Origin of the sequence: Rubinisphaera margarita, from assembly GCF_022267515.1 — a bacterium.
Classification (GTDB): domain Bacteria; phylum Planctomycetota; class Planctomycetia; order Planctomycetales; family Planctomycetaceae; genus Rubinisphaera; species Rubinisphaera margarita.
On sequence record NZ_JAKFGB010000014.1, the window covers coordinates 1 to 57,671 of the forward strand.

A 57,671-nucleotide genomic window follows, 5' to 3' on the forward strand; every position below is an offset into this window, starting at 1 on the left:
GACTTGCCACACGATTAAGAGCCTCCAGGGTGAAAACCTTGGAGGCTCTTTTTTTGTGCGCTGGTTTAGCGTTCGCTAGGGCCAGAATCGGTGCTATAAGAGGATTGCTTCAGCGCTCACCGCCCCTCGTTATCGGAGTTCTGTCTATTGCATCGCTCCTCGTTTTAGCTGTGGACACCGAGTTGAGCAGAAGCTTAAGCTTGGGTACAGTATTCTCGGTGGACGGAGTTGCAGGCCCCTTCCAGCTTTTCTACTGAGTTCGTGAATCCCAATCGCGGAATGAATGACATCGACCAGGCCAGTTCTGAGGACCCGAAGTTGAACCGAGTTGCGCTGAAGGAGCGGATAATAGGACTGCTTCGTAGCTCGCGAGATCTAAGCTCCTTGCCAAATGACCATCTTCTCGAGCGGTTGGGCAAGTTTGAGTTTTCAAGAGCAGATTTTGATTCTGCAGCTCAATCCGTCTATCGTCAAATAGCGTTCCAATACGCGAAAGAGCTCGACAAACCTTTGGCGGATATCCCCGCAGTGCGAGAAGCATCACGCCTGCTCTTGCTGGAGGATGATTCAATAGCTCGACTTGATTACGAGACAGGTCTGTCTCTGTATCGTAGAGCGTTCTCGGATGCAATCGGAGTCGGGGAGATATCGTCCACGGAGCAGGAGCAGCTTGATAACATCGTCAAGTACTTCGGACTCAGGGCCCACGACGTTAAATCGGCGGTTGCTGACCAGGCTATTGCCTATTACACGCATCACCTCGTGACGGCCGCACGTGACGGCGAGATTGACAGCGAAGAGATCTCGTTGCTTGATCGGATTGCTCACCAATTCGGGTTAGGGGCTGCCGCACTGAAATCCGTCTCCGTTCCGAACAAGCGAGAGATCCTTGTGAATGCTCTTGAGGCTATCAAGTCCCAGAATGAGATACTCGATTCTGACAAAGAGTTCATTGAGCGACTTGCCGGGATTGTGAATGCCGAGGAGTTGCTACCTGCCTGCCTTAAAGATTTGGAACTGTACCAAAGAGTCTTCCGTGTTCGATTGGGTGAGCTTCCCCGCTTGAAAGTAGACAGTCACGTCATTCTCGAAAGAACCGAGAAACTTCACTACCGAGTCCCTGTTTCGTTTCAGTTCACCGCGGGCGGAAAGATCAGAAAGAAACCGGGCGAGTTGTACGTTGGCAGTGCCAGGCTTAGATTTCTCGCTCGTCAAAAAGCTCATGAACTGCGGTATAAGAACATTCTGGCAGTAGAGTTTGAGAATGGCCGTTCACCTAAAATCCGCATTACGGTGTCAAGCGGAACCGGAGGAGGTTCCTATGTCACGACAAAAGGCACAGATCCGGGATTGCTTTTTGAGGTCAGTGAAGCTGTATCGTTTCTCGTTCGGAAGGCGAAAGGAATGGCTGTCTCACGAGTACGAGATAGCCGTCACATAGGCGATGAAATCCGAAGTGAAGTGTGGTTTAGAGATGGAGGAAAATGTGTTTTGTGCGGTGCGACGGAGTACTTAGAATTCGATCATATAATCCCCCATTCAAAAGGTGGCGCCACTTCGACACAGAATCTGCAAATTCTCTGTCGAGCCTGCAATTCAAAGAAAAGCGATTCAATCTAAAGATGTTTTCAAGGTTCCAATGATGTCACATTTCACGTTCTTGGATTACATAAGCTTCGTTGAAGACGATTCGAGTTCTTATGAAGTTGGTGTAACAGACAACGGATTTTCCTATCTTGATTTGGCTTCGGAGAAGAAACGAAGAGCGCTATCGTTTGCTGAAAAGCAGAAAAGAGAGTCCAGAGCATCCAAGGACGGAACAACGCGGGCTCATGGAAAGTCTAACGTTGAGAGGATTGAACTAATCGAACCCGACATGGTGTGCTTCGATACGGATCTGATGGCAATCATTCGTGATATCGAGGCTCGTCGCAAGAGGCCCCCCTATTTGCCATGGGGAATAGCGCTCGTGGTCTTCCTGGCGACGTTCTGGTTGCTTATTCCTCAGTTTGAAAGCAAGGCTCCCGTGACCGCGATGGTAATTACGGGCATCGTGCTTTTTCCGGCGTCATTTGTGCTCATATTCAACCTCTTGAAGCTTGATCATTCACGAAGACATGTAAAGTTCTCCTACCGAATCGAGGGCAAGGGCAAAGAGGCATTTCATCAGATTAACAACGCATTAGACGGGCTTTCCGATGTGGGCCAGCTATTGCTATACAAAGGTCGAACACACTTTCAAGACACCAGATACTCTGGTGGAGACAGCAGTTTCCCGAATGTGGAGAAATTGGATGTGAGAAGGGCGGTTCCTCCGCTGTTGGACTTGGATTTTCCAGTTTGGAAGATGAGGGCATTCAACGCCGATTATTTCTTCATGCCAGATCACCTCTTGGTGTTTCAAGGATCTCAGGCGGGTGGAGTTAGCTATGAGAAGCTAAAGATTTCTGCAAATGACGAAGTAGTTCAAGCTCGTGAGAGAATACGTCAGATGTCCGACTCCCACGTTGTCGGACACACGTGGCGCTTCACGAACAACGATGGCACACCTGACCAACGTTTTAACGACAATCAACGGATTCCAAAGCTACGCCTTGGGGTTTTGTCCGTTAAAGGCGAAGGTGTCGATTTATCTCTGTATGTCAGCGACGTACGTACTTCGCAAGGCGCTCCCAATGCATTCACTGGAATCCAAGAGCTTGCTCGAAAACCCATGATCCAGGTTGCAGAACAGAGAAAGAAAGAAGCTCTGGCCGAGAAGCGAAGGGGGTCGGAGTTCCTTCTGGGATCGTTGTTAAATGCGATGTGCTGTGTAATGCTTGCGGATCGAGAGATCGCCAAAAAAGAGGTGCAGAGAATTCATGCAGTGTTTAAACGCGTCGGTGCACCGTGGGAAGACGAAGAAATCAAACGTCGACTGCAGAAGGTATTGTCGAACGTCAAGTCCACAGGCCTCGATCCATTCGTGGAACAGACGTGTGAATCGCTGAGTCGAATCGCACCGGAGCGGCGGGACTCGTTTATCAAGTGCGTAGACTACATCGTGTCAGCAGATGGAAAGATTGAGAATCGAGAACGCAGAATTCGAGATCGTTTTGCATCAGCTCTTCGTTTAAATTAGTGACTCCCCCGCAGGATGGTCCCGGGTGAGACCGTCCGCGATCACTGTCATTCGAACGTCAACACCCGGCTGCTTGTGACTTCGTGACCCGGAAGGGAACTTCAGGGTCATCCAGGCCTTCCTTCGATCTGTGAGATCGAAAGCACATCCTCCAGTGACTTCTGACGACATCGCTGCCATCGAACGAGCTCTCGGTTTCTCCGTTCCCCTGGCATACTCCAACGTGGTGACGAACTATCCGCCCGCGTTAGCCGACACGGAAGCACCGGATTTCGGTCTTTTCGACGATCCAACGCTCGTCATCGATGCCAATCGTGAGGTCCGTGAGAACGGATACTTTGGCGAGCAGTGGCCGGATCAATACGTGATCATCGGTGAAAACGGATGCGGCGACTGCTACGTCGTGACCAGAGATGTCACGAAATTCTCGGTCGGTTTCGCGGATCACGCGGCGAAGGAATGCAATCTGTTCGCGGATAGCCTGGATGATTTTGTCGCCAGGCTGATCGCGGAACAGGACGACGAATAACATCCAATGCCCCGAGCGCCATACCCACTGTCAGAGCCAGTGGCACACGAGGGCATCCGTTTGCTGAGGCTTCGGGGGTGGCACTGGCTCTGCCAGTGCTCGTTGACCAATCGAACGATGGCAGGATAGCCGGGAGGTTTGTCTCCCGGTTGCGGGGCAACAAGCAGCCGGGCGTTGCGGCTCCAGACACTGGGGGCGCTGGTGATTCTTCAGGGGGCTGAGGCCACGAGGCGTTCCGGAGACCGTCTTGTTTTTCCTGCGTCGATCACGGATACTCGGAATCAGCATTTGTTGATTCCTTTGCCGTTGGGGAAGGGAGTCGAACTCTCCTGCATCGTCCCGCCTGCCGAGTCTCTGAGGTCGCTGATGTCGACGCTGCTTCGTTTCTGTCTGTTGAGCTTCTGTATCGTGCTGGCCGCCTCAGGCGGATCGAACCTGCATGCCGAAGAGCTGCCGCTTGAACAGGTCAAGTTCTTCGAAACCCACATTCGCCCGCTCCTGGTCGAACACTGCATTTCCTGCCACGGACCGGACAAGCAGAAGGGGGAACTCCGGCTCGATCTGAAGCAGGGCGCCCTGACAGTCGGGGGGGAATCGGGACCGTCCATCATTCCGCACAAGCCGGACGAAAGTCTGCTGCTCGAAGCGGTCCGTTATGAATCGTACGAGATGCCGCCCGACGGTCAGCTGGCGGCTGACAAGATTGCGTTGCTGGAAAAGTGGATCGCGAATGGAGCTGTCTGGCCAGATGATGCGGACGGAGAAGTGCTCCAGAGCAGTTCGACGATTACCGAGGAAGACCGCAACTGGTGGGCGTTCCGTCCGATGCAGGATTCGACGCTGCCGGAGGTGCAGAATCCGGAGTGGTGCGTCAACGACATCGATCATTACGTGCTGGCCCGTCTCGAACAGGCTGAGCTTGTCCCGGCGAGTCCAGCCGCGAAACGGGATCTGATCCGCCGCGTCTACTTCGATACGATCGGGCTTCCCCCGACAGCGGACGAGATCGAAGCCTTCGTGACCAGTGAGGATCCGCGGGCGTACGAGAAGCTGGTCGATCGGCTGCTTGAAGATCCCCGCTTTGGTGAGCACTCCGCACGGCAATGGCTCGACCTGGTGCGGTATGCCGAATCGGATGGCTACCGCCAGGATGCATACCGGCCGAACGCCTGGCGATATCGTGACTATGTGATCGATGCCCTCAATAACGATAAACCGTACGATCAGTTTATTCGCGAACAACTCGCCGGAGACGAACTTTATCCTGATGATCCGGAGAGTCTGGTCGCGACTGGTTTTCTCCGTCTGGGGGTCTACGAATACAACCAGCGGGATGTCCGCACACACTGGCAGGAAATTCTCAACGAGATGACGGATGTCACCAGCGACGTCTTTCTCGGTCTGGGGATGGGCTGTGCGCGGTGTCACAATCACAAGTTCGACCCGATTCTGCAGAGCGACTACTACGGCCTGCAGGCGTTTCTTTCTCCGGTCCTCTGGCGGGATGAAGAGCCGTTGCTGAAGTCGCAGGAACGGGCGGCGTATCAGGAGCAGATGAAGGAGTGGGAAGCGGCGACCCATGAGATTCGGGAGAAGATCGCCGAAATCGAATCGCCAGTCATGACGTCGCTGGCGAACAGTTCGGTCAACAAGTTCCCCGACGATATCCAGCAGATGATGCGGAAGCCGATTGAGGATCGTGAGCCGCTCGAACATCAGCTGGCCGAACTGGCCAATCGCCAGGTGCTCGAACAGCGGGCGAAACTCAAGTCGCGACTGAAAGGGGAGAAGCTCGAACGATGGCAGGCTCTGCAGGAAGAACTGGCGAAGTTCGATGATTTGAAACCGAAGTCGCCCCCGGTCGCTCCGACTGTCACCGATGTCGGCCAGCACGCGCCCCCGACCATTCTGAAAACGCGCATCAGGGAGACGACGGTCGAGCCGCACTTCATCGAAGTGTTGTCGACTCGCACGCCGACCATTCTGCCGACGCCCGGCGAAGAAACGACCGGACGTCGAGCCGCCCTGGCGAACTGGCTGACGCAGCCGGGTCATCCGCTGACGGCTCGCGTGATGGTGAACCGTTTGTGGCAGCGTCACTTCGGTCGCGGCCTGGTGTCTTCGGCCAGCGACTTTGGAAGTCTCGGAGAGCCGCCGACGCATCCCGAGCTGCTCGACTGGCTGGCGCTGCGGTTTGTCGAAGGGGGCTGGAAGATGAAGCCTCTGCATCGGATGATCTTGCTCTCGGCGACCTATCGGCAGTCGAGTTTTCTGCAGGACAACCCGCTGGCATCGAGCCGAGCCATGCTCGTCGATCCTCAGAACGCCCTGCTCTGGCGGGCGAATCGATTCCGGCTCAACGCTGATCAACTGCGGGACGCCATGCTGCATGCAACCGGAGAACTGAGTGACAGCTCCGGCGGCCCTTCAGTGACGTCGACATCCAACCGGCGTTCGATCTACACGCGATTGATTCGGAACAAACAGGAAGAACTCTTCAGTGCGTTCGACGCTCCACGCGGCACGTCCAGTGTCTCTGACCGCAACAGGACAACGACAGCCACGCAGGCACTGCTGTTGATGAACGGCAGCTGGATTCTCGATCGATCGGCCAGGCTGGCTCAGGGAGTTGTCAGCCAGACGGGAAGGGATGATCTTGCGACTTCCGTCGAGGCGCTCTACCGCCGGATCCTGAAACGTTCGCCTCAGCCTCAGGAGCTGGAGGGTGCGACGGGTTTCCTTGAAGTCGTACTGGCTGAGGCACGTGAGGCCGCGGAAGCGGAGACAACAGGGCCGTGGTCCTATGCCGAGATGCCAGCTCGTTCGGGGCAGGCGATCGAACTGGAACGGGACGCGAAAGTCTATCCGCCAATGACTTCGGCCGACCTGCTGGACAGTGCGGACGAGTTCACTCTGGAAGCAATTGTGCTGCTGAATTCGCTTTATGACGACGCAACTGTGAACACGATCGTCTCGCAATGGGATAACAATAATCAGCGTGCTGGTTATGCTCTCGGCGTCACGAGCAAGAAGTCGGCTTACCAGCCGCGCAACCTGATTCTGCAGCTGGTCGGTAAGACCAACTCAGGGGGAACGAAGTACGAAGTCATCGCATCCGATCTGCATCTTGATCTGGAGACGCCCTACTATGTGGCGGTGCGAGTGAAGCTCGACGACACCGGAGAAACGGGTGTGACCTTCACCGTTCAGGAACTGTCGGACAACACACCGTTGCAGACGGCGAACGTGAAGCATCAGGTCGTCAGCGGGTTCACTTCGCCTCAGCTCTCCACGATCGTCGGCGGGCGGCACGGTTCGACGCGGCATCGCTGGGACGGACTGATTGATCAGGTGCGGATCACGCCGAAGGTTCTGGCGGACGATCAGCTGCTCCTCAACAGCGAAGAGTTGCCCTCTTCCACGGTGGCCGACTGGCGTTTCGAGAAGTCGCTCGAAGATTCTTCCGGGAAGAAGCATCCGCTTCGAAGCGGCGGAACCACCGGCGGGGATCCCTATGAGAAAGCCCTCGCCGATCTGGCTCACGTGCTGCTCAACTCGAACGAGTTTCTCTACGTCGACTGACTTTCGATTGCGGCCGGTTAGTGCAGTTCACTTAATGGTGTGCCCGTTCCGTCCGCATAAGTTGCCGTATTTCGGGCGAAAACTCGATTCTATACGGACTTACGGTAGAGCGATCCGCTCTGGAAACCGATCCTGGACGATCAGCCCCACTGGGGTGGAGTCTTGTCGAGGAAGGCCTGCACGCCGATTTCGACCTGTCCGGCTGCCACGCATTTCAGGAATGCGTTGAGTTCGTCGGCCATTCCGAGTTGTGTCTGGTGATGCCGGGCGGAAATCCGGCTGATCGCGCGGGCAGCTTCCCGCTGAGCGAACGGACTGCGGGACAACAGTGATTGAATGCGTGCCTCGAGTGTCGCGTCAAGCTCTTCGGGGGCGGCGACATCGTCGATCAGACCCAGCTGCAGTGCTTCGCCAGCGGGAATGAGATCGCCGCGGAGAATGAGTTTCTTCGCGGGCGAGCTGCCAAACATCTCCGTCATGCGGACCGTGCCACCCCAGCAGGGAAGCAGGCCCAGCGAGACTTCGGGCAAACCGATCCGGGCGGAGTCGACCGCGATGCGGTAATCGCAGGCCAGCGCCAGTTCCCAGCCGCCGCCGGCACAGGGGCCGTTAATCGCGGCGATCTTCACACAGGACAAGTCCGCGAGGCGGTTCATCAGGGCCTGACCGTCTTCGACCAGCACCCGAGCCTGCTTCTCGGTGATGCCGCGGAATTCCTGGATGTCGGCTCCCGCCACGAACGTCCGACCCGTGCCGCGAACAACAACGATGCGGACTTCGGCGTTCTGTTCGAGCTGTTCGATGGCTTCGTGCAATGCCTGGCGCGTTGCCGTCCCGAGCGTCTGAATGCCCTTGGGGCCGGAGAGCGTCAGGGTTGCGACTTGGTCGGCGATCGAAAGATCGACGGTGGTCTGGGGAATATCGGGGTCTCTCATCACACGCTTTCTACTTCGGTTTGATCAAGGAGTTGTCCGTCGCGGATCCGATAGATCTGATCCTGCGGCTGCATGTAGGACTCATCGTGAGTGACCACAATTACCGTGGCGGAGTTCTGTTCGGCCAGCAGGCGAAGATAGCTGAAGACCTCGCGGCCGGTTTCGCTGTCGAGTTCGCCGGTCGGTTCGTCGGCCAGGATGAGTCGCGGCTTTTTAAGCAGGGCCCGAGCAATGGCGACACGCTGTTGTTCGCCGCCTGAAAGATGGCTGGGGCGATGTGACATTCGGTCAGCCAGTCCGACGCGTTTTAACAGGTCTTCGGCTTCCTTCCGCTTCTCGGCTGAAATGCCTCTGGGCATTTCCGGAATCAGGACATTATCGAGAGCGGACAGGTTCGACATCAGATTGAAACTCTGGAAGACGAATCCGACATCCTCGGCTCGATATCGATTGGCCTCGGCTTTGGACCAGGAAGAAATCGAACGTCCGTCGATTTCGATCTCTCCACTCGTGGGCTGGTCCAGGGCTCCAATCAGATAGAGCAGTGAGCTCTTGCCGCTGCCGGAGGGACCCACGATAAAATTGAACGAACCTGTCGTGAAGCCGCACGACAACCCGCGCAGTACGCGGACTTCGGTCTCGCCGCGGAAAAACGATTTGTGGATGTCCTGAATCGAAATCTGCATGGTTGGATCATATCAGCTGGTGGAATGCGGCGGAATCAACGCTGCAGCCGGCAAAATCGGAACCGTCGCGAGGAATCTGCGGCGCGATTTCGACGAGGTTGATTGCCTCCGGAGTCCTGATGTTAATGTGGTAGGATATTCAGTAGCGTCCTGACCGGGATTTCCAAGGGGACGTTCCCAGAAGTTTTCGCTCGTCATGAGTTCAGAACCGCCATGAGTAAACCTGTCCAGCCGGAACGCAAATCGGTTCCATTGTCGACTCGACTCGCCCGAGGTTTTGGCCCGGGCTGCCTTGCCGGAATTCGGTTTGGCGACTGGTGGAAGCTGTTGGCCGCCAATGACTTTCAGGTCGACTTTCCGTACTGGGGAAAGGCCTGTCACATTACGATCAGCGCGGGCTGCACGACGCCGCTCGCCTGGCTGGAGAAGTATTTCTACGGTCCGTCGATTGAGTCCACCCACGTGGACACGCCGCTCTTCATTATTGGCAGCTGGCGAAGCGGGACCACTCATCTGCACAACCTGATGTGCCAGGATGAACGCTACTCGGCTCCCGATCTGTTCGAGACGATGTACCCGCATACGTTTCGACTGGCTCGGGTCTGGTGGGAACCGATTCTGTCTGCAATGACGCCGCGAAAGCGGTTTATGGACAACGTGAAAATGAGTCTTCGCGAACCGGCCGAAGACGAAATGGCCCTCGGGATTCTCTCGCAGAAGTCGAACTCGTTCAGCTGGGTTTTCCCCAACAACGCCAACCGGTACGATCGCCATCTTTCGTTTGAGCAGGCGACGGAAGCTGATCGAGACCGATTTAAGCAGGCACTGCAGTTCTTCGTGGCCAAAGTCCAGCGGGCTCATGGGCGTCCGCTGATTCTGAAATCGCCCAACCACACGGCACGGATCAAACTGATTCTCGAACTGTTTCCTGACGCCCGGTTCCTGCACATCCGCCGGCATCCTTACGACGTCTTCCGCTCGTTTGCCCACATGGCTCAACAGGTGATTCCGGTCTGGGGGCTGCAGCGCTTCGATATGTCGCGGCTGCATGAAATGGTGATCGAAACCTACCGCGATCTGTATCAGGCCTACTTCGATCAGAAGGATCTCATTCCGGAGGGACAGTTCCACGAAGTCGCCTATGAGGACCTGACTGCTCAGCCGCTGGAAGAGCTGGAGAAGATCTATGGCGAATTGCGACTTGGCAAGTTCGATGAGATGCGGCCCCGTTTCGAGACCTATCTGGCGGAGACGAAAGACTACCGGAAGAATCGCCACGTCGACATTCCCGCCGAAACACGCCGGCTCGTCCACCGCGAATGGGACTTCTGCTTCGATGCCTGGGGCTACGAGCGCGACTGGACCGATGTCGAACCGCAGATGACGGAAAGCACGATCTGATTCGGACCGACAGTCCACTGCAATTGTGAACGACACCCGGGGATGGCCCAGACGTGCACGTCTGGGTGACGAAGTCACAGGAAGAAGGGATTTAACGTCAAGATCTTCTTGCGGAAACGGTCAGAAAGTCTCCACTCCCTCAAACAGAGAACGTCGGACACCGACCTCTTGTGGCTCCGCCACTCAGACGCACGCGTCTGAGCCATCCAGCAAGTTCCCGTACGTCCAATAGCAACCTGAAGGGTGGCCCTGATAGCTCGGCTATCAGGGCGGCGAAGCCGTGGGAGAACGCAGCTAAAGCGTGGCTTAATCAGCACGCATAATTCTCCATGGGGCACCTCTTAGATTACCCCCCGTCAAATACCGCTTTCCAACGGCTGCGTGGCCCCGAAAGAATCTTTCGGGGCCACCCCATTCGACTCTCCTTCGTGTTGTGGCCGAGCCCCGCTCAGCGTGAGACTGGTTCGCTTTGGCCGAGGTACGGAGATTCCTGCAGCTTGTCGGCGTAGGGCGACGCGATGGGGATTGATTCGAGTGTGTGATCGGCTCGGCAGAGGCAGCAGGCGGTTTTCATCCGTCCCTGAGCGAGTTTTGTCTCGCCGCGATAGATGGCCATCGACCAGGTGATCGACTTCACGCCGAGCCGTTCGACATCGACATAAACCTGAATGATGTCTTCGTAGCGAGCCGGGGCCAGGTACTGGCAATGTGTGTTCACTCGCGGCCAGCCGACGATCACGCCGTCATCGCGGCGGTGCATGATGCTCAACCCCAGCGAACGGAAGTAGGCGTGCTCGGCTTCTTCCATCAGGCGGTAGTAGTTGGAGAAATGCACGATGCCGGCCATATCGGTCTCGGCAAAGGCGATGCGACGTTCGTAGACAAATTGAGATTGTGGGACGGACAACTCGAAACTCTCGCTGTAAGAAGGTGGGGATTCCGGTTTGCCGCCATTATAGGCCGACAGATGGGGCCGGGGACTGAGCACTGGCGTGGATCTGAAAAAAAGAACCGGCAATCGAATCCAGAGACTCGATTGCCGGCGATTTGCAGTCGAACAGTTCACACTCCGTTAGTTCTTCTCCGGGAAGAATCGAACGAGCGTTTCCGGTTTCGGTTTCGGCGTTACCAGCGAGACGAGGATCAGAGCCAGCGTCGAACCAAGCACCATCAGCATGACCGGCTGAGTCTGGATGACGTCGCTTTCGATGTGTTCGCCTCGCTTGGTGAACGACATGAAGTGATCGCCGCCGAAGTTGACGGTGAAGTTCGAAATCGCAGCGAAGTCCGACATCCAGAACAGATAGATCCACAGCGACGCAGCCGTGATGACGCAGGCATAGGCCCCGGCTTTGGTCAGCTTCTTCCAGTACAGACTGGCGAACACGAGCGGGAACAGCGAGGAGAACCCACTGAAACACCAGACGCCGAGCGTAAAGACTCGCCGCTGCTCAAACAGACTGAAGAAGTACGTCACGGCAACGACCAGGATGATAAAGAACCTTGCCAGATAGAGGATCTGACGGTCGCTGAATCGGTTTTTGCCGCCGTAATGGACGACCACGTCTTCCGTGAACATCGTCCCGACGCAAAGGAACTGACTGTCCAGCGAGGACATGATCGCGGCCAGAATTCCAGCCGTGAGCAGACCCGACAAAAGCGGTCCGGTCATGCTCTTCACCATCGTGGCGAGCACGGCGTTGGGGGGGAAGTGCGGTGGGAACATCGGTCGGCCATCGACCGTTGCCGACGTCGCCCAGATTCCAACCAGCACACACGGAACCCAGACCACGGCGATGAACAGCGGGTGAGCCACCACCGGCAGCTTGAAGCTGGCCGCGCTGCGAGCCGTCAGCCAGTGCTGGAACAGGTGAGGGAACATTCCGACCGACAGCGGCACGAACATATACGTGAGGAACTGCCAGTAACCGATGCTGTGCGGATACTGCGGAGCCCATTTCGTCGCGCGATAGACGCCGCGAGCCTTCTTACGCGTCCACTTCAGACCCTTGCTCGGATCGTCTGGATCGAGCAGCTGTTGGGGATGCCCGATGTTGGCTTCGAAGATTTTGTAAGCCCGCTCTTCGGCTCCGTCGATCCGGAGGAACTGCTCCATCGTCTCGTGATCGAGCGATTGCTCGTTCCACCACTCGGGACGTGGCTCGGGCAATGTCCGGTCGTCCTGAACAAGGTAAGCTTCGTTCTTCTGAGCGGTTGTCAGATCGGCCAGCATCCCGTTCTTCTTGGCGAAGACGGTCTCGGCTTTCTGCTGCCAGCCCGGCATTCGTGGCTTGAACTCCGCATACGCCTGCTGCGTCTGTTCCTGGCTGAGCGTGAACAGGTTCGCGGTCTTCGTGGCGTAGTTGTATTCGGCCAGCGATTTCCACTGAGCGAACTCGGTTTCGTACTCTTCGATATCGGAGGGATCAGCCGAGCGAATGAGCTTGGTGGGATTCTTCTCCATCACCTTTTTCGTCGCTTCCTGAACGCCCCCCAGCTTGGCCGAGATGATCGAGAACGTGACGACGCCCAGGACCATGAAGACCATCGTCTGGAACGCATTGGCCCAGGCCGTACCGCGCATCCCGCCGAAGAAGACGTAGATGAGCACGACGATCGAGATGACCAGAGCTCCCAGCCACGGCGGCAAGCCATAATCGTACTCGGCGAAGGTGTTCGCGAACGCGCCTTCCGTCACGCTGTTGATGACGACTCCGGAGGAGATGACGCCAATCAGCAGATACGGAATGACCATCCCGACCAGAATCGGAAACAACAGCACGCCGATCTTGTCGCTGTCGAGTCGATCGCGGAAGTACTGAATCTGCGTGGTGTAGCCATACTTGCGACCCAGTGTCCACAGTTTGACGCCGAGCAGAAAGAAGCAGAGTGAATGGATGATGCCCGAAGACGATGCGAGCATGCCGTAAACGCCAATCCCTTCGGCGTAGGCTTCGCCGCTGGACCCGACGAGCGCGAAGGCGGTCATCGTGGTGCCGAAGATCGACATCAGCAGCAGAAACGGACCAATCGAGTGACTGGCCAGCATGTAGTCCTTACTCGTACCCCGGAACAGCGTGCTGGAAAAGATCCCCAGTCCGAGCAGGAGCGAGAGGTAAATCCCGATAACAATCATCTCAACCATGCTGCACCTCCTCGCCGTTGCTCGGGCCCGTCGGGGCGTCTTCGATTAGCTCTTCCGGCCAACAGAAGAGGGTCGCCAGATACCAGGTGAAGGCAGCGGCAACCGAGATGCAGGCGTGATAGAACAGACCGATCGGAATGAAGCCCAGAATCAGGGTCTTGTCGTTCCAGAACCAGAAATCCTGGTGAATCACAATCAGCAGCAGGACCAATCCCCAGACGACATACTTCATGAGTTTCTTTCTTGGGAGTGCGCGGCAACGAAGGTCGGATGACGCAGGCGTCAGGTGGGACAGCAGGCCGTTTGCAGGCCCGCCGGATAAGCCATCAAAGTCTATCAATGTCAGATAGGGGATGAAAGCGTTAGCCGTTTCAACGAGTATTTGAGCCAGAGGGCGGCGACCGTTTCGGCGACGCGGATGACCCTGAGATTCACACGTGCGTCCCCATCATGACAGCGTGCGCGTACGGCGCATGAAAAAAGCCCCGCCGATTCAAATCGACGGAGCCTCGTATTTTCCAAACGCCTAAGCCCTAAAGCCTAACGCCTGCTCATTACCACGGAATGTTCGTGTCGCGGTTGTAGCCGGCGAAGCCCGGGTGGTACCAGGGGCGACGGTAGCTGTAGTATGGGAAGCGGAAGTGGCCGTAGTCGCTGCTGCGGTAGTAACCGGGGCCGAAGTGATACTGATACGGGTCGCCGCCCGCTCCGCCTGCGGCTCCTGCTCCCCCGCCGTAGTTGCCGCCGTAGTTGGCGTAACCGGGATAGGAGTTGTAACCGGCACCGCCGGCGTATCCGCCGCCGTAGGAAGCATCGTAACCACCGCCATAACCATAGTCACCGGCGTAGGTGTTTGTTCCAGCATAGCCGTAGTTGTTGCCAGCGGCGTAGCCGTTATTGCCGTAAGCTCCGCCCATGTTGCCGCCCATGCCGCGAGGACCGTTACCGGCCAGCGGGCCACGGGGTGGAGCATTGGGGACCGAGTTGAAGAACGGCGATCCGGCACGCTGATCATATCCGCCCGGCTGCCAGTAGCCGCGATAGTGATTCAACTGGTCGGCTCCGACCATCAGCGGTCGTTCGAACATATGAGGCTGCGGGAAGTAGTAAGGTTCCTGATCTTCTTCATCGATCGCCTGATCAACGCCTTCGAATTCCCCTTCCTGGAGACGCGAAGGAGCATCCTTGTCAGGATCGACCTGCGGCGGCAGCCGATTTCCGGCGTCGTCGTAGTTGTTGTCGTCGTCCGTGGTCAGCAGTTGTGCCTGCACCATGCCAGCGGAAACCGACAGGCAGAGAGCCAGGACCGTGAAAATGCGGATCATCATGAATTCGCCTCGGGTTGTTTGTCAGAACAGAAGAGAGTCCGCCGGGCAGACTTTCGGACTTTTTGACAAATCTACACCGCAGAACGAGCCGCATCGGAGATTTCCGGCCATAACCGCACAAATCGTTCAATCCCCAGGTCAGGATATCGTCTTTGTTGAGAAATCCTGTCGAAATCGTCTTGAGGATGTGATGCAAAATTCCGATTTGGTAAGTGGGGATTGCTGCCTTTTCGCAACAGCGGATTGCGCGCTTCGTGAACGCCACGGGGGGAATCAAGGCAACATCTGCCCGGAAGATCGCAGTCGGGGCTGCGACCCAGGAGTCTGTGAGTTAACAGGGACGATCACATGTTGCTTAGAAAACTTCCTCAAGCCATGCTGGCGATTCTGCTGCTGACTGGCAGTCTCCAGGCTCAGGAGCTTGAAATCTACGATCAGGAAGGCTTCTCCGGCGGATATGCCGAAGGGGTCTACGGTCCAATCGGTTCGGAACGGCTTTATCCGTACGATCAGCAGGATCCCTGGATGCACGGCTACATTCAGTACATGCCGTTCTATGGAGCCTACAAGCACTTCCGCCCCTACAACTACAAGCATGTGATGCCGCAGGCTCAGACCGCTTCGGGATGGGGCATGTCGCCGCGGATGCCGTACTCTCAGCAGTACTGGCACCGGTATCACGCCCGCGCCACGATGAGCAATGGCGCTTCGAATGCTCAGGAAGCTCTGCTTCAGTACCCGCAACCAAATCTGTTCAAGCGACGCGTGGAAAAGAACCGGGCTCCTCAGAACCCGAATCCACTGAATTACTATCCGGAGTATCCGCCCCGCCCTTACGAGCAGGAACTGGCTCCGCCGCCCGAAGCTTACGAGCCGCCGCAGCAGCAGAACAACGGCTTCCTGCCGTATCCCTCTCCGCCGCAGCCGCAGATGAATACCGATCCATACACGGGCGTTTCTTACCAGCCTGCTCCTCAACAGCAGCCCCAGTATCAGCAGTCGTACAACGGCCAGTATCAGTACGGCAACGCACCGCAGTCTGCCCCGCAACAGCACTACGGTCAGCAGCCGATGCTGATGGCTCCGTAAGGCGTGGAGGAAATGTTGACTCACGAAACCGGGCTTCAGGTCCGGTTTTTTTACGTCCCGAGCCGGGCGTGCTTCGACCGCCGACGCTTTCACGGACCAGCCGGTTTTGATAGGTTAAACGACGTCGTCTGACACACCGTCATCAGCAGGCTCGGCCGATCGCGCTCCGTGTGCTTTTGCCGTTCCACCGCTCGGGAACTTCTACGAAAGTTGATCGAACCACCCATGGATCTCACAGGCAAGAATATCCTCGTTACTGGTGGGTCCCGTGGTATCGGGCGAGGGTGTGCCCTCGAACTGGCCAAGGCCGGGGCCAACGTCGCGGTGAACTACCATTCGAGTTCCCAGGCCGCTGCCGAAGTGGTCAAAGAGATTGAATCGCTCGGAAGCCAGGGACTCGCCCTTCAGGCTGATGTTTCCAACCAGCAGTCGGTCGAACAAATGGTGGCCCAGGTCGCGGAGAAGTGGGGCTCGCTCGACGGCTACGTGTCCAACGCCGTCTACAGCGATCGCGAGAAGATGGTCGATGCCGACATGGAAGGTTTCCGCCGCACGATCGATGTCAGCATGTGGGGGGCATTTTACGGCGTCCGGGCGGCCGCGCAGCAGATGATTCGGCAAGGGAGTGGAGGCGCGATCACTGTGGTCAGCTCTCCGCATTCGGTCATCCCGTTTCCGGGAGCCATGGCTTATAATATGGCCAAAGCGGCGATCGATCAGATGGCACGGACGGCTGCCATCGAACTGGCCGAGCATAAAATTCGCGTGAACATCATGCACCCCGGCTGGATCGATACGCCAGGCGAACGGAAGTTCTTCTCTGAAGAAGAGCTCGCCGCCGGGGCAGGCAATATTCCCTGGAACAGGCTGGGGACCCCCGAAGAGATTGGGCGGGCGATCGCCTTCATGCTGAGTCCGGATGCCGATTACATGACAGGCTCGACGATGTTGATGGACGGCGGTATCTCGCTGCCGTGGTGGGCCGCGATGCGTCAGAAAGTTGAGTAAGAATGAACAGCAGTTACCCGCCAGGGCAGTCCGCGACGCGGAAGACATGCGCCCAGATTATGGCCGGTCGGAACTGGAAACGAATGCCGGGCCGGGAGATCCGCTGGCATGCGCCCGACGATCAGGATCAGTCGGTGGTGGAGTTCCTTCCGGAAGCCGGCCCGATCAACGAATTCTGCAGTGTCGACCAGAATCACCGAATCCAGATTATCAAATGTGCCGACGGTGGCATAATTTCCTATGAAGTGCGTCCCGGCCGCTGGCTGCATACGCTGCAGCCGATCGCGGCCTTCCGAAACCGGATTTTTGAGATGAATCTCATGCCGGTCGAGGAACTCGGGGCATTCCTTGAAACTGAGTGACCTCAAGTGGTCGATAGTTAAGAATGGGCGTGGCCGTAAGTTCATTGGTTAACAACGGCTTAAGCCCACAGTCGAATATGAATTTTAGATTGAAATCCACAGATGTGTTGTTGACAATACTCTGTAGGACGAATAGCGTGACAGTACTTTGAATCCGGCTGATTGAAGGCCACCGCATCGACAAAATTCTTTCTATTTCTCTTCCTGTCGAGCACGGCTGCACCGCCCTTTCAGAGACCGACGTAATCTTCTTTTCCCTTCGTCTTAAGTTCGATTTTTTCAATGTACTAGACTGGTCATGACGCCCGGTTTCCTGCAGCGATACCCCGATCACATTCCCGTCTTTCTTCGTGATCACGGCAACGCACCGTTCAGGAACCAACTGCGCACTGACCTGCCCCGGGTTCCCCCATGCCGATTTCGGTTGCAGTCTGCAACTCAGGAGTTCGGATTCATGGGTTTGCTTTGCACATCAGTCGTTCATTCCGACATCCCTCGCGGCCAATCTTTCGACTCCGGGCTGGCGGGAACGACTTTGTGAATAATCGAATTTCAAGGTGTTGGAGTTAAACTCATGCTCGTAGCGGATCTGCGCATTATCGCTGGCCGTCATGAAGGGAAAGTGATTTCCCTGACGACCAAGAAGTTCCTTGTCGGTCGCGGTGAAGACTGCCACATGCGGCCCAATAACGATCTGGTCAGTCGCCACCACTGCGTGTTCACATTGGACGAATACTCTGTTCGGCTTCGAGATCTCGGCAGCACCAACGGAACTTTCGTCAACGATGAGGCGATTCGCGGTCAGGTCGTTCTGAAGAGCGGAGACCGGGTTCGAATCGGCAAGCTCGAATTTGGCGTGACTGTTCGCGAAGCGGCAGCTGTCCCCGCTGGCGACGTTCCCGCAGAACCGCCGGAACCGACCGATCTGGCTGGAGAAACCATTCCGGAAGCCGTCGAATCCGACACGGGCGAGATTGCCGGAATGGAGACGATGGATGAGATTCCGGTCCACCCTCAGGACACGCAGATGATCGCCGAAGGCGACACCTCGTTCTATCCGCAGCAGGGCCACAACCAGGGATATCCCGGGCAGCCGCTCCAGTATGCTCCGGGGACATTTCCTCCGGGTTATGGTGGCTACCCGCAGATGCCCGGTTACCCGCCGCAGATGCCGATGGGCCAGTACCCGTATCCGCAAATGCCGGGTTACCCTCAGATGCCAGGTTATCCGCCGCAGATGCCCGGCTACCCGATGATGCCGCCGGGGTATCCCCAGCAGCAGGGCGGTTTCCAGTATCCACACAACTATCCTGGATACGAAGGCGTTCAGGAAGAGCAGGAACCGGAAGACGAAGCCTCGGAGAACGAACGTAATCAGGCGGACGAGATCCCGATGAAGCTTCCCGATCCTTCGGAGACTGGTGCTCGCGAAGAGCCTAAGAAGGAAGAAGCCGCGGAGAACCAAGGGCAGTCGTTTGCTCAGGAGAATCCGTCGTCCAAAGCCAACGACATTATCCAGCAGTATCTCCGCCGACGCCCGTCCTGATTGGGACCAGATTGCAGGGACGCTGTCCGCACGATTTTTCCGGATTTCCCTGCCAATGCACAGGTGATCTCGGTTAAGCTGATGCAGCCTGCCGGTTTGAAAACTCTCAACCGGCAGGTTTTCCGCGTCCCGTTCCGAGGTTCGCGGTGTTTGCTCAGTGAACAACGATTTCCAACGAGGAGTTGCGGCCGTGGCTGAAGTGAATCCTGATGTCCAGCGTCGGTACAGAGAATTCGTCGATCTGCTGCCTCTGACAATCGCCCTGGCCGGGCTGCCGCATAGCGACAGTGGACGTTATTACGGCGAAGAACAGATCGAAAGCCGGCTCTATACAATTCGCCACGCCTACAAGGCTGCTCGAGCGATTGCGCGGGAAGCTGTGCAGAAATCGTAAACCGGTTTCGTGTTGCTCTCGTTCAGACATTTCGCCCGAATCGATGAAACCCTGTCCGCTCATCGCAGGTAAGCTGTGTGATGTCCGATCCGAACTCGCTGACGACTGAACTTCGTCTCGTTCGCGGTTGCATGACCGACGACGCAGAGAGCCTGCAGTCGTTCGTGCAGCGGTTTCGCGACTCGGTGTATCGACTGAGTTTCAAGATCCTCAGGCATCACGAAGACGCCGAAGACGTCGTTCAGGAAACCTTTGTGCGAGCTTTTCGCAGCCTGCATCACTGGGATCAGACACGTCCGCTGCGTCCCTGGATTCTGACGATCGCCGCCAATCGCTGTCGGACCGCCCTGGCCCGTCGCAGTCGGTCTGCCGTGGTGACTTCGCAGGACCTGGCGGGATCCGCTCCCGAAAAGGTCTCCGAAGCGACGCGACAGCAGACGGCGGAACTTGCCGAGGAAGTGCAATTGCAGCTCGGTCAGCTGAAACCTCATTTGCGTGAATGTTTTCTGCTTTTCTATCAGGAACAGCTCTCTTGTGCCGAGATTGCGGAACGTCTCAACCGGCCCGAGGGAACAATTAAAACGTGGCTGCATCGAGGCCGTCAGCAACTGGCTGCTGGTCTTCAACGCCGCGGACATTGATCATCACCGTCCCGAAACTTCTCTCCGACATCGACACTGAAGGTATCTCCCGTGACTCCGCAACAGTTTCGCCAACAGCTCGAAGCCGCGATTGAGAATCGTGATCAGGATGCGATCCGGGCTCTGGAACTGCATGCGGCCAGCTGCGATGAGAACGCTCGGCTCTGGGAAGAGTTTCAGCTGATTGAACGGGCGATCGGTGCCTGGCAGACAGCCAGACCGGTCGTGCCGAGCAGGCCTCTGTCCCGGTTCCCGCAACTGCGGCGAGCTGTCACCTTTGCGGCCGCTTCGACGCTGGCGGTCGGTGTTCTGGTCTATTCGCAGTTTCCGGCGCGGCAGACTGGCGTGCCGATTTCGTCGGCGGCTGCCGTTTCCAACGAACTGCAGACTCCGGCTCCTCAGCCGATAGCCGAACTGGTGGATGAAAATGACGCCGCTTTCGAGACATCCGGGAAGCCGTCCATGGGAGCGTTACTGCCGGTGACCGTCGTGACGCACGTGCGCGATCAGTTCACGCAGGAGTTTCAGAACGCCTGGGGAGTCATTTCCCGTGTGCCTGACGACGCCAGCGCGGTCTACGAGCGGATCGAAGAGATCGTACCGGCCAAACCCGAAACGGCTCCCGCTGAAGAGAGCCCCGGCGAACCAACGGAACTCTTCCCGGTCCGCCTGTTCCGTCTGCTCTCTTAAGAGCAATTTCATGCTTCTCCGGCAGTCGCATGGCCGCCATTCCCCGGCCCTGCTGAGTGTGCGCCGGCAAACGCCTGCAGTCGAATTTTGAATTCGCTTTCATGCGGACCATGCGATCGCAGACCCGCGCGAATGTTCGCCTGAAACCGTACTGCGATTTCCCTCCGGTCAATGGAAGCCAGGTTGCAGGTCCGACTCGGCTTCGTCAGGTTGTTGTGTTCAACTGCTGATGAATCGTCTCTTTGCCGACCCACGGGGCGTCGCAGCTCGTTCCCTGACACCGGTAGACGGTCAGCTGTCCGTCCACCGCGATTTTGTCGGCGACGAGATCCTTAAGATGGGGCCAGTTGGCCATCGACTCGGTTAGGGGGAGAACGGTAGCCAGCGGGGCGAATCGATTTCGCAGTTCCCGAGCGATCGTCTCGACTTCAGAGGCATCAGCCCCGGCACAGACCAGAGTTTCCACGGGACCCAGATAGCGATCGAGAGCGAGCAGTGTCTGTCCCATCCCGGCGGGCTGGTGCAGCATCGCCCCCGATACGGTATCGAGTGCTTTGACGGCGACGGAGGTCAAACGATCGATGCCGGTCAGCTGCCCCAGTTTCAGCAAGGCATAAATGGCAAGATTCGATCCCGACGGGATCGCGTTGTCGAACTGATCGCGGATGCGAACGATCAACTTTTCATGATCCCGGGGTGTGTAAAGGAAGGTTTCGGCCGAATCGTCGTAGAACTGCTCGATCATCCGCTCGCTGAGCTGGACGGCTGCATTCAGGAAAGCTTCGTTGTGAACGGCCAGGGCGGCGTCGGTCAGACCTTCGATGAAGCAGGCGTAATCGTCCAGGAAGCCGGGGATCTTGCGTTGTCCGTCTTTCATGGTGTGCCAGAGCAGACCATTCTCGGCTCGCATTTCCCGCAGCAGGAACTCGCCCGCTTTCTCTGTGGCTTCTCGATAACGGGGTTCGCCGGTCATCCCCGCCGCCTGGGCGAAGGCCGAGAGCATCATTCCGTTCCAGGCCAGGACATGCTTGTCGTCCCGCGCGGGATGCACTCGTTCTTCGCGCGCATCGAGCAGTGTGTCGCGACACTGGCGGAGTCTTTCCTCGAACGCAACTTCATCGAGTCCCGATTCCTGCCGCGCGGCGTCGAACTGGTCCGTCCGATTGAGAATGGTGTGCCCTTCCCAGTTGCCGCCTTCGGCCACGTCGTAGCAGCGACAGAACATCTCGGCATCGTCGCCGAGCAGTGCTTCGATCTCCGATTTCTTCCAGATGTAGAACTTCCCTTCGACACCTTCACTGTCAGCATCCTGCGTGGCGTAGAACCCGCCTTCGGGCGATGTCATCTCCCGGAGGACGTAGTCGAGCGTTTCCGTTGCGACGGTCAGATAGTGTTTCTCTCCTGTCGCTGCGTGGGCATCGAGATACAACGGCACGAGCTGAGCATTGTCGTAGAGCATCTTCTCGAAGTGTGGAGCCAGCCAGATCTGGTCGGTCGAGTAACGGGCGAATCCGCCGCCGAGATGATCGTAGATCCCACCGCCCCACATCTTGTCGAGAGTCAGCCGTACGAACTCCAGCGCCTTCTCGTTGTCGAAGCGTTTCCAGCATCGCATCAACATTTTGAGGTCGACCGGATGGGGGAACTTCGGAGCCGTGCCGAATCCGCCGTGAGTCCAGTCGGCGGCCTTCAGAACTTCATCGGCGGCATGGCTCAACAGGTCCTCCTTGAGCATGCTCTTGACCTGCTGCTGGAGCTGAATCTCCTCAATGGCCGAGACCATCTCCTTCCCTTTGGACACGCACTCGTCTTTATGCTGCTGCCAGTATTCGTTGATCTTGGCGAGAATATCGGCAAACCCGATCATGCCCTGCTGCGCGACGGGCGGCCAATAGGTTCCTCCATAGAACGGGGCACCCTCCGGCGTCATGAAAACGGACATCGGCCAGCCGCCGCGGCCGGTCACCAGTTGCACGGCTGTCATGTAAATCTGGTCAACATCGGGACGCTCTTCGCGGTCGACCTTCACATTGATGAACCAGCGGTTCATCAATTCGGCGATCTGCGGGTGTTCGAAACTCTCCCGTTCCATCACATGACACCAGTGACAGGCGCTGTACCCGACGGAGAGAAAGACAGGTTTGCTCTGCTCGCGGGCAGCCTCGAAGGCTTCTTCGCCCCAGGGATACCAGTCAACCGGATTGTACGCGTGCTGCAACAGATAGGGGCTGGTTTCGTCAATCAGCCGATTCGGCTCGCCTTGCGTGTCTGACATCGTTACTGCTTTCGTTGCGGTTCAGGTGATCGAGCCTCCATTGTAGCTGATATGTCCTGGAAACAACCCGGGGCAAGTCTCACCGCGACCCGGGGAGAAACCTCTCCGCTGAACCCGCTCAATGCCGCGCGTGTCAGATCAAAGCACACCGGTCGGGCGGCAACGCCTTCTTGACACCATCCCGTCAATCATGCTACGTTTCCCGACGGCTGAGTCGAACATGCTGGCGGGATCTCCGATTCCTCAAAGCAATGTTCAGCACCTGGAGAGGTGGCAGAGCGGCCGAATGCACCGGTCTTGAAAACCGACGTACCGCAAGGTACCGGGGGTTCGAATCCCCCCCTCTCCGCTTTCTTTCTGAATCTGCCGGCCAGAACCCCTGTTGATCAGGGGTTTCTTCTTTTTCGGATGTCCCTCAGATCACACGGGCGCGCGTCTCTGATCAGCCGCCTCAGGGGCATCCCGGTCTGCCGCTGGGGGCGCTAGGACTCGCCGTCATCTTCATACGGCACGTCTTCGAACTCTGCGATGACGTCCTGTAGAGTTGCTCTTGTTCCCTCGCTCTTCCCGGGACCACTTCCTGAGGCAGACCGAAAACACGGCTCCGCTTAAACGAGCGAAAGCACAAGGGACGGCTGCCCGGTAAGTCTTAGGACTCAATAAGAAAAAACCGGAGCCCGGCTGCATTGCCGAACTCCGGTTTGGAATTCAATCTCATCCGAGACGATTACTCATCCCAGGACAGCGCCCCGCCGGTCTGGTATTCGGTGACGCGGGTTTCGAAGAAGTTCTTTTCTTTGGCCAGGTCCATCGTTTCGCTCATCCAGGGGAACGGGTTGCTGGAGTTGAACTGGGTGGGCAGGCCGATGCGTTCGAGGCGACGGTCGGCGATGTGCTGAACGTAGTCGCGGAACAGCTGACCGTTCAGGCCGAGGACGCCGCGGGGGAGGCAGTCGGTCGAGTATTCGATTTCCAGTTCGACCGCTTCGCGGACCAGCTCGATGATGTGTTCCTGGAATTCCTGCGTCCAGATGTCCGGGTTCTCGGCCTTGATGCCGTTGATCAGGTCGATGCCGAAGTTCAGATGGATCGACTCATCGCGGAGGATGTACTGGAACTGCTCGCCGATCCCGGTCAGCAGGTTGCGGCGGTGGAAGGAGAGAATCATCACGAAGCCGGTGTAGAAGAAGATCCCTTCCATGATGATGTAGTAGCCGATGAGGTTCCGCAGGAATGCCTGCTTGCCTTCGTAGGTCTCGGTCGAGAAGTCGTCGGCGAGGACTTCGGCCGTCAGCTTCATCTCGAACTGGTCCTTGCGGGCGATCGCAGGGACTTCGTGGTACATGTTGAAGACTTCGCTCTCGTTCAGGCCGAGGCTGTCGACCACGTAGAGGAAGGTGTGCGTGTGCACGGCTTCTTCGAACGCCTGCCGCAGCAGGTACTGCCGGCACTCGGCGTTCGTCACATGCTTGAAGATCGCCAGCACGAGGTTGTTGCCAACCAGCGACTCGGCTGTCGAGAAGAAGCCGAGGTTCCGCATGACGACCAGACGTTCGTCGTCGGACAGCTTGTTCGACTTCCAGATCTCGATGTCCTTGGTCATCGCCACTTCGGTCGGCATCCAGTGATTGGCACAACCGTTGAGATAATGTTCCCAGGCCCAGCTGTATTTGATCGGCATGAGCTGATTAACATCAACCCGGGCACAGTTGATCAGCCGCTTTTCACTGGCCTTAAACCGCTCGGTCGGCGTATCGAGAAGCTGTTGTTCCTGGATGCTGAGAGTCGACATGGTTTCATTCCTTTGGAATTAGGGCGCTAGGCGCTGGGCTTTAGGCGTTAGGGATTTTGGGAACGCTGATGATGAATTCAAGATCGAGTACGGGAAAAGTCCTAAGGCGTCGCTGCAAAAATCGGCGATCAACGGCGTCCTGACGCCTGGCGCCAAATGCCTAACGCCTGTTCTTCAATGCTTTGGACAAACCGGTCAGCATGCGGCCCACTTCCTGGGCGGTTTGCCAGATCGGCTTGGCTTGTTCTCGGGTCAAATAGTTTAACCGGTCGGCAATCTCGAGCTGCGTTTCGAGTTCTGCCAATGAGCCGCGAGCAATGTTGATGTGGCGGCCATAATCTCCGCCGCCACATCCGTAGCCCTCAGCGATATTACTTGGAATCGAAACGGCCGCTCGTTGAATCTGGCTCGTCAGGCCGAAGCGTTCGGTATCTGGAAACAATGCGGCGAATCGATAAACATCTTCAACTAATGCCATCGCTTTCACCCACACCTGAAGGTCCCGATAACCACTCTCACTCATCGGAACCTCCAGCGTCTTCTTCATCCCTAATGCCAAACGCCTGACGCCTAACGCCTGTTACTGACACGCTTCGCAGTCCGGGTTGTCCGGGTCACACGTCTGGCCGACCATTGTGGCCGGGATTTCGACCGGGGTTTCGGTGGCTGCGTGGCCGCGGTCGAGGCGGATGTCGCCGGAGGCTGACTTGTTTTTCATCCACCGGGGTTGAATGCCGAACTTGTTAACGTCGACGGTCGACTTTTCGACCTGCGTCGCGGCGAGCGAACGCAGGTAGTAAGTCGTCTTGAGACCCTTCTTCCAGGCGTCGATGTACATGTCGTTGAGCTTCTTGCCGCTCGGGGCCTGCATATACAGGTTGAGCGACTGACCCATGTCGATCCACTTCTGGCGACGAGCCGCACATTCGATGAGCCAGTACGGCTCCACTTCGAAGGCGGTCTGATAGCGAACCTTGACATCAGCCGGAATTCGATCGATTTCAGCCAGGGCTCCGTCGTAGTACTTCAGAGCGTCGAGCATGTCGTCGTCCCACAGGTGGCGACTCTTCAGTTCCTTGACCAGCACCGTGTTGACCTGCGTGAATTCGCCCGACAGGTTACTCTTCACATACAGATGCTTGTAGGACGGCTCGATCGACTGCGAGACGCCGATGATCGTCGAAATCGTGGCAGTCGGAGCGATGGCCATGCAGTTGCTGTTTCGCATGCCGTACTTCGCAACCGATTCCCGAACCGGCGTCCAGTCCAGCGACGCACTGCGGTCGACATCGAGGGCTTCTCCACGTTCCTGTTCAAGCACGTCGAGTGTATCGATCGGCAGGAGGCCGCGGTCCCATTTTGAACCGTCGTAGCTGGAGTACTTGCCGCGTTCTTTGGCCAGCTCGGAAGAGGCCAGAATCGCGTAGTACGAAATCGCTTCCATGCTGCGGTCGGCGAACTCGACGGCTTCGTCGCTGCTGTAGCTGAGCCCCATAGCGAGCAGAGCATCCTGGAAGCCCATCAGTCCGAGGCCGACCGGACGGTGACGCTGGTTGGAGCGTTTCGCTTCCGGTGTCGGGTAGTAGTTGATGTCGATCACGTTATCGAGCATCCGCATCGCGGTCATGGTCGTTTCGCGGAGCATCTCAAGATCGAGCTGCCCATTGACGATGTGGTTCTTCAGGTTGATCGAACCCAGGTTACAAACCGCCGTTTCGTCCTTGGAGGTATTCAGCAGAATCTCGGTACAGAGGTTACTGCTGTGGACGACACCGCAATGGTCCTGAGGCGAACGCACGTTGGACGGATCTTTCCAGGTGATCCACGGGTGTCCGGTTTCGAACAGGCGGGTCAGCATCTTCCGCCAGAGCTCAACCGCGCTCACCTTGCGGAACATCTCCATCTCGCCATCCGCGGCCAGCTTCTCGTAGTGGCGATACCGCTCTTCGAAGGCCGATCCCATGAGGTCGTGCAGATCGGGAACGTCGTCCGGGCTGAACAGGGTCCATTCTTCGTTGGCCTGCACCCGCTTCATGAACAGGTCGGGAATCCAGTTGGCCGTGTGCATGTCGTGCGTACGACGGCGATCGTCTCCGGTGTTCTTCCGCAGATCGAGGAAGTCTTCAATGTCGAGGTGCCAGGTTTCAAGGTAAGCACAGACGGCTCCCTTTCGCTTGCCCCCCTGGTTGACGGCCACGGCGGTGTCGTTGACAACCTTGAGGAACGGGATCACACCCTGACTCTGGCCGTTGGTGCCGTGAATGTGAGCGTTGGTCGCACGGATGTTCGACCAGTCGTTGCCCAGTCCGCCGGCCCACTTGGAGAGTTTGGCGTTGTCGGAGATGACTTTGAAGATGTGTTCGAGATCATCGCTGACCGTCGACAGGTAGCAGGAGCTGAGCTGCGGATGCAGCGTCGCGGAGTTGAACAGCGTCGGCGTGGCGGAAGTGAACCGCATTGACGAAAGCATGTTGTAGAACTCGATTGCCCGCTGTTCCTTGTCTTCGCCTTCGTTTACAGCCAGGCCCATCGCGACCCGCATCCAGAAGTATTGCGGCGTCTCGATCCGGCGGCCGTCGACATGGATCAGGTAGCGATCGTAAATCGTCTGCAGACCGAGGTACTGGAACAGCGTGTCGCGTTCCGGACGCAAGGCGTCGGCGATTTCGGTCAGGTTGAAATCACGCAGGCCCGGCGAAAGTCGCTCAGCCGTGATGCCGTCGATCACGTAGTGCTCGAACTGATTGCGGTAAACCTGCGGCAGCTTCTTCTGGCTCGGGGCACTGCCAAGAGCGTCGTGATAAATCACGTTGAGCATCAGCCGGGCGGCGACAATGTCGTAGTCCGGATCGCGTTCGATGCGAGACCGGGCGGCCAGAATCATTGCCCGATAGATTTCGCGGGTGGTAATGCCGTCGTAAATCGACTTGAGCACTTCTTCCTGGAGAGCCGAAACCGAGCAGGTGCTTTCCAGACCGTCACAGGCGGCGGCCAGACGCTGATGAATGCGGTTGCTGTCGAACGGGATTTTGGTGCCGTCGTCGAAGGTGACGTGCATCTGTACCCGTTCAGTCACGCCATCTTCAGCCAGACTGATTTCTCCGCGCAGAGCCCGCAGCTTTGCATGCTCAGCACGATAGACAATATAACGTCGGGCAACACGGTACTGGCCGTGCTTCATGAGACCCAGTTCGACGGCATCCTGGACTTCTTCGACGCCGACACCCTGGTCAGAGCTGGCCGACTGGGCAATCTGCTCAGCGACTTCCTGGCTGATCTGCTTGACGATGCCCTGCATTTCGGAATCGAGCGGCTGCTTGTCCGCCAGATTCAGCTCGGCGCGGATCGCGTTCTCCATGGCTCGCTCGATGCGTCCCAGATCGAACGAAGACACACGACCATCACGTTTGCGGACAATCCAGTCTGTTTGCGGCCGAGTCATATAGCAGCTGCTCCTACGTAAGTAGATTACTTAAAAATGGTTTTCCGAGTCCCCAGACCTCCAGGTCTCAGGGATTTCAATATTCGAAAGTCGATCGCTGGCTCGGGGCGGCGTGCGCGTACCGGGAGCGTTGGTCAACATGACGTGAAAAAAATCGCTCGCTGAAATCGACGGGAATTATGCCGTCGGGAAGTGGCTCTTACTGGGGCCCGGAGTGGGCCGCAGGTAACCATCGAGCTGTAGAATTGAAGGAGGAGAGAATCTGCATGACTGAGTCCATTCTGCCTTCTCCAGCATTAACTGAAAACTACTGTACAAATCCGAGTCGACGTCTTCAGGCGACTGTAGATCCGGGTCCTGACTGCAGGCCAGTCAGACCTCCTTGCCGAATCCGCATGGCAATTGGCCACGTCGTGCAGCGAATCGCCGCGGAAAACCGCTACGTCGCAATATAAAGGATCCGTGAAGGCTGTCAACACTAAATATTGTATGTGTCGACATTCGGAAACACCAGTGATAAATCGATTTTGTGGAAAACTTCGTAAGTCGGCTGTTTCCAAGCGATTCGCTGCAGATCCGCTGTCAACAACCTGTCGAAAACCTTTGTTCGGCACGCCAGAATAGTGTACGGGGGCCGTTTATGACGATTCTGAGCAACCACAACACCTTGTGGCCTCCCTGAAGCCGAAACGCTATCCCATTTTCGCGTTTGCAGTTGCGCCGCAGCCATTGTTGAGGGTGACCTTCGCGTCGGGGGATCGCGAGGCACCGCCGGCGATCCCGGGGGAAATCGTGCCAGTTCCCGGCTTTGACTGTGACGGTTGTAGCGGTTGTGACGATACCAGAACTGTATCGGATTCCGTATTCCGTCGGCTCGCCTGCGAGACCGGCCTTGAGGACACTGCAATGGGAATATGCCAGGGATGTCATGCCGGGTGCTGCCGCTCCTTCGCAATTCCCATGACAGGGGCTGACATCATTCGCATCGAGCGGGATACCGGCCGGACGTTCTGGGACTTCGGCTGCCGCTGGGCCGATCCGGAAGGATCGATCGCCGCGAACTATGCGCCGCACTTCTTCTTCCACGATGAACCGCAAACACCGTTCGTCATCTGTCTGAAACACGAGGACAGTTCGTTGTTTCCGGGTTCGAGTCGCTGCAAGTTCCTGAAAGAATCGCCGCCGGATGCCGAGCATCCCCTCGGACGGGGCGAATGCGGAATCTATCAGTCACGGCCGGCAGCCTGCCGTGTCTTTCCGACCAAGTTCGACGTTCAGAACGAGCTGCCCATTCTGCATTCAGTTCCTGAGTACGGTCGCGAACAGAAACTCCCGCAATACAAGCTTTGTCCACGGCAGTGGACGCCGGCTGATGTCGACCCCATCGACTCGGCACGAGATCTGGTGGTCGCACGTTACGAGGCCCGTTTCTTCTCGCAGCTCGCTCGGTTGTGGAATCAGAAGGTCGGCAAGTGGGATGTCTTCCCGGAGTTCCTGCGAGACGTCTATGCCCGTCGAGTGCAGGAGGTTCCTCAGGAACAGTACGCGGAAGAGCCTCACATCCTGAAGATCGCCGATTTTCAGCAGGCCCAGCGTCGGGCTTAGAGCAGTTCACTTAATGGTGTAGCCGTTCCGCCTGCATAAGGGGCCGCGTTTCAGGCGAAAACTCGATTCCCTGCGGACATACGGTAGAGCGATTCGCTCTTGAGCTGTGAACGACGGGTAACGGTTCCTTCTGCCTGTAGCGGCTGCGTTCCAGGCAATTGATCGGTCACGCGGACATAGGTTCGAGCGACTCCGCTCCAGTGGTGATGGGATATGTCTGATGCTTACCTGCCGACTGCGGAGATTGCCGCACTGAAGGCACGAGCCGCACTTACGGCTCGCGTCCGGAGTTTCTTTGAGCAACACGACTACTGGGAAGTCGAAACTCCTCTGCTCTGCCGTGAATCCGTGATCGATGCGCATCTCGATCCGTTTGAGCTCATTCTGTCAGCGAATAACGCGACAACGTCCGAACGATTCTTCCTGCAGACTTCGCCGGAGTTCTGTATGAAGCGACTGCTTGCCGCCGGGGCGGATCGGATTTATCAGATCACCCGTGCCTTCCGGAAAGATGAAGCCGGCGATCGGCACAACCCGGAGTTTTCGATCCTGGAGTGGTACGCCCTCGATGACGATCTCGTCTCGCAGATGTCGTTTGTAGAAGCCCTTTGTCGCGAACTTCTGCATCCAGACGGGCTGCGTGCGAAATCGTTTCTGCGTGTCACCTGGGCCGATGCATTTGAGAACGTTCTGGGGATCCAGATTCTCGAACTCGACGCCGCCGAGCTGATGGAATTCTGTCTGCAGACGATCCCTGATGCGGTTCCCTCGGAGCACGCGGGAATCGACGAAGGCTGGGACTTCTGGGCTCAACTGCTGCTCTGCGAACGGATCGAGCCCTGGCTCGCCGAACAGCATGCGGTCTTCCTCTACAACTATCCGGCTTCCCAGGCTGCGCTGGCCCGGCTCTCGCCTGAGGATCCGCGGGTTGCCGAACGGTTTGAACTCTACGTGGGTGGACTGGAGATCTGCAATGGCTACCGGGAGCTGCTCGATGCCAGCGTGCTTCGAGAACGCAACGCATTGGAGAACGCAATCCGCGTGCGGCAGGGGTTGAGCGACCTTCCAGAGACGCGACATCTGCTGGCGGCCATGGAAGCCGGATTGCCCGACTGCTCGGGCGTCGCGCTTGGCCTCGACCGGCTCATCATGCTGGCTCTGAAACGCGACACGATCGATCAGGTGATTTCATTCCCGATCGATCGTGTGTGAGTGCACATTCCTGCCCCGACGCATGAGCGAAGGTCCGGAACGAGGAATTACTACGATTGGTTGATGGGCAAGACCGGTTCGAGAGTTTCGGTTGTCGGCTTATTCGATGGATACGTCTGATATCCGCCACCGTAGCCGCCGCGATACTGATACTCTCCCGAATGCCCCTGCAGTCCGTTGGCGACGACGCCGAGCAGACGAATCTCATGAGACTCGAACATCTCGAGGGCTCGCTTGATGGACGGTCGGCGGTTCTTGTTCATGCGGATCACAAGCATCACGGCGTCAACGCTTTGAGCGGCGATACAGGGATCGCTGACGGCCAGCACCGGCGGGCTGTCGATGAGGATGTAGTCGTAATCGCGTTTGGCCTCACCGAACAGATAATGCAGTTTGGCTGACGACAGGAGTTCGGCCGGTTTGGCGGGGATGGCTCCTGCGGTGAGTATATCGAGGTTCTCAATGCCTGACTGCTGCTTCGCATTGGAGAACTCGATCTCGCCGAGCAGGCATTCGCTCAAGCCGATATCTTCACGCAGTCCGAACAGACGGTGCACCATCGGACGCCGCAGATCGGCATCGATGAGAAGCACTTTCTTTCCGGCCTGAGCGATGGAGATCGCCAGATTGGAAATCGTTGTCGTCTTACCGTCGCCCGGCTCAGAGCTGGTGAACTGGACGATTTGTGCGTTGGCATCGGCGGTTCGCACGAAGAAGGTCGCCCGAACCGAACGGCAGGCTTCTGCTTCCGGTGAGCCGGGATCGTGATAGTAGTAGAGCATGGGAGCCAAACCGGTTTCCCGGGCCGCCGCCAGATTCTTCGACGGGTTGTTGATGGCCGGCAGAGTTCCCAGAACCGGGGCGTCGACGATGCTGCGGATATCGTTAAGGTCGCGAACAGAGGTGTCCCGCATCTCCCGGAGGAAGAGCCAGCCGAATGCGACAACCATCGTCATCACCAGGCAACCGCCGACGATCTTAATCAGGTGCTTCACGTCGCTCTCAGGACGGGCGGGCGAAATCTGCTGCAGCTGATAGCCTTTATCTGGAGCCAGGCTGAGGACTTCAATTCGGTTGGCCACGATGTCGTGCAGCGATTTGATTCGCTCCAGTTCTTCGCTCAACAGCTGATCGCGAGTCTCATAATGAGCAAAGGCCTTGGCCTGGTCGGACGACCGCTGGTAGAGCTTCTCGAGTTCGACCAGACGGTTCTGCAGTTCGCCCTTCTGCTGGCTCAAAGCAACGAGGTAAGTTTCCACGGGATCATTTCCGTAGACAACTTCGCTCTGTCCGGTCGTCTCGTTTCGCTTCGTCTGCACGAGCGGCAGTTCGACGCCCAGCTGTCGATAATAACTCTTAACCAGATCGATGCGTTTCCGCACGTTGCTCACATCCGGATGCCCACCGCCGTAGAGTTTGAGCAGCTGCTGTTCTTCGAGCAGGAGTGGAATCAGCTGGGAATCGAGTCGCTCCCGCTGGGTCGCGCCGGTCACCACGGTTTGTGAGGTCGCCTGCTGATCCTTCGAGAGGAACGTCTTCACGAGCAGCATCAATGCTTCCCGCGACTCACCCCGTTCGATCGCCGAGCGCAGCGTGGTCAGACGCGAGTTGATTTCTTCGTAGGAAAGCTCGACCTTCACGCGTTCGGCCGCGACGGCCTGCACGCGCTGATGGTGAATATTCGTGACATTGTCCGGACCCTTCTCCGCTCCGGGAGGGGCTTTCCACAGCAGTGGAGCTTCCTGGCGGAATTTCTGGTACTCGGCTGTCTTCTCTGCCAGTCGGGGGGCCAGATCATCGTTGATCTGCTGAAGCAGTGTCTGGAGTTCGTAATGGTTCTTCTGGGCGTCTTCCTGCAGATACTCGTCGTAAGCCTTGATGACGGCATTCAGAATTGCGGTGGCGTCGGTGGCATTGGTCGTTGTGTAAGCCAGGTTCAGGATGTTGAACTGATGATGATCTTCCCCCGCGGTGCGGCTCACCTTGAGGCCGTCGATGATGTCACGTGCAGGTTCTTCACTGCCTGTGAGCGTCGCCAGCTTTTGCAGCTGACCATCGCGCACGGCTCGTTCTACGACTTTCGGGCTGCGAATAATCTCGACGTGAGCACTGCGTTCCCCAACGGTAATGCGGTTCCCGTCTTCACGAATCTCGATCGGATTCTTCAGCTTGACCAGGATCTGCGAATTGGCCACGTACTTGGGGCCAATCGCCTTGTAGGCCATGATCCCCAGTCCGAGTCCGGCCACGGCTGCCAGTCCAAGCACGAAGATGTTCTTGAATGCCAGTCGCACAAGATCAATCGTCGGCTCGCTGGATTTGACGAGGGGATGCCCTTCCAGTCGGTCGTTCGAATTAGCGGTGGACGTCTTCACCTGGAATGCCTTTGTGTTTCGGAGGGATCACGCAGACCGTCGCTGGACTGCTGCCATATTCAAAGTACCGAGTCTCTGTCTGTCTTCTAACGCACAGCCGGGTCAGCAACTGCTGGCACGAGCCTGTTCCTCTTCGAGATGCCGGCGATAAGCGAGCACAGTTTCTCGCAGCCCTTCTTCAAAGCCGGTTTCCGGCACATAGCCGAGATCGCGGGTCGTGGCGGAGATGTCGGCCCAGGAGTGGAGAATGTCTCCCGCACGTGGTGGTTCGAAATCTGGAGCGAACGGAACGTCGAGAAGATCGCAGATCTGCTTCAGCATCTCGCCCACACCGACCCGTTCGCCGGAGGCCACGTTGTAAACGTTGCCGGAAGCGCCCGGAGCGGTCGCCGCGAGAAGGTTCGCCTGGACGACATTGCCGACGTAAACGAAGTCGCGGGACTGGCTGCCATCGCCAAAAATTTTGGGGGTGCGTCCGGAAAGCAAAGCAGTCACGAACAACGGAATCACAGCCGAATACGGGCTGTTGGGATCCTGACGCGGACCGAAGACGTTGAAGTATCGCAGTCGAACTGTTTCCAGGTCGTAACATTGCGCGAAGGACTCGCAGTACAACTCGCCGGCGAGCTTCGCAGCCGCATAGGGCGACAGGGTCTGCGGCACATGGCTTTCCTGTTTCGGCATTTGCGGCCGGTCGCCGTAAGCACTGCTCGAAGCGGCGTAGACTACGCGGCGGACGCCGGCTTTTCGTGCGGCATTCAGAACATTAAGTGTTCCCGTCGCGCAGACATCATGAACTTCGGCCGGCTTCTCGATGCTCAGCGGCACGGAAGCCAGAGCGGCCTGATGGATGACAATCTCACGACCTTCGACGGCTGTGGCCAGCGCCTCGGGATTGCGAATGTCTCCCGGGATGAATTCAAAACCTGTCGGGATCGCATCCAGATTACGCTGGTGGCCGGTGCTCAGGTTATCAAAGACCCGGACATCGTGGCCCTGCTCAACGAGACGGGTAGCGATGTGCGATCCGATAAATCCGGCTCCACCTGTGACGAGGTATCTGGCCATGGAGACTGCTTTCTGGTGCGAACGTCGAGTCAGTAGTGTGTGGAATCTCAGCGAGCGGTTTCACGGACGACCAATAGATCTCCGCGCCACCGGCGGTCGCTGTGAAACCCTAGCTCGCAACCACGGCTCGGTCTGTTGAATTCCCGCAACAGATGCCTTTTCCCGACAGCGCCCGGCCCGCACGACTGATGGGATCGGATCAACGGGAATAATCCTTCCTTCACGTTCCCGGGATGAAGCGGTTTCTCTCCGAACGCCAAAAGAAAAAAAGACACGCCCGTGGGGAAAGGCGTGTCTTTTCGGCAGTCAAAAGATCGTGTAGAGCGGCGGAGTGCGTTCCTGTTTAGCGGCTGCGCCAGTCGTTGAGCTTCGGAGCTTCGCTCCGCTGTTCCAGATCATCGCGATCACCGAGAACAACGGGAATGGTCTGACGTTTGCCGTTGCGAAGAATGATTGCCTGCACGCTCGTCTGGACCGAGGTCAGGCTGACGAGATTGATCAGGTGATTCTCGTCGAGGACTTCCACACCACCGAAGTAGAGGATCACATCGTCGATGATTAACCCGGAGCGGGACGCCGGCGTGTTCTTGTAGACATCGACCACGCGGGCTCCGCGAACACGGTCCAGGCCCATTTTCTGTGCCGTTTCCAGGTCGAAGTCCGGATCGAGCTTCACCCCGAGATAGGCCCGGCGAACTTTGCCATGACTGATGAGCTGCTCGGTGACATAGCGGACGAGGTTGCTGGGAATGCTGAAGCCGATCCCCTCATTGCCGCCGCTGTTGGAGGCGATTGCGGTATTGATGCCGATGACACGGCCGGACAGGTCGATCAGCGGACCGCCACTGTTGCCCGGGTTGATGGCCGCATCGGTTTGCAGGAAGTCCTGATTGATGACGTCACTCGATTCACCCAGTCGCAGCGAGCGGCGTCCCTTGGCCGAGATGATGCCGAATGTGACCGACTGACTGAGGCCGAACGGGCTTCCCTGGGCGAGCACCATATGGCCGATGTTGACCGTGTCACTGTCACCCCAGCGAGCTGGCTGGATGTTGGGCTCATCGATCATCATCACGGCGACATCGGACTTCTCATCGGCCCGAACTTCGGTGGGATGAATCGTGCGGCCATCGTGGAGCTGAATCCGGATGTCATAGACTTCGGCGTCGGCGATCACGTGCCGATTGGTCACGACAAACGGTGTCCGGGCCTGTGAGCTGGTCATGATGACGCCCGAGCCAGTTTCTTCGACCAGGCCACCCGTTTTGGACTGCCGTTCGCTCTGAATGTGAACGACGCTTGGCGTCGTGACCGAGGCAATCTGCGAAAGGAGCGTACTGCCATCGCCGAGCGGCGACTGGGCGACCGCCAGCTGGCGGTACATCTGATCGACAGCCGAAGCCGTCATGTGTTCGGCGTGGACGGAACTCTGAGTCAGCGACTCCCGGCCTGTGAGCCCGAGGATCACTCCGAGCAGGAAAAACAGGCTCGAAAAAAAGAGGGTCGTGTGTCTAAGCATTGTCGCCTCGCAGGGAAATCGCGGCTGTCAGAAAGTGCGTCGCTTTACCGAAGTGGTACGAGATACTTGAAACACGTCATTCGTTTCGAAGTCCCAGCCGCTTCCTCCGGCTCCTTTCACACGCTCATCCTGGCGGTGAATCATCCCTGTGGGTGATGCTGCGGTTCACGTCAGCACCAAACTATGATCTCGTGAATGTCAAATCGGTCAAATGGAAATTCGGAAAATAATCAAACCGCTCCATCTCCTCGGGCCCACGTTGGTTCGTGGATGCGGCCCCGAATAACAGGACTCACGTGACTATCCGGACATCCGAGATTGGGTGCGATCGACAGCCCGAATACTTTGCGAACGACCGCTGCGGTCGCGCTGCCGCGCATAATCGCGCCAGCAGGATTTCTGCGAGCTTCCTCACGGAATGATCGACGCACGGGAACGCCAGGCGGGGTGCGAATCGTAACGGTTGTAACGATCAGAACTGGCAGGGGGCTTGTGGAAAGACAAACTGACAGGGTCGCCATTTGACTTCTTGTCTTTGGGTGTACCGGATTCCTAAGTTCGAAAGAAGCAACGGTTCGGCAGGAATTTCGGCAACGCCGGTGAAGCAGTTTCGCCGCGGGCCAGACAGGAAACAGGACTATGATTCGCAACGCATTCAGGCTCACAACGCAATCTTGGGGACTCACGGCTGGATTTCGGGTCGGCCTGATCGGGTTCCTGCTCTGCTGGTCGGTGATGGGAAAGAGCCAGGAACTGAAACCGGTTGATCCGCCGGACGAAGAAGGTCTGCCGATCCTGATCGCTCCCGATGAATCGCAAAAGGAGCCGAAGCAGAAACCGAAACCGAAATCGACCGAACCGCAGCCTCGGAAAGACGTCAAGGAGAAGGACGCCCAGGAAGCGACTGAAGCGGACCGCAAGAAGGCGGCTTCCGAAGACGCCCCTGTTGAGGATCCGAAGCCTGCAATGCCCCCTTCCAGACCGGCGGAAGAACCAGCTGAGCCGAAGGCCCCGGCCCTCGCTGTTCCGAATCCCATGAATGTGGAAGAACCCGAGGAGGCTCTGGAAGTCACCCCTCCCCCCATGCCGATGCCGAACCCGCTGAAGTCGGTCGATCCTGGTGCGGAAGCCGCTCCTTCTGCGAAGGACGAGACCGTCGACAGGAAAGAGCCGGCTCAACAGGAAACGACGGAGAAGACTGCCGAACAACGCGCCGAGCAGGGCGAACAGTGGACAATGCTGATTACATCCGGTCCCAGCCATGTTGCCGGCACCAGGCCGCAGCAGGAACTCGTCACCTTCGATCTCGATCGGGAATCCAAAGCGATGGTCGGCGGACCCCACGTCCAACCGCTCGGACACGACGAAGCAATGGCGGAGATCGAGAAGAGTGAGTCGGACTCGAAGCGATCCATCTCACCGGCTCAGTATCAGGCGGTTTATGACTCCATCCCCTTCAGTCGAGCCGAATATCTGGCGAACCCGTCGTACCGTCATGAAGCGACGATGGAAATGCTGTTCGGCGAACTGCGTCCGACTGTGATTCACAAGCAGGACAAACCGCAGCGCGTTTACAACCAGCCTCGGATCACCGAACCGCCGATCCGACACCCGATTCCGTTCGACTGGTACACGCCGGCATACGGCTACGGTCCGGCTTCTTACTTCGGCTGGCGATATCCCTACTGGACGCCGAACTCCACGTACCGCCGATACACCACGCAGTACGGACCTTTGTTCAACCGCTACTATCGCCCGCTCGGGTATTGATCTCGAATCAGTCGCAAACCAGACCGGAAGCAGAGCAACACTGCTTCCGGTTTTTTCTTTGCATGCGTGGCACTCGGCCTCACTGGCCCCAATTTTCCACGAAGCCCCTCCACCGTATGTCCGTCATGCTCAACCTCTGAGTGACGAAGCCACAAGAGGTCGCTGACGGACGTTCTCGGGCTGGATCGCGAGGCATTCAGCTCAACGTGGCCAGTGCTGATTTCGCGATGGACAGCATCTTCCTGTGACTCCATCATCCAGACGGACACCGTCTGGGCTATTCCTTCAGTGCGTCGATTTTCATTGCCGATCTGGAGCCGACGGCGGATTGTCACGTCCTCGGCGAAATCCCGTCGGTTTTCATTCCCGGACCGACCAGCTACCATCACGCCGAGTCGACTTCCGCCGTTATTGAGCAACGGAAGTCCCCGGTTGCACACCGTGCAGCCGACGTCTCCGATACTGAGGCCTCCGGCCGCCTCGTATCCCGGAATTCGCGCTTGGCTCTCCAGACAACACGGGTCGGGACCGCCCCTTTAGAAGTGGAATGACAATGACAGATCGCCCCAAAGTTCTGATCAGCGCCTTTGGCGATGAAGCTGCCAACACCAAGACCATCATCGAGCAGATGGCTGTGCTCTCGAGCCTCGGTCTGAAGTACTACAGCCCTCGCTTTGTCGATGTCGCCGGCACCGGCGAAGTGAAGCACGTTGTCGATCTCTCCGCCAAAGAGTGGAAGCAGATGAAAAAAGTGCAGGACGACTACGGCATGTCGGTGACCAGCATCGGAGCCCGCCTCGGCAAGGTGAAGCTGCTTGATCAGGAAGACGGCTCTCACAACAAGTACGTCGATCCGCAGAAGTATCTGAAAGGCGAAGTCCAGAACACGATCAACGCGGCCAAGGCCCTGGGTGCGAAGCTGATTCGTGGTTTTTCGTTCTATCATCCCCAGGGAGAGGCACCGGAAGGCTACATCAATCAGGCCGCTGAACGCCTCGGACCTATTGTCGAAGCCTGTGCCAAAGAAGGCATCGTTTACGGCCTCGAAGTGGAAGCCAACCTCATCGGACAGAACGGACGCATGCTTGCCGCTCTGGCTAAGAAGGTCAAGCATCCGAACATGGTCTGCATCTTTGACGGCGGGAACCTGTCGACCCAGAACATGACCCCGGTCGAATGCTTCAAAGAATACGAAGCCATGCGGAGTGACACCGGCTGGATCCACGTGAAGGACTACCGGATCGATCCGTCGCTGGTGTGGACCGGCGTGGTCGATGAGGACCGACTGAAGAACTTCGTTCCGGCTGATATTGGCGATTCGGGTCACGAAGCCATCTTCCGCGATCTGGCCAGACATCTGCCGAAGCTGACGAAGAAGATGACGAAGCTCGGAGCTCCCGGCTTCTTCCTCGAACTCGAACCGCACCTGAAAGGGGGCGGGCAGTTCGGCGGCTTCAGCGGACCGGACGGAATGGGCGTCGCCGTGCGGGCTCTCTGCCGTCTGCTCGATTACGCCGGAATCAGCTACGACCTGCGGACGATGGACGACATCGTCGAGGCTCGCGGCTTCTAACCGTCTGAATCTCCCGGCTGACAGAACTTCCCGAACCTGAGCGCTCACTCAGGTTCGGGTTCACCGGAAAGCGGCCCTGTCAACGTCCATGGAATCGTTCATTGTTCTGATCTCGGGAGCGGGAACGGGGATCGTCGCCGGCCTGTTCGGAGTCGGCGGCAGCTTCCTGCTCGTGCCTCTGCTCAGCATGACGACCGCTTATCCCATGGAACTGATCGTCGGCAGCTGCGCCTGCCAGGTTTTGGGGCCAGCCACCGCGGCTTCGCTCTCGCACCGACCACGGAGACGGGAATTTCGCATCCCGCTGATTCTGCTCGGCGGAATCGTGGTCGGCACCGTCGTCGGAGCGGACGTTCTCGATGGCCTCCAGAACTCCGCGACCATGACCTCGGAAACGCTCTCCCGCATCGTCCAGTGGAGCTATCTGATTCTGCTCTGGTCGCTGGGGCTGTTCAGCTGGTGGGAATCGCGGCTGCATCGTCGCGGCAAAGGCATTCCAATCGGCTGGGCCCGCTGGAAGTGGCTCAGGCCGACCTGCGAAGTTTTCGGTCGGAACCGCCGCCATCAGATTTCGATCGTTTCATTGAGCGGATTCGGGCTGTTCGTTGGATTCCTTTCCGGATTCCTGGGCCTCAGTGGTGGCGTCGTTCTCCTGCCCGGTCTGCATTATGCCTATGGAATCGCGACAAAACGGGCCGCCGTGATGTCGATGATTCTTGTCTGGCTGATCGCGATGCAGGCCACGGTGATTCATGCCTGGTATCAGCGAGTCGATCTGTTGATGGTCACCCTGCTGCTTTTGGGAGGAACACTCGGAGCGAAGGTGGGGGTTCGCCTGAGTCAACGCATGTCGGGCGGAAAACTTCGCGAACACTTTGCCTGGCTGCTCCTGCTGACAGCCATCGGACTTTCAATCTATCTGGGACTGTCGAGGAAGGCGGACGAGACTTCGAGCAACCGCGCTGTGGAATCGAAGCAGACGACCATGCTGCCTAAAAACAACAGCGGCGTCCGAATTGGTAATTGAATACCAATTCTCCTGCCCCTAGAATCGATAAGGTCTGATATCAACCTCGCCTTGAGCGGTCCCATGCAGTCGTCACAAAGCCCCATGTTCTGGTCCTTCCCCGCCGGCTCTCTGCTGGCGACGCGGATAAGGATCAGCGTCTTTTTTCCGCTGCTTTTTCTGGTTCTGCTCTTTCGGCTCGATGCGCAGGTTGCTCTCGCGGTCGCGGGAATTCTGCTTGTCAGCACCCTGCTCCACGAACTGCTCGGACACGTTCTCATCGCCCGCTATACAGGCGGATCGGGGAATGAAGTCCTGCTCTGGCCTGTTGGTGGACTGGCCTATGTCCAACCCGCCAATACGTTTACGTCGCAATTCTTCACCGCGGCCGGCGGTCCGCTCGTTAACCTGATCATTTGCATTGCCTTCCTCCCGACCATCCTCTGGGTCGATGGGGGAACCCGCGCATTCAATCCGTTCGTACTCCCGATCGCTGAATTCTCGGCAGCCTGGTTCGAAGAGTTCCTGATCCTGGTGTTCTTTATCAACTGGCTGTCCGTGCTTGTGAATCTGTTGCCGATTTATCCGCTGGATGGCGGTCGGATGCTCGAAGCCTGTCTGATCGGCCACGGGGCGGTTCTGGAGCGGAAGCGGCTCTGTCTGAACATCGGAACCATCGCCGCGATCATCCTTTCGGCGATCGGACTGATGTTCGACAACGTCTGGGCAGTCTTTCTGGCGTCGCTCCTGCTCGTTCTGAACGTGCTCGAAACGGTGAACGTCCAGTTCGGCGAATCGTTTGACGACTCCTTCATGGGCTACGATTTCTCGCAGGGATACACATCGCTGGAACGCAGTTCCAGTCAGACGGGTGTGGCTCGCAAGAGCTTCTGGGCTCGCCGCCGGGAAGCCCGCGAGGCGAAGAAAGCACAGCATCTCGCCGAACAGCGGCAACGCGAAGCCGAGCAACTCGATGCTCTGCTCGACAAAGTTCACCACCACGGCATCGCCGCTCTGACGCCCCACGAACGCAAGTTCCTCGACCGCACCAGCAAAAACCTGCGCACCAAAGACAGCTGATCATCGGACATTGGCTCCCGAACTGTCTCACAAAGGGTGCCACTGCTGGCTTGCCCCAGTAGTACTCGACGGGAACACCTCGATTCACCGCACAGGACAAGCATGCCCACGCGAGCGTGGGCATGGCACCCGAGAAACGCGTGAAGCCTGTGTGCCACTGGCAGCCCATTGCTCCCCGTTCGAGAATCCAGGGGGCAGCCAGCGCACGAAGAAGGCCGGTCGCAGGACCGGCCTTCTCGATGGATTTTGTGTCATCCGAACTACGGGACTACTCCATCAGTTTTTGAATCCGCTTCACGGCTTCTTCGACGTTCTCGCGTGAGTTGAATGCACTCAGGCGGAAGTAGCCTTCGCCGGCGGCTCCGAATCCGCTTCCCGGTGTTCCGACCAGGTGGGCCTTTTCGAGCAGGTGGTCGAAGAACTCCCAGCTGCCCAGCTCGTCCGGCGTCTTCAGCCAGACATATGGAGCATTCACGCCGCCGTAGACTTCGATGCCAACCTTCTCCAGACCTTCGCGAAGCAGACGAGCGTTCTCGAGGTAGAATGAAACCAGCTCTTTGACCTGCTGCTGACCGGCTTCCGAATAGACGGCTTCCGCACCCTTCTGAATGACGTAGGAAACGCCATTGAACTTCGTCGACTGACGACGGTTCCACAGCTGGTGCAGGGAAACGTCATTCCCGGCCGACGACTTCACCGTCAATGTCTTCGGCACCACAGTGAAGGCACAACGGGTTCCCGTGAAGCCGGCCGTTTTGCTGAAGCTGCGGAACTCAATCGCCACATCCCGGGCTCCTTCGATCTCGTAGATCGAACGGGGAATGTCGGAATCGGTAATGAAGGCTTCATAGGCAGCATCGTAAAGGATGATCGCCTTGTTCTCGATCGCGTAATCGACCCACTTCTTGAGCGTCTCTTTCGTCGCCACAACGCCGGTCGGGTTGTTGGGATAACAGAGATAGATCACGTCGACCGGTTCACTGGGCAGTTCCGGCGTGAAATCGTTCTCAGCCGTCACCGGCAGGTAGACGAGTCCCTGGTAGCGCCCCTGGCTGTCAGCCGAACCAGTGTGGCCGGCCATGACGTTGGTATCGACGTAAACCGGATACACCGGATCGAGCACGGCGATCAGGTTATCGTTGCCGAGAATATCGAGGATGTTCCCCGTGTCGCATTTGCTGCCGTCGGAGATGAAGATCTCATCGGCATTCACCTTCACACCCCGGTCGGCGTAGTCGTGCTTTGCGATGGCATCGCGAAGAAACCCGTAGCCTTGTTCCGGTCCATAGCCTTTGAACGTCTCGCGGCTGGCCATCTCGTCCAGTGCCTTATGCATGGCCTCGATGACCGCGGGCGGCAGTGGTTCGGTGACATCGCCGATGCCGAGCTTGATGACCTTGGCTTTCGGGTTGGCCTCAACGAATGCGTTGACCCGCCGGCCAATTTCGGGGAACAGGTAACCGGCTTTAAGTTTCAGGAAGTTTTCGTTGATGGCTGTCATCGGAAGTTCCGTAGCTTCGTGATTAAGAGGGACTGTAAACGCCGAACAGCAGACCTGCGCCTGCTGTTCGGATCATTCAAATTCATTGGGGACGGCGACTACTCTTTGTCGGGAACGATATCTTCCAGACCACTGCGGGCGGTCGAACCTTCCGAGACGCTGGACGATGTCGGCTGATTGGATCCGTTGTCTCCACCCATCTGGTTGAGCAGGTCCATGCGGGCCGCCAGCATCCGTTCTTTTTCTTCCTGCAGCTCTTGAAGAGCTTCCGGACGAATTCGAACTTCGGCTTCCTGATGCGTGTGGAACCCGGTTCCAGCTGGAATCAGGTGACCCAGAATCACGTTTTCCTTCAGACCGACCAGGAAGTCCCGCTTGCCGGCCAGAGCCGCTTCGGTGAGAACCTTGGTCGTTTCCTGGAAGCTGGCAGCCGAGATGAAGCTTTCGCTCTGCACGGCGGCCTTGGTGATCCCCAGCAGCTGGGTGCTGCCGACTGCCGGACGCGGTCCAGTGCCTTCGGCTCCGGAGCCCCCTTCCGCTTCAACCTGAGCATTCACCTCTTCCAACTCCCCACGACCCACGACGTCGTCGACTTCGTATTCCGTGTCGCCCGGATTGGTCACCTTCACGCACTGCTGCAGACGCTCGTTGGCGTGACGGAACTCGATCTTGTCGACCAGAGCCCCCGGCAGCAGATCGGTATCGCCGACGTCATCGACCTTGAGTTTCCGCAGCATCTGCGAAACCACGATTTCGATGTGCTTGTCGTCGATTCCCACGCGCTGGGCACGGTAGACGTTTTGAATTTCGTGAAGCAGGTATTCGTGCACGGCTTCTTCGCCGGAGACCCGGAGAATGTCGTGCGGAACCAGCGGACCACGGACCAGAGCGTCGCCGGCCTTTACTTCGTCACCACTGTGGACCAGCAGCTGCTTACCGTGAGGAATGACGTGCTCGACTTCGGTGCCGTCCGGAGAGCGGACCACAACGATTCGCTTCCCACGCTTCTTCTCGGCCAGCAGTTCGACTTCGCCGTCGATCTCGGCCAGAACAGCGGGGTCCTTCGGTTTCCGGGCTTCGAACAGTTCGGTCACTCGAGGCAGACCCCCGGTGATGTCCTGCGTACCGCCGGATTCACGAGGCAGCTTACCGAGGACGGTACCAGCCGAGATCTCACGACCTTCTTCGATTTCCACTGTGGCCCGTTCAGGCAGGTAGTAGAAGTCGAGAATCTTGCCGGTTCCATCTTCCAGGATGATCTGCGGATGCAGGTCGCCCTTATGTTCGATGATCGTCTTACGAATGTTGCCCGAGGCATCTTTCTCGGACCGCACCGTGCGGCCTTCGATGATGTCGTCGTAACGGACGCGACCACCGACTTCGGCCAGAATCGGCACGGCGTGGGGGTCCCACTGGCAGATGACCGTATTCGGCTCGACCAGCTGGCCCTCGTTGACCATCAGGATGGCCCCGTTCGGGATGCGGTACGATTCGATCTCACGGTGCTTGGCGTCCATGACGACCGCTTCGCCGTTTCGCGTCAGCACCACGTTGTGGCCTTCGCTGTTGACGACGGTGCGGATACGGGCGAACCGAATGTAACCGCCCTTGCGGCACTTCAGCTCGTTCTCTTCCATATCACGCTGAGCCACCCCACCGATGTGGAAGGTTCGCATCGTCAGCTGCGTACCCGGTTCACCGATACTCTGGGCGGCGATGATCCCGGCTGCGAGACCCTCTTCGACCATTGAACCGGTCGACAGGTCCATTCCGTAACATTTGCGGCAGAGACCCAGTTCGGCTTCGCAGGCCATCGGGCTGCGGACCTGAATCTTTTCCAGCCCCAGATCTTCGATCTTCAGGGCCTTCTCGACAGTAATCAACTCGCCTTCGCGAACGATGACTTCGTCGGTAATCGGGTTGACGATGTTTGTCCGGCTGACCCGTCCGCGGATCGCATCGGCCAGGCTCACTTCGACGTTTTCCCCACGATAGACAACACCCTTGGTGATGCCCTGCGTGGTGCCGCAGTCTTCCATGGTGATCACGACGTTCTGACAGATGTCGGCCAGCTTACGGGTCAGGTAACCCGAGTCGGCCGTCTTCAGAGCGGTATCGGCCAGTCCCTTACGGGCACCGTGTGTCGAGGAGAAGTACTCGAGGACCGTCAGACCTTCTTTGAAGGAGGCCTTAATCGGGGTTTCGATAATTTCACCCGATGGCTTGGCCATCAGACCTCGCATCCCGGCGAGCTGGCGAATCTGTTCGACACCCCCTCGAGCACCCGAGTCTGACATCAGGAAGATCGGGTTCACGTAACGACCTTCGTTGCGAATGTCGTTCTCCATCTCCTTCATCATCTCGCCGGTGATCTTTTCACGAACGCTACCCCAGGTATCGAGAACTTTGTTGTATCGTTCCTGATTGGTGATGATCCCGCGGTCGTACAGCTTCTGCTGCTTGAGGACGATCGACTCGGCGTCGGTGATGATCTTGTCTTTGTTCGGCGGGGCGACCAGGTCGCTGGTACCGAAGGAGAGACCGGAGCGGGTCGACTGACGGAAACCGACTTCTTTCATCCGGTCGAGCAGTTCAATCGTGTTGCGGCGGCCGAGTTCCAGATAACAGTCGGAAATCACGCTCGACAGATCGCGGCTCTTCATGGTCCGGTTGTAGTAGGCCATGCCATCGGCAACGATCTCTTCGTTGAAGATCACGCGACCGACCGTGGTTTCGATCAGTCCGCCCGACTTGGTCACTTCGCTGCTGTCACCCTTGATTCGGGTACCCTTCGGCAGTCGCAGTTTCACGATGGCGTGTCGTGAAACTTTGTCCTGCTCGAGAGCCATGTAAACTTCGTTGACCGAAGAGAACACGAGGCCTTCGCCCTTCAGGCCGGCACGGCTCAGAGTCAGGTAGTAACAACCCATCACGATGTCCTGGGACGGCGTGATAATCGGTTGTCCGTTGGCCGGACTGAAGACGTTGTTCGTCGACATCATCAGCGTGGTTGCTTCGACCTGCGCTTCAATCGAAAGCGGCAGGTGGACGGCCATCTGGTCGCCGTCGAAGTCGGCGTTGAAGCCCTTACAGACCAGCGGATGGACGCGGATCGCGTTTCCTTCCACCAGGGTCGGTTCGAACGCCTGGATCCCCATGCGGTGCAGCGTGGGAGCACGGTTCAGCAGGACCGGGTGGTTGGTGATCACTTCGTCCAGAATATCCCAGACGTCCTCATCTTTCCGCTCGAGCATTCGCTTGGCGGACTTGATCGTATCGGCGTGACCGAGTTCCTTCAGGCGGCGAATCACGAACGGCTGGAACAGTTCCAGGGCGATCTTCTTGGGAAGACCACACTGGTGCAGTTTCAGTTCCGGACCGACCACGATGACCGACCGAGCCGAGTAGTCGACACGCTTACCGAGCAGGTTCTCGCGGAAACGACCCTGCTTACCTTTGATCATGTCGGTCAGCGACTTCAGCGGACGGTTCGAAGAACCGAGCACCGGACGCTTGCAGCGGGTGTTGTCGAACAGAGCGTCGACCGACTGCTGCAGCATTCGCTTTTCGTTGTTCACGATGACCTGGGGAGCATTCAGATCGACCAGCTTCTTCAACCGGTTGTTCCGGTTGATGATGCGGCGATACAGGTCGTTCAGGTCGCTGGTGGCGAAGTTACCCGAATCGAGCAGCACGAGCGGACGCAGTTCCGGCGGAATGACCGGGATCACGTCCAGGACCATCCACTCGGGGCTGTTCTCGCTGTCGCGGAGACTCTCGACGATCTTCAGCCGCTTCGTCAGATCCTTGATCTTCTGCTGGCTGTTGGTCGTGCGCAGCTCTTTGCGGAGCATCTCCGACTCTTCGACCAGATTGATCGCGTGCAGCAGCTTCTTGACAGCTTCCGCACCCATCTCAATTTCGAAGCTCGACTCGCCGTACTTGTCCCAGGCCTGACGCGCTTCGGCTTCAGTCAGCAGCTGACCGCGACGCAGTGGCGTATCGCCCGGATCGAGCACCACGTAATCCTGGAAGTAGATCACCTTCTCCAGGCTGGTTGTCTTCATGTTCAGCAGAGCGCCCAGGCGGCTCGGCATCGACTTGAAGAACCAGATGTGAACCACGGGAGCGGCCAGCTCGATATGACCCATCCGCTTCCGACGCACGCGACTGTGAGTCACTTTCACGCCGCAACGGTCGCAGATCATGCCTTTGTACTTCATGCCGCGATACTTACCGCAGGCACATTCCCAGTCCTTTTCCGGACCGAAAATTCGCTCGCAGAACAGACCGTCGCGTTCCGGACGGTAGGTCCGGTAGTTGATCGTTTCGGGCTTCTTGACTTCGCCGAACGACCAGCTGCGGATGTCCTGAGGGCTCGCCAGACGAATCGAGATGGACCCGTAATCGTTGACGCGTTCGTATTGCATCTCACCAGTGCTCATATTCAGTTCCTTGTCGGGTGAGGTAATTTGGCTCGATCAGCCGCCGCTCCGGGTGAGCGGCGACACGCTCTCTTCAGCTGGGAAACGCAGAACCGTCTCAGGCCGTTGTCTTTTCCAGTTGCATGTTCAAACACAGACCGCGGATTTCGTTGTTGAGCACGTCGAAGCTGGCCGGAGTTCCTGCTTCCAGGGTGTTCTCCCCCTTCACCATCGACTCGTAAATCTTCGTACGGCCTTCCACGTCGTCGCTCTTCACCGTCAGCAGTTCCTGCAGGATGTAGGCGGCTCCGTAGGCTTCCAGAGCCCACACTTCCATTTCCCCGAAACGCTGACCACCGAATCGGGCTTTACCACCCAGCGGCTGCTGCGTAATCAGAGAGTAAGGACCGGTCGCACGAGCGTGGACCTTGTCATCAACCAGGTGATGCAGTTTGAGCATGTAAATCTGACCCACGGTCGTCTTCTGCTCGAACCGTTCTCCGGTGCGGCCGTCGTACAGCTGCGATTTACCGTCGGAAGGCAGACCGGCCTGCTCCATCAGATCGAAGATGCCCTGCTCGTCGATGCTGTCGAACACCGGGCAGACGGCCCGGAAGCCGAGCTTCTGAGCGGCCCAGCCGAGCTGAGTCTCGAGAATCTGTCCCACGTTCATACGACTCGGAACGCCCAGCGGGTTCAGAATGATGTCGACGGTCGTTCCGTCTTCGAGGAACGGCATGTCCTCGATCGGCAGGACCTTCGAGATCACCCCTTTGTTACCGTGGCGACCGGCCATCTTGTCCCCGACCGAAATCTGTCGTTTCGAGGCGACGTAGACTTTGACCATCTGCAGCACGCCACTCGGAAGTTCATCGCCACGCTTCAGCGTGTTCATCCGGCCGTCGCGGGCGTCGATGGCTTCTTCCACCAGATGCCACTCTTCCTTGATGACCTTCTTGCAGTCAGCAACCTTCTGCGGGCTGCGGATGTCGAGCTGCTCGAACTTCTCCTTGAACTGCTCAGCATGCGTCGCCAGGGTCTTCGGATCTTCGATCGAACGAAGCTCGACGCCGTCATCATCGCCCAGGTGCTTGCCGAGGACGTCTTCGAACGACTTCAGGAAGACCTTGAACGCGTCGGCGATGCCTTCGTTGCCGATCTTTTCCGCCTGCTTCAGCTCGTTTTCGTAAGACTTCTTCTCGGCTTCAGTCAGACTCATCCGACGCGAGAACCGTTCGGTGTGAATGACGATCCCCTCAACGCCCGAAGGCACTTCGAGAGATTCGTTCTTCACGTCTTCACCGGCACGACCGAAAATGGCGTGCAGCAGTTTTTCTTCCGGAGTCAGTTCCGACTTCGCCTTCGGCGTGACTTTACCGACCAGGATATCGCCAGGAGAAACCGGCGTACCAATCTGAACGATTCCGTCTTCGTCGAGGTGACGCAGAGCCTTCTCGCTCACGTTCGGAATGTCTCGCGTGAACTCTTCGCGGCCCAGTTTCGTTTCGCGAATTTCGACGTCGAACTCGTCGATATGAATCGACGTGTAAACGTCTTCCTTCACCAGACGCTCGGACAGAATAATGGCGTCTTCGAAGTTGTAACCTTCCCACGACATGAACGCGACCAGCACGTTGCGTCCCAGAGCCAGGGCTCCGTCGCGAGTGGCTGCTGTGTCACACAGCAGCTGCCCCTTCTTGACTTTGTCACCGACACGAACCAGCGGCTTCTGTGTCAGACAGGTTCGCTCGTTGAGTCCGACGAACTTCCGCAACGGGTAGCGGACGCCGTCGACTTCAACACAGAGAGCGTCGACGTAGGTGACCTTACCGGCCTTCTCGGCGTAGACAGCCATGCCGGTATTCTCGGCGACGGCTTTCTCCATCCCGGTTCCCACGATCGGCTGCTCGGTGATGAGCAGCGGCACGGCCTGACGTTGCATGTTCGAACCCATCAGGGCCCGGTTCGCATCGTCGTGCTCAAGGAAGGGAATCAAACCGGCGGAAACCCCGACCATCTGACTTGGCGAGATGTCGAAGTACTGAATCATGTCGGACGTGGTCCAGACGAACTCGTGACGGTATCGGGCCAGAACCCGACCATCGATGATCCGTCCGTCTTCCATCTTAGTATCAGCCGGTGCGACGTAGACCTTCGCTTCTTCGTCCGCACGCAGCCATTCGATTTCGTCAGACACCACCTGATCGACAACCTTGCGATAGGGCGTGATCAGGAAGCCGTAGTCATCGACCTTGGCGTAAACGCCGAGGCTCGAAATCAGACCGATGTTTGTACCTTCCGGCGTTTCAATCGGGCAGATTCGTCCATAGTGAGAAATGTGAACGTCGCGGACTTCGAAGCCGGCACGTTTCCGGTTCAGACCGCCTGGTCCCAGTGCACTCAGGCGACGTTCGTGAGTCAGCATCGAGAGAGGGTTGGTCTGGTCGACGACCTGAGACAGTTCGCTTCGTCCAAAGAAGAAATCGATGGCAGCCGAGATGCTCTTGGGATTGACCAGAGTCCGCGGCGTCATGGTTTCGACATCCTTCAGGCTCATTCGCTCCTGGACGGTGCGACGCAGCTTCAGGAAGCCCTTGCGGATTTCGTCGTTGGCCAGTTCATCGATCGTTCGCAGCCGACGGTTACCGAGGTTGTCGATATCGTCAATGTGAGCCGAATCGTCATCGCCTCGGAGGCGAAGCAGGTACTTGACCGAGTTGACGAAGTCTTCAGGACGAAGAGTCATCTCGTCATCAGGAATGTCCTGATTGAACTTGCGGTTGATACGGAAGCGACCGACACGACCGAGACGGTACCGATTCAGATCGAAGAATTTCTCGTTGAACAGATCGATCGCCTTGTCGAGCTGCGGCGGGTTACCCGGACGCAGTCGCTGATAGATCCGCAGAAGTGCCTCTTCGTGGCTCGTGGTCGTATCTTCGAGGATACTGTTCAGGATCAGCGGATCGCTGGCTTCCTTCTTGACCACATCGATTTCGGTGATGCCCGACTCGAGGAGTTCCACGGCCTGGACTTCGAGCATCGTGTGAGCACACTCCACGATGATCTCGCCGCACTTGTCGTGTCCCTGCTGATAGATCACGTCTTTGGCTGCGACGCGACCGGTCAGTTCTTCCGGCTTCGTCGCCTTGGTGATCTTCAGCGTCTCGGTCGGATAGAACATCTTGACCAGTTCGGAATCGGTCGAGTGGTTCTTGTCCATGGCACGCAGCAGCGTCATGGCCGAGAACTTACCGCTCTGGTCGATGCGGACGCCGAGCGTTTCCTTCTTGCTGATCAGCAGCTCGATCCAGCTTCCGCGTTCCGGAATGATTCGGCAGGAGTGCGTCTTTCGCTCACCAGGTTCGACGTTGATCACAAAGTCGACGCCGGGAGAACGGTGCAGCTGACTGACGACGCAGCGTTCGGCACCGTTGACGATGAACTCACCGCCACCGAGCATGATCGGCAGGTCGCCGAGGTAGACTTCCTCTTCGATCGGCTGCTCTTTCTGCAGACGCAGCCAGACTCGCAGCGGACGGCCGTAGGTCAGACGCAACTGGCGACATTCGACCGGGGAATAACGTGGCTTGCCCAGCTCGTATTTCACGTATTCCAGACGGAACTGCTCGTCGAAGCTCTGAATCGGGAAGATCTCACGGAGGATCTCTTCGAGTCCGATTGGCTTGCGGCGGGCCGGATCAACGTCGGCCTGCAGAAACCGGGCGTATGAGTCGGTCTGAATGCGAGTCAGGCCCGTCATTTCGAAGTCGGTCTGCAGGACTCCTGTATTCCGGTTCTCGTTGACGGCAATGATGCGCTGCACAGGCACCGGCATAAACTCTCTCCCTTATTCCCATCAATAAATTGATTGTACGAAACTGCCGAGACATCGATTGATCCGGGCAGTCAAAACCGCCATCAGCGATCAATGCAGCTAAAGCTCACCAGGAATGAGGCATTTGACGGAGAATTCCGCCACATTCCGGACCGTGTCACCGCGGCAGTCAGTCTCCCCCAGACCCCTGCACCCATCGGACAGAATAGCAAACTGGACAGCAACACCCGTGGGCACGCAGCGCGCGTAAACCGCCCCGCGAGTACGGACCCTCTTCGCGGCGCGGGAGAAGCGAATTTCTCAAACTTGAGGCGATGCAGCACGTAACGACCGAACAGCAGACCAATGGCAATCCCAGATTGCCAAATACTAACGCAGTCCGCCCAAAATGCAACAGAATGGAGAAAAAACGTGATTTCTCCATTCTGTTCAAGCAATTTGGGCACTGAAGATGCTCTTAACGAGCACCTCGCACGACAGCGATCAGCTCATCAGCAACACAACCGAGTCACGATTACTTGATCTCGGCGGTACCACCGGCAGCTTCGATGTCGGCCTTGACCTTTTCGGCGTCTTCCTTCGAAACAGCTTCTTTGAGCGGCTTCGGAGCGCCTTCGACCAGTTCCTTGGCTTCCTTCAGGCCCAGTCCCGTGATGGCACGGACGGCCTTGATGACGCCGATCTTCTGATCGCCGAAACCGGTCAGGATAACGTCGAACTCGGTCTGCTCAACTGCTGCAGCCGGGCCGTCGTCGCCACCAGCAGCCGGAGCGGCCATCATCACGCCGCCGCCAGCCGGCTCGATGCCGTGGACTTCCTTCAGGTAATCGCCAAGCTGCTTCGCCTGGAGCAGTGTCAGTCCAACGATCTGGTCGCCCAGGCTCTTGGTTGCATCGTCAAATTCAGTTGTCGCTTCGGCTGTCGCCATGACATTCCCCTCGTAATCAAAAAGTAACAGTATGTCCGCTGATCGTACCCTGCTCAGCACCTAAAGATCATGACAAATCGCGGCTAAGGTACCCCGCGTGTTTTCCAGTTTGGCCTGAGATCAGGCTTCGGTCTCGCCAGCCTCTTCGGCCTTTTCTTCCACGGCTTTGATGCAGCCGGCCAGCTTGCCGCCGGGGCCGAGCAGTGCTCCACCCAGACGTGCACCCGGGCTCAGAATCAGACCTGCGATCTGGGCGATCAGTTCCTGGCGGCCCGGGCTCTTCGAGAGTTTCTCGACGCCGGCCTTATCCAGAGCCTGACCTTCGACCGTCGCTCCCTTGAGTTCGAGTGGATCAATTTTCTTGACCCACCGTGTGATCTCCTTTGACAGAGCCACAACGTCTTCACCGCCCCAGACCAGAGTCGAGGGACCGGAGAGAACGTCACCCAGGGACTTGCCGGCGTCGCCAAGAACACGGCGAGCCAGTGTATTCTTCACCGTAAGGAGGTGGACGCCCTTTTCCTGAAGTGCGATACGGAACTGGTTGTCCGTCACGGCATCCAGGCGGGACGAGTCAATCACGAGAACTTCAGTCGCGCCTTCGAGGCGACCTTCGATCTCGTTCATCAACATCTCTTTGACTTTTTTGCTCATCGCAGCACCTTCACATCATTCAGATCAACACTGATTCTGATCACATCCAGGGCCGAATCGGCTCCCGCTGGATACCCGACCCTAAACTCAGACAGCCACGGAAATCCCGGGGCCCATCGTGCTGGACAGCGCGACGTGACGAACGTAGACACCCTTTTGTGCATTCGGCTTCAGCGAATTGATGTGCTGCAGCAGGGCATCGATGTTCTCGATCAGCTTTTCAGCATCGAAGGACATCTTGCCGACCACGCAGTGCACGTTTCCGCTGGAGTCGTTCCGGAACTCAACTTTACCGGCTTTGTATTCTTTGACGGCTCCGGCCACATCCTGGGTCACCGTGCCAGCTCGCGGCGATGGCATCAGTCCGCGAGGACCGAGCACGCGACCGAGAGGGCCAACGACACCCATCATGTCTGGAGAAGCGATGGCGACGTCGAAGTCGAGCCAGCCTTCTTTCAGAATGCGATCGGCCAGTTCTTTGTCACCGACGGCGTCGGCACCGGCAGCTTCCGCAGCGGCAGCCGCGTCGCCCTTGGCGAACACGATCACTCGCTGCGCCTTGCCGATTCCGTGCGGAAGAACGATCGAGCCGCGAACCAGCTGATCGGCCTGACGGGGATCAATCCCCAGCCGCACAGCGATTTCAACGGTCTGATCGAACTTGCAGGGCTTCACACCCTTCGGCAGGTCCGACTCGACACCCTTCAACTCATTAACAGCCTTCGCCAGATCAACCGTGCCCAGGGCATCGGCCTTGTCCCGCATGGCCTGAACTCGTCTCGAACGTTTTGCCATCTTCCCAAACCTTCAACAATATCTGACGCGCTACACTCTTTGAAACTGCTGCGGCGAAACGCCGACGGGGACCCCGCGGACCCGATACTGTGTTCTCTCGTGACGATTACTCGACGACTTCAATTCCCATACTGCGAGCCGTACCAGCGATCATGCGAGCTGCGTGATCGATGTCGGCGGCATTGAGGTCGCTCAATTTCGTCTTGGCGATATCATTCAGCTGACCCTGAGTCACGGTTCCGACCTTTTTGGTGTTCGGAGTACCGGAGCCCTTGGCGATTGAAGCGGCCTGCTTCAACAGCACAGCTGCCGGCGGACTCTTCAGCACGAATTCGAACGAACGGTCGTTGTAGACCGTGATAATGACTGGAACCGTAACGCCGGTCATATCCTTGGTTCGTTCGTTGAACTGCTGAACGAACTGGCCGATGTTAACCCCGTGAGGACCAAGAGCGGTACCCACTGGAGGAGCAGGCGTGGCCTGACCGCCGGTGACCTGAACCTTGATTTCCTTGACAACCTGCTTTGCCATTTCAACTCACCCTATATCGCCAGAAAACTGGCGGATTCTCATCGACCTATTTCACGAAGACTCTCTGCAACTGGCGACCGCCGAAACCAGCAGAGAACGAAGCTCAGATCTTCTCCACCTGCCAGTGCTCCAGTTCCACCGGAGTCGGGCGCCCGAAGATCTCGATCAACACACTGATTTTTCCGCTGGTGTCATCGATCGCTTCAACGGAACCTTCGAAGCTTTCGAACGTTCCCTCGTTGATTTTCACCGTATCACCCTCAGCCAGGTTGATTTTGACCTTGGCTGGTTCTTCTTCTTTCGTCTCTTCCTGACCGAGCATCCGCTCGATCTCTTCATCCTTCATCGGGATCGGCTTGCCAGCTGCTCCGGTGAAGTCACCGACGCCGCTGGTGTCGCGAACCAGGTACCAGGACTCATCATTCAGAATCATCTGAACCATGACATAGCCCGGGTAGAGCCGCTGCTCGCGAACCCGCTTCTTCCCGCTCTTGGTTTCGACCACCTTTTCCGTTGGAATGATGATCTCGCCGAAATACTCATCGAGATGATCCCGCTTGATCCGACGCAGCAGCGAATCCCGAATGGTTCGCTCGCGATTGGACTGAACCTTCAGCACATACCAACGCATCTCGGGCTGACCCAGTTCAGCCTCGTCTTCACGCATCGGTATGTCAGGTCTATCATCCATGGAAAGTGGTCCGCACCTTATCCGAATATTATTAATAGCCTCGAATCCCGAGAAGATTCAGCGAAAACGCGATCGCTGTCCCTGGGCTGCGAGGCAAAGAAACGGGGATTATGGAAATCTGCCCGTTGAATTTCAAGCCACAGGCCTGCATCCATTTGGAGAAATCACGGTTCAGTCCCGGATCGGGTCCAAACAGCGAGCTCTTCCGTGACTACATCTTCAGGAAGCCGAAGTACGTGAAGACATATCGCCAGATGACGTCGAACGCAAAGAGCGCCACGGCGAGTACAACCATCACCACGAGGACGACAATCGTTGCACGCCAGAGTTGCGACCACGTTGGCCACGACACCTTTTCCATCTCGCCCTGCACGCCGATCATGAAGTCGGCTGCAGGAGGATAGTTCACCACGCGATAGGCCAGCCAGCAGCCGACGACGGCTACTGCGGTCGAGATGCCCAGACGGGTCGTCTGGTCAAATCCACCCAGCACATTCACGGAGAGAGTCCAGGCAGCCACGATGAACACAGCGCCAATCGCGATGGCTGTCACCTGTCGCACCTGGCGACCCTGATTTCGCTTATACAGGCTGGCGGAGAACAATTCCGACAACAGTCCCCCAGACGACTTCGATCTCGACATACGTCTCGTTCCGCCAATCAATCTTGATTCAAGTCAGCCCCTGCGGGTGTCCGACTCACAGGGATGGCTGGGCAACGTCCTCTTCTGCCAGCCTGGTAAACACGGGCGGAGAGACTTGAACTCCCAACCTGCGGATTTGGAATCCGCTGCTCTGCCAATTGAGCTACGCCCGTAAACTCCAGTCACATCACGTCAGTCCGTTTTGATGCGGGCCAACCACAAAAAAATAACAAAACTGCCTCATAACGCCAAGAGCGAACGCCTTCCGGCAATTCGCCTCAGCCTGCGAGAGCAGATGTTACTTCTTGCGTGATTCTTTATGCAGCGTGTGACGACGCAGCTTCGGGCAATACTTCATCAGTTCGAGTCGCTCGGTGCCGCGCATTTCTTTCGGAACGCGATAGTTCCGCATACCGGTTTCCGTGCATTCCAGCCACACATACTCGCGAGCCATGACAGCTACTCCACAAATCGCAGCCGAAGACTCACGGCTGGGCTAACTTGAACTGAAGAAAACCAAGCCTCGCCCTTGTAACTACGCAAGAGCGAGGCTGGTATAAATTCACAATCGCTTCCAGATTACTCGAGAATCTTGGTCACGACGCCGGAACCGACGGTACGTCCACCTTCGCGAATAGCGAAGCGGCTACCTTCGTCCATGGCGATCGGCTTCTGGAGTTCGACTTCCAGAGCAACGTTGTCGCCAGGCATACACATTTCGGCTCCGCCGAGCAGCTTGGTGCCGCCGGTCACGTCCGTGGTGCGGAAGTAGAACTGAGGGCGGTATCCGCTGAAGAACGGAGTATGACGACCCCCTTCTTCCTTGCTCAGAACGTAAACTTCGCACTCGAACTTGGAGTGAGGAGTGATCGAGCCGCCGGCAGCCAGACACTGACCGCGCTCGATGTCGTCCTTTTCCACCCCGCGGAGCAGCAGGCCGACGTTGTCGCCAGCCAGACCACTGTCCAGGGTCTTGTTGAACATTTCGACGCCAGTCACGGTCGTTTCGCTGGTCGGACGCAGGCCGATGACCTGCACCTTGTCGCCAACGTTGACCTTGCCGCGTTCGATACGACCAGTAGCCACGGTACCGCGACCTTTGATCGAGAAGACGTCTTCGACAGCCATCAGGAATGGCTTGTCAGCTTCGCGAGCCGGTTCCGGAATATCGGAATCGAGAGCGTCCAGCAGGTTCTGGATACAAGCCGTCGAAGCGTCGTCCGTCGGGTTTTCCAGAGCAGCCTTGGCGTTTCCGCGAACGATGGTGATGTCATCGCCGGGGAAATCGTACTTGCTCAGCAGTTCGCGAACTTCCATTTCGACGAGCTCGAGGAGCTCTTCGTCGTCGACCAGGTCGCACTTATTGAGGAACACGACCAGAGCAGGCACGTTCACCTGGCGAGCCAGGAGGATATGCTCGCGAGTCTGAGGCATCGGGCCATCGGCAGCCGACACCACCAGGATCGCGCCGTCCATCTGGGCGGCTCCGGTGATCATGTTCTTGACGTAGTCGGCGTGACCCGGGCAATCGATGTGTGCATAGTGACGATCCATCGACTCATACTCGACGTGACTCACCGCGATGGTCACAGTCTTGGTATCATCGCGGACAGTACCACCCTTGGTGATTTCAGCGTAGCTCAGTTCCCGGGCCAGCCCCTTGGCTGCCTGAACCTGAACCAGCGCTGCAGTCAGGGTGCTCTTTCCGTGGTCGATGTGGCCAATGGTCCCAACGTTGACGTGGGGCTTTTTCCGCTCAAAGACTTCCTTAGCCATCTCTTGTTTTTACCTCCAATAGACGGTCCGAGCCCCGATACTGCAGGGCCCGCAAGTTTTAATACAAAATTCTCTCACCCCAAATCGATGACGCGGGCGATCGCAGCGGTGAAATCCCGCGAGCACCCGTTTCGAGGTAAAGCAACCCGCCACACCTCTTGAGCAAGCCTTAAGCTGGCCAAAGCTGCTGATGGGACTTGAACCCATGACCTCTTCCTTACCAAGGAAGTGCTCTACCACTGAGCTACAGCAGCAGCGATGTTAACCTCGCCGCCCCTCGACACTCTTCCTGATTGAGCTCAACCGAAGCGAGCACATCCGTTGCGAGTTTCCCTCTGAAGAGCGGGTGAAGGGAATCGAACCCTCACGACCAGCTTGGAAGGCTGGAGTTCTACCATTGAACTACACCCGCGTTCGCACGCCTTTTCAGGCGTTAGCCGTTTTCGCATGTCTCGCGAATACGACAATTCGAAGCCGTATTCCGCAGAGATTAGCAACTTGACACCCGTTTCGGCAACTGTGCGCCGATTCGTGGTCCATCGAGTGGGGGTGACAGGATTCGAACCTGTGAAGGCTGAGCCATCAGATTTACAGTCTGACCCCTTTGGCCGCTCGGGAACACCCCCCCGAATTTTTGTCGATGCTGCAACGACCGCGTAAAACGTGATCGGCTCTCAAGGCATCGACGAGAGCTAGCGGAGGGATTCGAACCCAC

42 protein-coding genes and 6 tRNA genes (1 of these 48 running past the window's edge) are annotated in these 57,671 nt (G+C 57.6%); 19 read left to right on the plus strand and 29 right to left on the minus strand.

Annotated elements, in window-relative coordinates; genetic code table 11:
• Positions 1-279 precede the first annotated feature (279 nt).
• The 4 genes from L1A08_RS12830 (at position 280) to L1A08_RS12845 (ending at position 7,232) form a co-directional block, all read left to right on the plus strand.
• Complete coding sequence (locus tag L1A08_RS12830) at positions 280-1,620, plus strand: HNH endonuclease (protein ID WP_238756809.1); 1,341 nt, start codon at positions 280-282, stop codon at positions 1,618-1,620.
• 22 nt (positions 1,621-1,642) lie between these two features.
• The gene (locus tag L1A08_RS12835) at positions 1,643-3,121 is read left to right on the plus strand and encodes a tellurite resistance TerB family protein (protein WP_238756810.1); all 1,479 of its coding nucleotides are present in this window, start codon (positions 1,643-1,645) and stop codon (positions 3,119-3,121) included.
• A gap of 154 nt (positions 3,122-3,275) precedes the next feature.
• Positions 3,276-3,650, plus strand: a complete 375-nt coding sequence (locus L1A08_RS12840) for an SMI1/KNR4 family protein (protein ID WP_238756811.1) — start codon at positions 3,276-3,278, stop codon at positions 3,648-3,650.
• 366 nt (positions 3,651-4,016) lie between these two features.
• Entirely contained in the window at positions 4,017-7,232 is a 3,216-nt protein-coding gene (locus L1A08_RS12845) for a DUF1553 domain-containing protein (RefSeq protein WP_238756812.1), read from the plus strand.
• A gap of 140 nt (positions 7,233-7,372) precedes the next feature.
• Here L1A08_RS12845 and L1A08_RS12850 read toward each other — a convergent pair whose 3' ends face one another.
• Positions 7,373-8,167 carry an enoyl-CoA hydratase/isomerase family protein gene (locus L1A08_RS12850; RefSeq protein WP_238756814.1) on the minus strand — a complete coding sequence of 265 codons (795 nt, stop codon included), beginning with the start codon at positions 8,165-8,167 and terminating at the stop codon, positions 7,373-7,375.
• Entirely contained in the window at positions 8,167-8,853 is a 687-nt protein-coding gene (locus L1A08_RS12855; protein ID WP_238756815.1) for an ABC transporter ATP-binding protein, read from the minus strand. The genes L1A08_RS12850 and L1A08_RS12855 overlap by 1 nt, the downstream gene beginning before the upstream one ends.
• A gap of 213 nt (positions 8,854-9,066) precedes the next feature.
• On the opposite strand from L1A08_RS12855, the gene L1A08_RS12860 reads away from it, so the two are divergent.
• Positions 9,067-10,254, plus strand: coding sequence for a sulfotransferase family protein (locus L1A08_RS12860; protein ID WP_238756816.1), 1,188 nt, complete (start codon positions 9,067-9,069; stop codon positions 10,252-10,254).
• Positions 10,255-10,702: 448 nt separating this feature from the next.
• On the opposite strand, the gene L1A08_RS12865 is transcribed toward L1A08_RS12860, so the two are convergent.
• The 4 genes from L1A08_RS12865 to L1A08_RS12880 form a co-directional block, all read right to left on the minus strand.
• On the minus strand, positions 10,703-11,161 hold the full coding sequence (locus tag L1A08_RS12865; RefSeq protein ID WP_238756818.1) for an acyl-CoA thioesterase: 459 nt from the start codon (positions 11,159-11,161) through the stop codon (positions 10,703-10,705).
• Between the two features lie 165 nt (positions 11,162-11,326).
• Positions 11,327-13,399 carry a sodium:solute symporter family protein gene (locus tag L1A08_RS12870; protein WP_238756819.1) on the minus strand — a complete coding sequence of 691 codons (2,073 nt, stop codon included), beginning with the start codon at positions 13,397-13,399 and terminating at the stop codon, positions 11,327-11,329.
• Positions 13,392-13,631, minus strand: a complete 240-nt coding sequence (locus tag L1A08_RS12875; RefSeq protein WP_238756821.1) for a DUF3311 domain-containing protein — start codon at positions 13,629-13,631, stop codon at positions 13,392-13,394. Before L1A08_RS12875 ends, L1A08_RS12870 begins: the two co-directional genes overlap by 8 nt.
• 322 nt (positions 13,632-13,953) lie before the next feature.
• Positions 13,954-14,727, minus strand: a complete 774-nt coding sequence (locus tag L1A08_RS12880) for a hypothetical protein (protein ID WP_238756823.1) — start codon at positions 14,725-14,727, stop codon at positions 13,954-13,956.
• 348 nt (positions 14,728-15,075) lie between these two features.
• Between L1A08_RS12880 and L1A08_RS12885 the strand changes: the two genes are divergently transcribed.
• The 7 genes from L1A08_RS12885 (at position 15,076) to L1A08_RS12915 (ending at position 20,457) form a co-directional block, all read left to right on the plus strand.
• A complete protein-coding gene (locus tag L1A08_RS12885; protein ID WP_238756825.1) occupies positions 15,076-15,816 on the plus strand; it encodes a hypothetical protein in 741 nt (246 codons plus the stop codon).
• A 225-nt stretch (positions 15,817-16,041) separates the two neighbouring features.
• Positions 16,042-16,824, plus strand: coding sequence for an SDR family NAD(P)-dependent oxidoreductase (locus L1A08_RS12890; RefSeq protein WP_238756827.1), 783 nt, complete (start codon positions 16,042-16,044; stop codon positions 16,822-16,824).
• A gap of 2 nt (positions 16,825-16,826) precedes the next feature.
• Positions 16,827-17,186: a hypothetical protein gene (locus L1A08_RS12895; protein WP_238756828.1), complete on the plus strand. Its 360-nt coding sequence runs from the start codon at positions 16,827-16,829 to the stop codon at positions 17,184-17,186.
• Between the two features lie 574 nt (positions 17,187-17,760).
• Complete coding sequence (locus L1A08_RS12900; protein WP_238756829.1) at positions 17,761-18,732, plus strand: FHA domain-containing protein; 972 nt, start codon at positions 17,761-17,763, stop codon at positions 18,730-18,732.
• Positions 18,733-18,922: 190 nt separating this feature from the next.
• The gene (locus L1A08_RS12905) at positions 18,923-19,126 is read left to right on the plus strand and encodes a hypothetical protein (protein ID WP_238756830.1); all 204 of its coding nucleotides are present in this window, start codon (positions 18,923-18,925) and stop codon (positions 19,124-19,126) included.
• Positions 19,127-19,206: 80 nt separating this feature from the next.
• Positions 19,207-19,767 (plus strand): RNA polymerase sigma factor, encoded by a 561-nt coding sequence (locus L1A08_RS12910; RefSeq protein ID WP_238756831.1) that lies wholly within the window; start codon positions 19,207-19,209, stop codon positions 19,765-19,767.
• A 51-nt stretch (positions 19,768-19,818) separates the two neighbouring features.
• Positions 19,819-20,457, plus strand: coding sequence for a hypothetical protein (locus L1A08_RS12915; protein ID WP_238756832.1), 639 nt, complete (start codon positions 19,819-19,821; stop codon positions 20,455-20,457).
• Positions 20,458-20,662: 205 nt separating this feature from the next.
• Here the strand turns inward: L1A08_RS12915 and L1A08_RS12920 are convergent, their stop codons facing one another.
• A complete protein-coding gene (locus tag L1A08_RS12920; protein WP_238756833.1) occupies positions 20,663-22,732 on the minus strand; it encodes a thioredoxin domain-containing protein in 2,070 nt (689 codons plus the stop codon).
• 264 nt (positions 22,733-22,996) lie between these two features.
• Here L1A08_RS12920 and L1A08_RS12925 point away from each other — a divergent pair.
• A tRNA-Ser gene (locus L1A08_RS12925) sits at positions 22,997-23,081 on the plus strand.
• A 378-nt stretch (positions 23,082-23,459) separates the two neighbouring features.
• Here L1A08_RS12925 and L1A08_RS12930 read toward each other — a convergent pair.
• From L1A08_RS12930 to L1A08_RS12940, 3 genes are all read right to left on the minus strand, one after another.
• On the minus strand, positions 23,460-24,524 hold the full coding sequence (locus L1A08_RS12930; RefSeq protein WP_238756834.1) for a ribonucleotide-diphosphate reductase subunit beta: 1,065 nt from the start codon (positions 24,522-24,524) through the stop codon (positions 23,460-23,462).
• Positions 24,525-24,684: 160 nt separating this feature from the next.
• Positions 24,685-25,071 (minus strand): four helix bundle protein, encoded by a 387-nt coding sequence (locus L1A08_RS12935; protein ID WP_238756835.1) that lies wholly within the window; start codon positions 25,069-25,071, stop codon positions 24,685-24,687.
• Between the two features lie 33 nt (positions 25,072-25,104).
• Positions 25,105-27,966, minus strand: a complete 2,862-nt coding sequence (locus tag L1A08_RS12940; RefSeq protein WP_238756836.1) for a ribonucleoside-diphosphate reductase subunit alpha — start codon at positions 27,964-27,966, stop codon at positions 25,105-25,107.
• Between the two features lie 906 nt (positions 27,967-28,872).
• Here L1A08_RS12940 and L1A08_RS12945 point away from each other — a divergent pair.
• Both L1A08_RS12945 and epmA read left to right on the plus strand, forming a co-directional pair.
• Positions 28,873-29,571 (plus strand): YkgJ family cysteine cluster protein, encoded by a 699-nt coding sequence (locus tag L1A08_RS12945; RefSeq protein ID WP_261362874.1) that lies wholly within the window; start codon positions 28,873-28,875, stop codon positions 29,569-29,571.
• Positions 29,572-29,784: 213 nt separating this feature from the next.
• Complete coding sequence (gene epmA, locus L1A08_RS12950) at positions 29,785-30,783, plus strand: EF-P lysine aminoacylase EpmA (RefSeq protein WP_238756839.1); 999 nt, start codon at positions 29,785-29,787, stop codon at positions 30,781-30,783.
• A gap of 50 nt (positions 30,784-30,833) precedes the next feature.
• Here epmA and L1A08_RS22855 read toward each other — a convergent pair whose 3' ends face one another.
• From L1A08_RS22855 to L1A08_RS12965, 3 genes are all read right to left on the minus strand, one after another.
• Entirely contained in the window at positions 30,834-33,158 is a 2,325-nt protein-coding gene (locus L1A08_RS22855; protein ID WP_238756840.1) for a polysaccharide biosynthesis tyrosine autokinase, read from the minus strand.
• A gap of 102 nt (positions 33,159-33,260) precedes the next feature.
• Positions 33,261-34,226 (minus strand): SDR family oxidoreductase, encoded by a 966-nt coding sequence (locus L1A08_RS12960; protein WP_238756841.1) that lies wholly within the window; start codon positions 34,224-34,226, stop codon positions 33,261-33,263.
• Positions 34,227-34,569: 343 nt separating this feature from the next.
• A complete protein-coding gene (locus L1A08_RS12965; RefSeq protein ID WP_238756842.1) occupies positions 34,570-35,745 on the minus strand; it encodes a S1C family serine protease in 1,176 nt (391 codons plus the stop codon).
• A 639-nt stretch (positions 35,746-36,384) separates the two neighbouring features.
• Here L1A08_RS12965 and L1A08_RS12970 point away from each other — a divergent pair.
• The 4 genes from L1A08_RS12970 (at position 36,385) to L1A08_RS12985 (ending at position 41,174) form a co-directional block, all read left to right on the plus strand.
• Positions 36,385-37,515, plus strand: a complete 1,131-nt coding sequence (locus L1A08_RS12970; protein ID WP_238756844.1) for a hypothetical protein — start codon at positions 36,385-36,387, stop codon at positions 37,513-37,515.
• A 553-nt stretch (positions 37,516-38,068) separates the two neighbouring features.
• A complete protein-coding gene (locus tag L1A08_RS12975; protein ID WP_238756846.1) occupies positions 38,069-39,088 on the plus strand; it encodes a sugar phosphate isomerase/epimerase family protein in 1,020 nt (339 codons plus the stop codon).
• A gap of 88 nt (positions 39,089-39,176) precedes the next feature.
• Positions 39,177-40,115 (plus strand): sulfite exporter TauE/SafE family protein, encoded by a 939-nt coding sequence (locus L1A08_RS12980; protein WP_238756848.1) that lies wholly within the window; start codon positions 39,177-39,179, stop codon positions 40,113-40,115.
• A gap of 63 nt (positions 40,116-40,178) precedes the next feature.
• On the plus strand, positions 40,179-41,174 hold the full coding sequence (locus L1A08_RS12985) for a metalloprotease (RefSeq protein ID WP_238756849.1): 996 nt from the start codon (positions 40,179-40,181) through the stop codon (positions 41,172-41,174).
• A gap of 268 nt (positions 41,175-41,442) precedes the next feature.
• Here L1A08_RS12985 and L1A08_RS12990 read toward each other — a convergent pair whose 3' ends face one another.
• The 16 genes from L1A08_RS12990 to L1A08_RS13065 all read right to left on the minus strand — a co-directional run.
• The gene (locus L1A08_RS12990) at positions 41,443-42,675 is read right to left on the minus strand and encodes an LL-diaminopimelate aminotransferase (protein ID WP_238756850.1); all 1,233 of its coding nucleotides are present in this window, start codon (positions 42,673-42,675) and stop codon (positions 41,443-41,445) included.
• A gap of 98 nt (positions 42,676-42,773) precedes the next feature.
• A complete protein-coding gene (gene rpoC / locus L1A08_RS12995) occupies positions 42,774-47,120 on the minus strand; it encodes a DNA-directed RNA polymerase subunit beta' (RefSeq protein ID WP_238756851.1) in 4,347 nt (1,448 codons plus the stop codon).
• A gap of 97 nt (positions 47,121-47,217) precedes the next feature.
• Positions 47,218-50,937 (minus strand): DNA-directed RNA polymerase subunit beta, encoded by a 3,720-nt coding sequence (gene rpoB / locus L1A08_RS13000; RefSeq protein ID WP_238756853.1) that lies wholly within the window; start codon positions 50,935-50,937, stop codon positions 47,218-47,220.
• 514 nt (positions 50,938-51,451) lie between these two features.
• A complete protein-coding gene (gene rplL / locus L1A08_RS13005) occupies positions 51,452-51,865 on the minus strand; it encodes a 50S ribosomal protein L7/L12 (RefSeq protein ID WP_238756855.1) in 414 nt (137 codons plus the stop codon).
• Between the two features lie 120 nt (positions 51,866-51,985).
• Positions 51,986-52,519 (minus strand): 50S ribosomal protein L10, encoded by a 534-nt coding sequence (rplJ, locus tag L1A08_RS13010; RefSeq protein WP_238756857.1) that lies wholly within the window; start codon positions 52,517-52,519, stop codon positions 51,986-51,988.
• 87 nt (positions 52,520-52,606) lie between these two features.
• Positions 52,607-53,314: a 50S ribosomal protein L1 gene (gene rplA, locus L1A08_RS13015; RefSeq protein WP_238756858.1), complete on the minus strand. Its 708-nt coding sequence runs from the start codon at positions 53,312-53,314 to the stop codon at positions 52,607-52,609.
• A 106-nt stretch (positions 53,315-53,420) separates the two neighbouring features.
• On the minus strand, positions 53,421-53,846 hold the full coding sequence (gene rplK, locus L1A08_RS13020) for a 50S ribosomal protein L11 (protein ID WP_238756859.1): 426 nt from the start codon (positions 53,844-53,846) through the stop codon (positions 53,421-53,423).
• Positions 53,847-53,949: 103 nt separating this feature from the next.
• Entirely contained in the window at positions 53,950-54,513 is a 564-nt protein-coding gene (gene nusG / locus L1A08_RS13025) for a transcription termination/antitermination protein NusG (RefSeq protein WP_238756860.1), read from the minus strand.
• A 235-nt stretch (positions 54,514-54,748) separates the two neighbouring features.
• The gene (secE, locus tag L1A08_RS13030) at positions 54,749-55,180 is read right to left on the minus strand and encodes a preprotein translocase subunit SecE (RefSeq protein ID WP_238756861.1); all 432 of its coding nucleotides are present in this window, start codon (positions 55,178-55,180) and stop codon (positions 54,749-54,751) included.
• A gap of 100 nt (positions 55,181-55,280) precedes the next feature.
• Positions 55,281-55,353: transfer RNA gene (locus L1A08_RS13035), tRNA-Trp, on the minus strand.
• Between the two features lie 125 nt (positions 55,354-55,478).
• Positions 55,479-55,634: a 50S ribosomal protein L33 gene (gene rpmG / locus L1A08_RS13040; protein WP_238756862.1), complete on the minus strand. Its 156-nt coding sequence runs from the start codon at positions 55,632-55,634 to the stop codon at positions 55,479-55,481.
• 125 nt (positions 55,635-55,759) lie between these two features.
• Positions 55,760-56,956 (minus strand): elongation factor Tu, encoded by a 1,197-nt coding sequence (gene tuf / locus L1A08_RS13045; protein ID WP_238756863.1) that lies wholly within the window; start codon positions 56,954-56,956, stop codon positions 55,760-55,762.
• A gap of 182 nt (positions 56,957-57,138) precedes the next feature.
• Positions 57,139-57,210 (minus strand) — tRNA-Thr (locus L1A08_RS13050).
• A gap of 87 nt (positions 57,211-57,297) precedes the next feature.
• Positions 57,298-57,368, minus strand: a tRNA-Gly gene (locus L1A08_RS13055).
• 132 nt (positions 57,369-57,500) lie between these two features.
• A tRNA-Tyr gene (locus L1A08_RS13060) sits at positions 57,501-57,582 on the minus strand.
• A 64-nt stretch (positions 57,583-57,646) separates the two neighbouring features.
• Positions 57,647-57,671, minus strand: a tRNA-Thr gene (locus tag L1A08_RS13065) (it continues 47 nt past the right edge of the window).

Excerpts from the sequence above, each read along its gene's own strand:
- L1A08_RS12830 (WP_238756809.1), top strand. The coding sequence starts at position 280 with ATGAATGACATCGACCAGGCCAGTTCTGAGGACCCGAAGTTGAACCGA.
- L1A08_RS12835 (WP_238756810.1), top strand. The coding sequence starts at position 1,643 with ATGTCACATTTCACGTTCTTGGATTACATAAGCTTCGTTGAAGACGAT.
- L1A08_RS12845 (WP_238756812.1), top strand. The coding sequence starts at position 4,017 with ATGTCGACGCTGCTTCGTTTCTGTCTGTTGAGCTTCTGTATCGTGCTG.
- L1A08_RS12850 (WP_238756814.1), bottom strand. The coding sequence starts at position 8,167 with ATGAGAGACCCCGATATTCCCCAGACCACCGTCGATCTTTCGATCGCC.
- L1A08_RS12855 (WP_238756815.1), bottom strand. The coding sequence starts at position 8,853 with ATGCAGATTTCGATTCAGGACATCCACAAATCGTTTTTCCGCGGCGAG.
- L1A08_RS12860 (WP_238756816.1), top strand. The coding sequence starts at position 9,067 with ATGAGTAAACCTGTCCAGCCGGAACGCAAATCGGTTCCATTGTCGACT.
- L1A08_RS12870 (WP_238756819.1), bottom strand. The coding sequence starts at position 13,399 with ATGGTTGAGATGATTGTTATCGGGATTTACCTCTCGCTCCTGCTCGGA.
- L1A08_RS12875 (WP_238756821.1), bottom strand. The coding sequence starts at position 13,631 with ATGAAGTATGTCGTCTGGGGATTGGTCCTGCTGCTGATTGTGATTCAC.
- L1A08_RS12880 (WP_238756823.1), bottom strand. The coding sequence starts at position 14,727 with ATGATGATCCGCATTTTCACGGTCCTGGCTCTCTGCCTGTCGGTTTCC.
- L1A08_RS12885 (WP_238756825.1), top strand. The coding sequence starts at position 15,076 with ATGTTGCTTAGAAAACTTCCTCAAGCCATGCTGGCGATTCTGCTGCTG.
- L1A08_RS12890 (WP_238756827.1), top strand. The coding sequence starts at position 16,042 with ATGGATCTCACAGGCAAGAATATCCTCGTTACTGGTGGGTCCCGTGGT.
- L1A08_RS12895 (WP_238756828.1), top strand. The coding sequence starts at position 16,827 with ATGAACAGCAGTTACCCGCCAGGGCAGTCCGCGACGCGGAAGACATGC.
- L1A08_RS12900 (WP_238756829.1), top strand. The coding sequence starts at position 17,761 with ATGCTCGTAGCGGATCTGCGCATTATCGCTGGCCGTCATGAAGGGAAA.
- L1A08_RS12910 (WP_238756831.1), top strand. The coding sequence starts at position 19,207 with ATGTCCGATCCGAACTCGCTGACGACTGAACTTCGTCTCGTTCGCGGT.
- L1A08_RS12920 (WP_238756833.1), bottom strand. The coding sequence starts at position 22,732 with ATGTCAGACACGCAAGGCGAGCCGAATCGGCTGATTGACGAAACCAGC.
- L1A08_RS12930 (WP_238756834.1), bottom strand. The coding sequence starts at position 24,524 with ATGTCGACTCTCAGCATCCAGGAACAACAGCTTCTCGATACGCCGACC.
- L1A08_RS12935 (WP_238756835.1), bottom strand. The coding sequence starts at position 25,071 with ATGAAGAAGACGCTGGAGGTTCCGATGAGTGAGAGTGGTTATCGGGAC.
- L1A08_RS12940 (WP_238756836.1), bottom strand. The coding sequence starts at position 27,966 with ATGACTCGGCCGCAAACAGACTGGATTGTCCGCAAACGTGATGGTCGT.
- L1A08_RS12945 (WP_261362874.1), top strand. The coding sequence starts at position 28,873 with ATGGGAATATGCCAGGGATGTCATGCCGGGTGCTGCCGCTCCTTCGCA.
- epmA (WP_238756839.1), top strand. The coding sequence starts at position 29,785 with ATGTCTGATGCTTACCTGCCGACTGCGGAGATTGCCGCACTGAAGGCA.
- L1A08_RS12960 (WP_238756841.1), bottom strand. The coding sequence starts at position 34,226 with ATGGCCAGATACCTCGTCACAGGTGGAGCCGGATTTATCGGATCGCAC.
- L1A08_RS12965 (WP_238756842.1), bottom strand. The coding sequence starts at position 35,745 with ATGCTTAGACACACGACCCTCTTTTTTTCGAGCCTGTTTTTCCTGCTC.
- L1A08_RS12970 (WP_238756844.1), top strand. The coding sequence starts at position 36,385 with ATGATTCGCAACGCATTCAGGCTCACAACGCAATCTTGGGGACTCACG.
- L1A08_RS12975 (WP_238756846.1), top strand. The coding sequence starts at position 38,069 with ATGACAGATCGCCCCAAAGTTCTGATCAGCGCCTTTGGCGATGAAGCT.
- L1A08_RS12980 (WP_238756848.1), top strand. The coding sequence starts at position 39,177 with ATGGAATCGTTCATTGTTCTGATCTCGGGAGCGGGAACGGGGATCGTC.
- L1A08_RS12985 (WP_238756849.1), top strand. The coding sequence starts at position 40,179 with ATGCAGTCGTCACAAAGCCCCATGTTCTGGTCCTTCCCCGCCGGCTCT.
- L1A08_RS12990 (WP_238756850.1), bottom strand. The coding sequence starts at position 42,675 with ATGACAGCCATCAACGAAAACTTCCTGAAACTTAAAGCCGGTTACCTG.
- rpoC (WP_238756851.1), bottom strand. The coding sequence starts at position 47,120 with ATGAGCACTGGTGAGATGCAATACGAACGCGTCAACGATTACGGGTCC.
- rpoB (WP_238756853.1), bottom strand. The coding sequence starts at position 50,937 with ATGCCGGTGCCTGTGCAGCGCATCATTGCCGTCAACGAGAACCGGAAT.
- rplL (WP_238756855.1), bottom strand. The coding sequence starts at position 51,865 with ATGGCGACAGCCGAAGCGACAACTGAATTTGACGATGCAACCAAGAGC.
- rplJ (WP_238756857.1), bottom strand. The coding sequence starts at position 52,519 with ATGAGCAAAAAAGTCAAAGAGATGTTGATGAACGAGATCGAAGGTCGC.
- rplA (WP_238756858.1), bottom strand. The coding sequence starts at position 53,314 with ATGGCAAAACGTTCGAGACGAGTTCAGGCCATGCGGGACAAGGCCGAT.
- rplK (WP_238756859.1), bottom strand. The coding sequence starts at position 53,846 with ATGGCAAAGCAGGTTGTCAAGGAAATCAAGGTTCAGGTCACCGGCGGT.
- nusG (WP_238756860.1), bottom strand. The coding sequence starts at position 54,513 with ATGCGTGAAGACGAGGCTGAACTGGGTCAGCCCGAGATGCGTTGGTAT.
- secE (WP_238756861.1), bottom strand. The coding sequence starts at position 55,180 with ATGTCGAGATCGAAGTCGTCTGGGGGACTGTTGTCGGAATTGTTCTCC.
- rpmG (WP_238756862.1), bottom strand. The coding sequence starts at position 55,634 with ATGGCTCGCGAGTATGTGTGGCTGGAATGCACGGAAACCGGTATGCGG.
- tuf (WP_238756863.1), bottom strand. The coding sequence starts at position 56,956 with ATGGCTAAGGAAGTCTTTGAGCGGAAAAAGCCCCACGTCAACGTTGGG.